We start from the raw sequence: 55,193 nt of genomic DNA on the forward strand, positions 1-55,193 counted from the left end.
TATAGAAAAATGCACTTATATCATTAGGTAAATTTGAATAATCTATATCACTGATAGCTACATAAGGTTCTTTTAGTCCCATATCTCTGATTACTCTCATTATCCCTTTACCTAAACCGTCAAAATTTCCCTCACTAGCGAAATTTTCGCTTAAGGCAGCTTTGTCCGCACCCATTGATTGCGCGCCTTTTTGATCGTCCGATCCTTCGTCGATCTCTCTGACGCTAAAAGCCTTTTTTTCTTCACCCACGCCTATTTTCCTTCGTCGATTTGTTCTATTTTTGCGATCAGCTCGCTTGCTATCCGTTTTTTATCGAAAAACGAGGCTCTAATTTTAGCCTTTTTCTCATAAAATTTTACATAATTTTCATCATCCAGCGCTTTTTGCATCGCCGCTTGGGTGCTTTCTAGATCGTTCACGCCCACCAGCACGCCCCATTCGCTCTGCCCCATAAGCTCGCGCGCGCCGCTTTGATGATCGCTTGAAATCACGAGCTTGCCGCATGCAAGCGCTTCAATAAGCGCGTTTGAAAAGCCCTCAAAAAGGCTTACGAAAACAAAAGCGTAGCATCTAGCCATATATTTATACGGGTTTGCGTCAAAGCCCAACAGCTTCACGCGGCCGCTTAAGCCCAGCTCCTCTATCAGAGCCTCAAGCTTGGCTCGCAGCACGCCGTCGCCCAAGATCAGCAGGTCTTTGTCGTTATTTTTTAAATTCGCATACGCGCGGATCAAAAGCGCGTGGTTTTTGCCCGCATCGAGCCTGCCGACGCTTAAGAAAAACGGTCGCTCCTGCGCGATAGGTTCGCTAGCTTTACGGCCGATCTCATCAAGATCGATCGCGTTATACAGCACGCTCATCTTGCGCTCATCAATCCCAAAATTATCCGCCAGATCGCGCAGATTTCCAAGCGAGTTTGGAAAGATAAAATCAGCCTTCGGATAGAGCTTGCGAAGCAGAAGCTTTGAAATTTTGGATTTGAAGCTCGCATCTTTATACAGCACCGACGGCGTCGAGCATTCGTTAAAAATCATCGTTCCGCCCAATCCGTAAACTCGCGCCAGCGCCGCCACGTAACACGGGCGGTTCATCCAAACGAAGTGGATGTCGATACCTAGGCGCTCGCATAGTTTTTTGTATCGCAGCGCCAAAAACGGCAGCTTTGCAAGCTTCAGCAGCCCGTTTTCAAAAGGGGCTGATTTTTCGATGAAATGGATCTGCACGCCGCTTGGAATTTCATAAAAAATCCTCTCGTTCATCAGCACCAGATGCACCTCGTAGCGTGCCGTAAGCTCGCCTAGGAGGTTGCTTACGACGCGCTCGGCGCCGCCTCCTGCCATCGAATATATAAAAACGCTTAATTTCTTCATCCCTTTACCTTTTAAATATCGCTGCCGCGCCCTAAATTTAAGCTTTAGTTCCGCTTTTTATGCGAGCATACGCCGCACACTCCGTTTAAATTTAGCGTATTTTGCGCTGTTCTAAGCGGCTAAATTTCATCGCGCGATGCGCTTTGTAAATTTAAACGCGCTGCTACGCTTGGGCGCAAGAGCCTATCTTAGCACACCGAAGTTTAAATTTAATCCCTGCGCGCTGCTAGGGCATCGATAAGCGGCTACTATTTGCGTGCGAATCGATCTATCAAGCCCTGCCAAAGCTCGACTATGCGCTCCTGCGAAAAATCGTCTAAATTTTCATTTGCATTTTGCACGAGCCGCTTTTGCAGCGCCTCATCGCGCATCAAATTTTCGAGCTTACTCGCAAGTTCATTCGCATCGCCGCGTTTAAATAAAATGCCGCTAAAGCCGTCCTTTATGAGCTCTTTTGCGCCCGCAGTGTCGCTGCTAAGCCGTGCGCAGCCGTAAAATGCAGACTCGATCAGCACGTTCGAAAGCCCTTCATTAAGCGAGCTTAGCACAAAAATTTTGGCTTTTTTATACAGCTCGCTCACGTTCTGCTTGTGCCCTAAAAATCGCACTTCAAGCCCAAGCCGCGCCGCCAACTCGCGCAAGCTTTCGCGCAGCGAGCCGTCGCCCGCGATTAAAATTTCCCACTTCGCAAGCAGGCTTTTATCGATCCTGCTTAGCGCGTCAAAGTAAATTTCATACCCCTTTACGGGCTCGAGCCTACCGACGCTTAAGATCACGTTTCGCTTGGCGCTTTTTGCGTCGCAGATCTCGCCGAAAAAGGGGTTATGCACGACGAAGCAGTTTTTGACAAATCGCGAATAGTACTCAAAGTCCGAGCGCGTAAGCACCGTAAGCGCGTCTGCTTTTTTATAGCACAGATCGCGCACGCGGCTAAAAAGCCCGCTTCGCAGATAATCGTGCGCGTTGTGCTCGGTCGCGATGAGCGGGATGCCTAGCCCGAAGCTTGCGATCACGCACGCTACGTTCGTCCAGTCCATAAAGCTGATGATGACGCTTGGGCGCTCGCGCTTGAAACACTCGCGCAAAATTCTGTATTTATCGAACCTGCCGCCGTTTTTATAAACGTCCAGATGCAAAAATTTTATCTTTTCGCTAAATTTATACCTGCCCTCGTCGTTTTCCAAAATCGCGATCGTAACGTCGTTTGCGCGCGCAAAATGGTTCGCCAAGACCTGAAGCACGCGCTCTGCGCCGCCGTTTCTAAGAGCTGCTATGACGAATAAAATTTTCATTTTAACTTCCGATAAATTTTATAAAATAGCCGCAAAAGCGCGGGGCTAGCGTAAAATAAGACCATCATTAGCGTCTGCGTGCGGCTTGCATGCGCCGCGAAAAATCTAAAATCCAGCCGCTCGCGCACCAAAGCGTGCAGTGAGCGGATCTGATCCGCAGCTTCTGCAGCGCTTAAAGGCGAGCGGGGATCTGCGATCTTTCTTTGCGACGCAGAATTTTGTTCGGAATTTCGCATATAATTTTGCTCAGAGGAATTTTTAAATGCAGAATTTTTACTGCATGCGCAAGATAAACTATCAGCGCCATGCAAATCCGCCTCGTTTGCCAAGCTGCACGTATTAGCCTCGGAAGGAGAAGTTGCATCTCCATCCAAGCCTGCAGGATCAAAGCTCGATTTGATAATTAAAAACGCCGTATTCAGCGCGGATTCGCAGCGAGTGAAATTAGCCTCACGCGCCAAGCTCGGATAATTCGCAGCGATCGCCTCAGTATAGCGGCGCACCGCAGCGATGACCGCAAGATGCCTGCGCGCAAATGAGTTTACGGTCGAGCCCGCCCTTACGCGGTAAAAATATAAAATTTCATCCGTGCACGCCGTAATAGAAGCGTTAAAAATATCAAAAAATATCGCCACATCCTCATAGATCTGCCCCATAGGAAAGCGCAAAGCAGTGAAAATTTCGCGAGCAAACAGCGCGCGCCAAACCGCGGTGCTAAAATACGGATCCTGCGTGCAGCTGCGTCTAAAAAGCTCTTGCGGCGATATTTTGTATTCGCCTGCGTTGGCATTCGAATTTGCAGCTCCTCCTAAATCGCTAACCTCTTTAGAATTTTGATTTTCTTTAGAATTTAAAGCCGCCTTGAAATTATTTATTTCGCTCTCGTCGCTAAATGCTGCGTAGCCGCACATAGCTATTTTGGTGCAAAATTTCTGCGTTAGACGAAAAAGCGTCTCAATCAAATCAAGACTTATCAAATCGTCGCTATCTACGAAACTGATAAACTCCCCGCGAGCGACATCTAAAGCGGCGTTTCGTGCACTAGCCTGCCCGCCGTTTGGTTTATGCAGCACGCGCACACGAGGATCACGCGCAGCGTATTCGTCGCAAATCGCCTCGCTGCCATCATTTGAGCCATCATCTACGAGTAAAATTTCTAAATTCGTATAGGTCTGCGCCGTGATACGCTCCACGCAAGCGCGCAGGAATTCTTTGACATTATAAACGGGGATGATGACCGAGATTAGGGGATTTTCGCTCATTATTCCTCCCTTTTTATCGTAGCGGCTATGAAATCCAGCCAGCGTCGCCCGATCGTTTCAATTTTAAAGCTCTCCTCGCGCTTGGAGGCGTTTTGCACGAGCCGCTCGCGCAGCTTTTCGTCGCTCATTAGAATTTCAAGCTTTTTAGCGATACTTGCGCTATCGCCCACCGGGCACAAAAACCCATCTATGCCGTCGCTTATAAGCTCGCTAGGACCTGCGATGCAATCTGTAGAAATTCTAGCGGTGCCGAAAAATATACTCTCCATCAAAATATTACAAAAGCCCTCCATCTTGGAGGTTACGACTACGATTTTAGCGCGTTCATATAAGCTCTCGATATCGCGTACAAAGCCGATGAACTGCACATTTAAGCGCAGCTTCGCAGCTAGACTCTCAAGGCTCTTTCGCTCCTCTCCGTCGCCTGCGATCACCACCTTCCACTCTTTTAAAAGATTGAAATCTATAAGCGCAAGCGCCTTAAGAAGGACATCAAAGCCCTTATAGACATTGAGCCGGCCGGCTGCTAGGATGATATTTTCTTTAGGCGGGCGGGCCTCTTTAGCATGGCTGATCTCAAACATCGGATTAGGCATAATCACTCGATTTTGCACATATGTGTAATGATCCAGATCGAATTTACTAAGCACACTAAGACCTGCAGCTCGCGGATAAAAGATCCGCTTGAGCGCTCGCCAGATCGGACTTTTTAAAAAGCGATGATTGGTGTGTTCGGAGACGATGATTTTCTGCCCAACTCCAAGATTTGCGATAAGCGTAAGGACATTGGTATTATCTAAAAACGAGATTACTACGTCAAATTTACGATTTTTTAGAAGCCTGTGCAAGGCTAAAATTTTATCGTAGCGCTTTTTTATATTGCCAAATACTCCTAAATCGCCTACTCCTAAATCCAAGCTAATAAGCTCGATCTTAGGATCTAGCGCGTAAAACGGCTCGTCTGCGTCAAATTTTATCACGCAGACTTCATTCTCGCGGCAGAAAAAATTTGCCAGCACGCTTAGCACACGCTCGGCACCGCCCTTGCCTAAAGCAGAAATTACCATAGCTATTTTCATTTTATGAGCCTAAACTTATTTTTAAAAATTTCATCGAATCCTCTCTTTTACGGCGCAACGCCTCATTTACGCCATCCCAATCGATAGTCGCGTTCAAACGCGCGTCTTTGGGATCTTGCAAAGCTCTATCTTCAAGCCCGAAGGAGCCCAAAAGCGAGCTAAAGCGCGACGCACCGCGACTAGCATTGACGAGCACAAAAAACGGCTTATTAAAGATTATGGAAAATACGCAGCCGTGAAATGAGTCGGTTAGCACAAACTCCGCGTCCGTAATAGCGCTTAGCCACGCTTTTATGCCGATGCGGTTGCCGCGGTCATTTACCTCATCTATCTCTAGTCCGCTTTGCTTCTTTAGTAGCTCTATCGCCGCTTCTGAGCGAGGCGATGGATCTAGGATATAGGCAAAACCCTTGTGCTTGGGCGCATAGCTTAAAAATTTATCGTAAATCTCTTTGTTAGCCAAAAGCGTAGGATCTAGCACCCAGTGCGCATCTACGCCAAAGCATTCGCGTGCAAGCCTTACGCCGTCGCACTCGCGCACCGAAATAGCTTTAAATTTAGCCAAATTTGCAGTGTGAGCTTTTAAATCCGCGGGGTTTTTAAGTCCACAGAGTCTATCTCCGCCAAAGCTTGCAGCATAGGCGATCCGCGTGCAGTTAGGCGGCAAAAATCCAAGGCTAAAGCAATCTGCAAAATCCGCAAAATAGCTAGGGCGAAAAACCTGATCGCTTCCTAAAATCACCGTTTCAAAGCGTTCTTTCTCGCACAGCGCCTTTAAATCCGCAGGCGTGCAAACAGGCGCGGTTAAAGGGATATTTTCCGATACAAACTCGCTAGTATCGCGCTCGTAAGAGGGATTAAATTTCGCGCCGCAAAGCTCCTTTTTTAGCGTGCGCGCCACTAAAAATTTAAGATACGCAATCGATAGTTTGCTTCTTTGCAGGTGCAAGTTTATGAGACGTGGCTCATGCCCAAGCCCCACTAGCACGCGGCTTAGCGCATAAGCTTGTAAAATTCCGCCGTAATTATTTACTAGCGGCAGGGTAAAAATCCCGATCTTCATGCAAACTTCCTATAAATTTTATATGCCGCGATCTTTGGTAGCGCCAAAAGCGCTAGCACTTTATTCGCAGCGGCAATTTTTTTAAGCCTAGCAGAGATGAAATCATCACAATCAAAATGCGTAGCGCTATATCGCTGGATCTGAAGCTTCTGGCGCAAGATGTAGCGTCTAAGCGGGTTTTTCGCGCCATAGAAAATTTCGTTTTTGCACTCCACCTGGCTTTGCTGCGAGCGCTGCACCTCTGCTGCGGATATCCGCTCGCAAAAAATCGCCTCGCGTGCCTGCTTCGTAGGCTGCGAAAACAGCGCGTCGATCTGAGCTGTGCGCGTAATTACGAGCGACGTGCCGCGCCACTCGCTCATTTCGCTTTGCAGCCACGCATCCATCAGTACGACGTCGGCGCATTTAGCAAAAACGTCGGTGCAGGAGTTGCACGCAAGCGGCGTAAAAGCGCGCGAGCTCCAGTATGCAAAGGCGCTACTACTGCGATCGTCTATCGCCTCACTGCCGTCTGCAGCGCGGAATTTAAAGCCAAAGCTCATCGCACTTTTGCCCGCGATTTTATATCTGTAATTAACCGCCGCGAGCTGCTTACTCTCTTTAAACGCAAGATCTGCCAGCTTATGCGTAAAACCAGCACCCTTGCCCTGTCCGCAAACCAGCCCAATAATAAAGCTTATGCGGGATTTAAGGCGCGGATTTTTACTCGCAGCAAGCCTTAAGGCCTTAGCAAAGCACGGCAGCGCGCTGATCGCGTATCTGCCCTCGTGGCGCGACATCTCTTTTAGCACTGCTTCAAGCGTGAGCGGATAGTAAGCGGACGAGCGAGCACGAGTAAGCTCACCAGCATTTTTTATCACGCTAAATTTAAATAGCGGCACGGAATTTTCGCCCGCATAATTTCGCGTGTTTTTAGAATTCTCGCAGGTAAAATTCTGCGTTGATACGGAATTTTTACAAGAAGCTTTAGAATTCTGTGCGAAATTTTCATTTGTAAAATTCTGCATAGAATTCTGCGTAAAATTTTCGCAAAAGGAATTTTGTGCACTCGTAAAATTTATAGAATCATCGTCCGCCAAATTCTGCGTTAAATTCGGAATTGCAGAATTCTGCTCGGAATTTTTAGTTGCGGAATTTTGCAAATTCTGCGGCTGCGCTAAATTATTGCAGGCAGAAAAATCACGCTTGGAATTTGGGGCTATAAAATCCCCCTCGTCCGCAGGCACAGCACAAATCGCGTAATCAATGAGCCCGCGCGCAAAAAGCTCGCGAAAAATATAATCTCCCGCGCCGCCGCTTGCACTGCTTAAGCGCTGCGCTTCATCTTTTTTGTAGAATTTATAAGTGGCTAAAAACCTGCCAAAATCTGGGCTAAAGCTTTCCAACTCTGAGTATGATTTAGAATTTAGCTCATTTTCAAGCGTATCTTTTTCGTAAAACGGGCAGACTTTTAGACAAATATCACATTTGTCGCGGCACCCTTCGCCCTCCTCGGGCGCGTAAAATCCATTGCCTCCAAGCCGCATTTTTAGTACGCTAAAAGGGCAGCTACTCGCGCAGACGCCGCAGCCGATACAGCGGCCTTTCGTAACCACTTCGCTAATTACATTGAAGCTCAAGCCCGCCTCCTTATCTTAGCTGCAATGCCACCAGAAATCGCGCGTTCGTAGTCATTCATCGCCCAAAAATATGCGCTTAGCACAAACATAGCCGAATAAAGCCCGCCGCAAATTAACAAAAAGCTCACTCCATGCAAGCCTAGTGCGTAATTTATCACTAGGCTTGCTGCGATTGCGGGAGCAAATTTTACTACCATCGCGCCGATATTTCGCCAAAATTTAGCGATGTCAAGTCCGATTACACGAGCATAGTAGATATTCATCACGCAGATATTTAGCAAGGTGATCGCAAAAGCCGTGCCGCACGCAGCGCCCACGCCACCGTAAGCCTTAGCTAGCGGGATAGAAATAGCGATGTTTACTAGCGTGACGCAAAACGCAGCGATTGAGCGAAATTTGACTTTGTTTTTTGCCTGAAGCACGGCTAAGCCTAAATTTTGAATCAACGGCACGCTTACTGGAAGCACCAAAATAAGCGCGATTGCGTATGAAATTTCATAATTTGCGCCAGCCCATAGCACGATAAACTCCCGTCCAAAAATCACCAAAAGCGACGCGATAAAAAATATCACGTAAAATTGCAGCCTGCCTATTTTGATAAATTCCGCGCTAAGCTCGGAATCGGTGGAGTTGGCAGAGACCATTTTGGCGATTTTAGGAAGCATCACACCGCTAATGGTGAGCGAAAGCGTGACGAAAGTGGCATTTATCGTGCTTGCTACGGCATACGTGGAGACCGCCGTAGCGCCTGCTACAGCGCCTAAGATAAAATTATCGACATTCCAGTTTACTTGATCGACTACGATGCCTAAAAATATAAAAAACGAGTAGCCAAAAATTTGCTTAAGCGTGGAGGCGTCGAAATTTCGCACGCTTATCACGGGCGAGACTTTGCGCTTGCAGTAGATGAAATCTGCCGCGACGCAGATTAAATTTACCACCGTAGCGATGATTACGATCGCGATAGCCTTATAGCCCAAAAGTAGCGCAGGCACCGCAGCTAGCGGCAGAGCGATCGTGCGAAAGATCCCAACTAGTTTGATAAATACGAAATTCTCATGCGCTGTAAGGATCGACGAATAGATGCTAAAAGGAAAACTAATCGCTAAATTCGCAGTTAGCAGCATTAGCATAATGCGAATTTCGCCCATCTCGCTAGTGCTTAGCTTAGCGCCAAAAATCGCGTGCAGATTGGCTAGCAGCGCAGCTCCTGCAAGCACGACCACCGCGCTCATTACCAAATACACGCTAAAAATCGTGCCGTGCAGCTTATGCATGCGCTCCACTTCGCCACTTGAGGCGTATTTGGCGGTATAGACCGTCACAGCGTTGCCAAAGCCTAAATCCAAAATCGCCAAATAGCCGATAACGCTGCTTGATAAAGAATATAGCCCAAACTCGCTCTGCCCCAGCGCCCGCAGAAAAAACGGCGTATAAACCAAAGTAAGTATCGTAGAAACAAAGATATTCACATACGATAGCACGACGCCGAGCTTGCGCTGCGCGGCTTCGGGGGCGTTTAGAATTTTAAGCAAACAAGGCTTCCTTTTGCTCGCCGCTATTAAACGCGGCGGAGTAAAATTTTAAAATTTCAAATCGCACTTTCACGCTAGAACCTAGAGCTTCTTTTCCCAATTAAGCGCGCTTAGGATGATCTCATCTAAGCTCTCGTGCTCGGGATGCCACGAAGTTTTGGTGCGAATTTTATCCGCGTTTGAGATGAGGCAGGCAGGATCGCCGGCTCTGCGCGGAGCGATCTGCACTTTAAAATCCACGCCGCTTACTTTTTTAGCTTCATTAACGACCTCTTTTACGCTAAAGCCCGTGCCATATCCTACGTTAAAGACCGCACTATCACCGCTTTGCAGATAATCAAGTACCGCCAGATGCGCGCTTGCGAGGTCCTCTACGTGGATGTAGTCGCGTATGCAGGTACCGTCCTTGGTGTCGTAATCATCGCCAAAAATACTCATCTTATCGCGCTTACCGACAATAGTTTGGGTTGCAACCTTGATAAGATGCGTCGCGTTCGGGTAGTTTTGCCCGATCGTGCCGTCGCTTGCGGCTCCTGCGACGTTGAAGTAGCGCAAAATTCCATATTTAAAATTTGGATTTGCCGCCGCCGTATCTTTTAGCACCCACTCGACCATCAGCTTGCTTCTGCCGTACGGATTGATCGGATTTTGCGGAGTTTCCTCGCTTACTTGCGGGATGTCGGGCTCGCCGTAGGTCGCTGCCGTGGAGCTAAAGATAAAGTCTTTCACGCCGTATTTGTTCGCAAGCGCGATCAAATTCATCGCATTGGCGGTGTTGTTTAGATAGTATTTTAGCGGATTTTGCGTGCTTTCAAAAACTTCGATAAACGCCGCAAAGTGAATGATCGCGTCAAACTTCTCGCGCTTAAAAAGCTTCTCGATCGCAGGGATGTTTTCTAGGCTTTCCTGTACGAACTCAAACTCGCCTATCTTGCGAAGCGCCTCGATCGCTCGCATCGAGCCTTTGCAAAGATTATCCAGTATGACGACGTCGTGGCGGTTCGCTTCTAAAAGCGCCTTTGCGACGTGGCTGCCGATGTATCCCGCGCCGCCGGTGATTAAAATTTTCATCTATTCTCCTTCGGATCAAATTTATCAAAATACGCGATTATAGCCCCTTAGATTAAATCGCTGGTCGCACGCGCAAAAATACGGGGAAGCGCGGCTTTTTCTCGCGGGTTAGGTTTTGGTATTGATAGGTGATGATCGTGCCCACCTTAGGCGGATTTTCCCGCATTTCGTCGCTAAAGCCCGTGCCTACTTTAAATTTCGCTCCGCTACGTAGATCCACGCAGCTAAGCGAGCCCATCTTGCCCTCGTTTTTGCCGTAGCCCGGGTTGATTTTTACGACCTTGCAATCACTATCGTGCGTCTTTTTGTATTTTAAAATTTTATCGCTGCGCCCGCTCTCATAAAGCGCGTTTGGATCGCGCAGCACGACGCCCTCGCCGCCAGAGGCGATGACGCGATCAAAATACGCCTGCACGTCGGCGTGCGTGCTTACCGGAGTTTGCTGCACGATCAGTAAATTTTGCGTGCCGCTTGAGGCGATAAAATTTCTTAAAATTTCCATCTTCGCGCTTAAATTTTTTTGCTCCTTCGGTAGATCGAAGGCGTAAAATTTCACCCTGCTCCAGCGCTCATCGGGCACGCTAGAAGATACTATCGATACGAGCTGCTCAAACTCCCCGCGCGCCGTGTATAGCTCGCCGTCCACGAAAAACGGCGGAAAGCCCGCGCTCCAGCCCTCGGGGGCGTTTATGATCTTGCCGCGTCTGGAGCGCAGATTTTTGCCGTCCCAGATCGCGCGCACGCCGTCTAGCTTCTCGCTGATCACCCAGCCCGTGATATTCATGCCGGGGACGTACTCTTTAAGCAGCATCGGTTTAAATTTAGCCTCGTCCGCGACCGCGCCGCAGGCCAAAAACAGCGCGCAAAAAACCGCGCCTTTTAAAATTTTAAAAATTTCACTTCGCATATGCCGCTAGCTCCTTTTCTATAAAGTCGCAAAAAACGGGCGTATAGCTCATTTGCGCGCACTCTTTTTGCAAAAATTCGCCCATCACCGCGATGTAATTTAGATAATCATCCTTGGTGATCTTGCCGCGCAAAAGCTCGTATTTCAAAAATAGCCAGTAGGTGTTGAGCACGTCGGATCTGCAGTACTCGTCGATCTTGGTCTGCTCGCCCGCGTAATACAGCTGCAGGACCTGATCGCCGTGTACGTCGTATTTGCCCGGCAAGCCCACGCTAGCGCAGATATGATCGAGCTTGAGCCCACGAACGGCGCCAAAATCGCTGATGTGATCGAGCAGATCCAGATGAAACCGCCCGTCGTAACGGCTGCGGTAGTTCTCCCATTTGCTCTTGTTGTTATCGCGATCGTTCGTCTCAAAATACGCCGCGGCGCTTAGATCATAGCACATCGCGCGCGCCATAATCATCGGCAGATCGAACCCGCGCCCGTTGAAGCTCACTAGCCGCGGATTAAAATCCTCGATGAAGGCTAGGAATTTTGCGATCTTATCGCGCTCGTTCTCGCCCTCAAGCGTCGAGACGCGCAAAAACCTGCCGAATCCGTCCGCCATCACGGCGCTAATGCTAACGACGCGATGGAAGCAGACGGGCAGGAATTCGCTGCCGGTTTTTTCTTTGAAAATCTCCATCGCCCTAAGCGAGAGCAATTTGTGGTTTAAAATTTTGCTTTTATCCGCGTTAAAGATCAATTGCTCGCCGTAAATTTTAAAATTTAGCGCGTTTAACGCGGGATCTTGCGCAGAATTTGAAGCGAGATTTTCGCTCTTTAAGCTTTGGGATGCGGAGCTTTGAGGCGTAGAGCTTTCCGCCGCGAAATTCTGAGGCACAGGGCTTCGGAGCGCGGAATTTTCTACCGCGACGCTCTGTGCCGCGGAGCTTTGAGGCGCGATATCGTCGTAGGTTAAATTTAACGACGCGGAATTTTTAGACGCCGTATTTTGCGATGCGAAATTTTGCTCTGTGGAATTCGATGCAGAATTTTGCTCGGAATTTCGTGCTTTGGAATTTTCCTTCAAATTCTGCACTATAAAATTTTGTTCAGCGAGATTTTCAGCGGAATTTTCACTCGCAAAGTTTTGAAGCGCAGCATCTTGTTGCGTAAAATTTTGAGGCGCGGAATTTTGCTCGGAATTTTCTATTTTAAAATTCTGCTCCGCCGAATTTACAGCAAAATTTAAAGGCGCACTTTGCTTCTCGCCGCCGATCTTTTGCGAGAGCTGCGCGTCAAGAAGCTTTGCGAAGCTTTTTTTATCGAAAGGCTCAAAGCAGTCCGCGATCGCGTCCTCATCCAGCACCCGCACCAGCGCCGCTACGTCTGGGATCGTCTCGCAGTCAAATACGCAGATATAATCCTTTTTCATTAAGCTCCTTCCTAACGGCTTTTACCGCTTTTTTCAAAAACGGCTCTGAAATAATCCTCTATCTTCATGCCGTTTTTAGGTACGCGCCTAATAGAACTCCTCGCTCATCCGAGGTTTTCATCGCCGCTTCCAACCTTAAAATTTTACGCTGCCGCATTTTCGCAACAAAAAGGGGCGTATGCGAAGGCGCGGCAAATTTCACTACCGCTCGCCGCGACGCAATTACCGTGCGCAAAAGCGCGCCGGTCGTTAAATTTATCTTTCGATCAAGCGCTTGATACCCGGCAAAAGCTCGCCGGACGCCTCGCAAATCCTACTTCGCAGCACGCTAAAACCGCCGCAGTAATCGCCCAGAAGCTGCAAAATATCGTCTCTGATAGCTTGCGAGCGCTCGGTAAGAAGCAGCTCCTGCAAAAGGGCGAAAATTTCGCTCTCATGCGCCAGCGTGCAGCCGTAATAGGGATCAAGGTAATAATCTAAACACAACAGAAGCGAGGCCTTTTCGGCCTCGTCATCACCTCGCAAAACGGCGGCGATACCCTCTACGCCGCTTTCTGCTATAGTTTTGTGCCTAGCCTCGTAATACACCGTGCATGTCAAATTTTCCCTTTTGCACGCCGCTTATTCGGCCTTGGCCGTATCCCACGCAAGGATCGTCTTACCCTCGGCGTCGGTAGCCACGTCGCCCATACCCATGATGTTGTAGCCGCAGTCGACGTAGTGAACTTCGCCTGTCACGCCGCTAGCAAGGTCGCTAAGTAGATACATCGCGCTTTTGCCTACGTCTTGAGTCGTGACGTTGCGTTTTAGCGGCGCGTTGATCTCGTTGTAGCGTAAAATCATCCTAAAGTCGCCGATTCCGCTTGCAGCAAGCGTTTTGATCGGGCCCGCGCTGATAGCGTTTACGCGGATATTCCTAGCGCCAAGGTCGTGTGCTAGGTAGCGCACTGAGCTTTCAAGAGCCGCTTTTGCGACACCCATAACATTGTAGTGAGGCACGAATTTCGGTCCGCCAAGATAAGTTAGCGTGAGCACCGAGCCGCCCTCTTTTAGCACCGGCAGCACCGCACGCGTGAGGCTTAGTAGCGAATACACGCTTGTGCACATCGCGATGTCAAAGGCTTCTTTGCTCGTGTTTACAAACTCGCCCTCAAGAGCTTCTTTTGGCGCATAGGCCACGGCATGCACGACAAAATCTATCTCGCCAAGATCCGCTTTAATACGATCCGCAAGACCGTCCAAGTGGGCAGGGTTGTTTACATCAAGCTCATAGACAAATTTGCTCCCAAACTCCTCTGCGATCGGCTCTACGCGTTTTTTCAGCGCGTCGTTTAGGTAGGTAAACGCCATCTGCGCACCCTGTGCGTGGCAAGCTTCGGCGATGCCGTAAGCGATAGATTTGGCGTTAGCGACGCCGACGATGAGGCCCTTTTTTCCTTTTAAAATCATTATTTCTCCTTTAAAATTTACTTGGCTTTTAAGCGTCTTTGAATGAGTTTTGATTTTGCTCCCTGCGACAGGCTACACGCCTAGTCTTGGTCGCAAAATCTGCAACAACATTCAAATCCATCTTAAAATCCTGCGCAATTTGACTTAAAATTCTACAAATTAAAATTCGCAAAATCTCGCGAAATGTCAAATTTTAAACGCAATTCGATAGCGACAGTATCGCGAAGCTAGACTAGGCGACTTAAAATTTTGCGACGGGAGTTACCCTATTAGCTAATGACCGAGCAAAATTTTAAGGCAACGAAGTATAGCGATGCGAGACAACGCGTATAAGTTCCAAAAATTTCGAGGCGTCCCAGCTTGCTGTGCCCACTAACACCCCGTCGCAACCTCTTATCGCGCAAATTTTTGCGATATTTTCAGCATTTACGCTGCCTCCGTAAAGTAGAGGTGCTGAGCTTTTGGTGCCTAAAAACTTCAGCATTCTTTCGATCTGCTCGCACTGCGCGCTTCTGCCCGTGCCGATCGCCCAGACAGGCTCGTAGGCTAGTACTAAATTTCGGTATTTCAGATCGATACCCTCAAGCTGCGCCGCTACGAAATCCTCGCTGCGATCTTGCGCGAATGCCGCCTCGTCCTCGCCGACGCAAAAGACGATGCGCCAGCCCTGCGCTGCGGCAAAACCGAATTTTTCTTTTATCAGCTCCGCGCTCTCGCCCAAAATGGCGCGCCGCTCACTATGCCCAATAAGAACTGTTTTGATGTCGAATTCCGCTAGCATATCGCCGCCGATCTCGCCCGTAAAGCTGCCGTGCGCGGCAGGATAGAAATTCTGCGCGCCTTGGGTGAAATTTTTTACCTTCGCGCAAAATGCGCTAGCAGGAGGAAAAACCAAAATTTCATCTTCGCGCGAAATTCCGCCCGCTAAGCCTTCCTCTAAAGCTTTAGCGTACCGCTCAAAGCTAGCGCGAGTATGGTTGCATTTAAGATTCGCCGCCAGTATCATCGCAGCTCCGTTTTAGCAGTAAGCACTCGCACGCCCGGCAGCTCCTTGCCTTCGATGAGTTCTAAGCTCGCGCCGCCTCCGGTAGAAATAAAAGTCATATCGTCGGCGTTGCCCGCGCGTTCGACGACATCTGCAGTATCGCCGCCGCCCACTACGGTTGTGGCGTCGCTATCTGCGATCGCGTGCGATATATGTAGGCTGCCGCGAGCGAATTTATCGATCTCAAAAACTCCCATCGGTCCGTTCCACCAGATCGTTTGTGCATCGTCTAGGGCTTCTTTAAAAAGCGCTACGGTCGCAGGCCCGATATCTAGCCCCATCCAATCGCTTGGAATTTCTTGAACGGTAACCTTTTTTGTAACGGCATCTTGCGAGCATTGCGGAGCTGCGACGGCATCGACGGGGATATAAATTTTAACCCCAAGCTCGCGAGCATTGCGGAGAATATTTTTTGCTTCCTCGATTAGATCCTCTTCGAGCAAAGATTTGCCGATGTCATATCCGACGGCTTTTAAAAATGTAAACGCCATGCCACCTCCGATGATGAGCTTATCGACTTTAGGAAGTAAATTTTTAAGCGCCTGAAGCTTGCCGCTTACTTTGCTGCCACCCGTTACGGCTACGAAAGGACGCGCAGGATCTTTAATAAGGTCTTTAGCAAATTTTATCTCTTTTAGCAGCAAAAATCCCGCCGCTTTGTGTGCCTCATCGTAGAATTTCGTAATCGCCTCTACCGAAGCATGCGCGCGGTGGCATACGCCAAAAGCGTCGTTGATATAAAATTCCGCGTAGCTTGCGAGCCTCTTAGCTAATGCTTCGTCATTTTTGCTCTCGCCCTTTTCGAAGCGCAGATTATCCAGCAGAAGCACTTCGCCCTTTTTAAGCGAATTTACCGCAGCTCCAGCTTCCTCGCCCGCGACATCAGAGACAAATTTTATCTCGCGTTCCAAAAGCCTAGATAGCCTCTTTACCACAGGCTTTAGGCTAAGTCTTTCTTCGTATCCGTTTTTCGGGCGTCCTAAGTGGCTGGCTAAAATTACCGCGCAGCCCTCGTCTAAGCAATATTTAATCGTAGGAATAGACGAACGGATGCGGCGATCGTCCGTAATATTGCAAAACTCATCCATCGGCACATTAAAATCACACCTGATAAAAACGCGCGCGCCGTCTTTAAATTTCAAATCTTTAATCGAAAGAATTTCGCCCATCTTATTTCCTTCTTTTTGCCGCATATAAGGCTAAATCGATGAGGCGCTCGCTATATCCCCACTCGTTGTCATACCAGCTCATCACTTTTATAAGATTACCGTCAATTACCTGCGTGCAGTCGCTAGCTACGATGCTGGAGTATTCTGAAGTACAAAAATCGCTGCTGACACGGCTATCGTCGTCTACGAGCAAAATTCCTTTCATCTCTTTAGAGGCATAGCGGCGGAAAATTTCATTTAGCTCCTCAGCACTCGTCTGCTTGCGCGTTAGCACCGTTAGATCAACCATCGAAACGTTAGCCACCGGCACGCGCACCGATTGTCCGTGCATCTTACCGCTTAGCTGTGGAAGTACCTTACTAATCGCTTTTGCCGCACCCGTCGTGGTCGGAGCGATATTAAGAGCTGCGGCGCGTGAACGGCGAAAGTCCTTGGCTTTTACATCGACTAGGCTCTGTCCGTGCGTATAGGCATGAATCGTCGTCATAAGACCCTTTTCGATACCAAGCTCATCGTCTAGAATTTTTGCAATCGGAGCCAGGCCGTTAGTGGTGCAGCTAGCGTTTGAGATGATGCGCTGTCCTGCATAAGCGCCCTCATTAACGCCGATTACGAAAGTAGGCGTATCATCCTTGGCAGGCGCGCTCATTACGACTACGCCGATACCGTTATCTATGAACGGCTTGCATTTTTCGCTCGTTAAAAACGCACCAGTACATTCAAGCACAGCTTCTGCACCATCGCCTGCAAAATCAAGCTCCGCAGGCTCTCTGGTGGAATAGACGCGGATCTTTTTGCCGTCTACGGCTATGCATTCGTCGCTTAGAATTTCTACTTTTTTACGAAATTCGCCGTGAACGGTGTCGTATTGAAGCAGGTATCTCGTAAGCTCGCGCTTAGCGGTATCGTTGATCGCCACAAGCTCCACATCGTCCCTGCTTAGCGCAATTCTAGCCGCGCACCTACCGATCCTTCCAAAGCCGTTAATTGCGATTTTTACTGCCATAAGGTTCTCCTTATTTGGGATGTTTTCAGCTGGAATTTTACTAAATTTGGGTTAATCTTTGATTAAATAAAAAGTCGCGAAATCTAGGATTTACTTTTTGGCTATATAATTCGCGAACTTTTTTTTAAAGGAGAAAAAATGAGACGAATTGTATTCTCGTCATTAGCGGCAATCGCGATTTTAAGCGGATGCAACCAACCTAAGGCCGATACGGCTCCGCAGCAAAAGCAAGAGTCTGTAGCGCACACGATCGTATTTCTACTCGGAGAGACCGGAGATAAGCGCATCAGCCTTAGCTCGAACGATATGTTCGCAACGGGCGTGTTAACCGACGAAAAAGGCAAAAAGCATAATCTTAAACGCGCGGCTTCCGCAAGCGGCATAATGCTTACGAACGACGAAGGTATCGAGCTTCTTTTCAAACGTGGAGAGGGAGTGTATACGCCGGGCAAAGGCAAGAAGGATATTCCGGTAACCTACACCGAGCACGAGCACAAAAGTGGCGAAATGATGTAGCCGCAGCTGGGTTAAATTTAAGCGCCCGCAAAAGCGAATTAAATTTAGCCCCTCAATTCTAATTTCGACTTCTTTATCCGTAAAATTTAACTCTTGTTTCGATCTCTTTGATCTGCGATAATATTTAATCTTTTATTTTCGCTTCTTTCATCTATGCAAATTAAGCTTTTTTGTGAATTTAAGCTCGAGTGCGTTAAAAAATAAGTCCCTAAATCCCTAAATTCTACAAAATATCCACTTGATCTGCGCTTTAGCAGCGAATTTTTTGATTTTCAACCAAATTTCACTTCAAATTCGCTAAACTGCGCTGAAATTTTAGCAGACCGGTGTAAATACGGCGCAAAACAGATCATTTAGCGAGATTGCCGCATGGATAGCATTAAATTTTACCTAAACGATTACGAGGTGGACGGCCGGAGCCTTACCGAAGTCGTCGTTGCGATAAACGGCGAGCCTCTGCTTGAGCTGATTAAGCGGCGCGAGCAAAGCTTTGCCGCAAAGGACGGGCAGGCCAGCATCGCGGGAAGCTATGCTTATTTGAGCTTGATTGATTTTGAGGAACTATTTTTGCGCGCCGCGCTTGAAGCCGATTTGACGCAAGATGAGCGAGATGTCGTGCTGCTGGGCTGCCCGTGCGTGATCTGGAGCTGCTGGTATCTCGCGCTTAAGATTAAATTTGAAACGGAGACGGTTAAGCTTTACGAGTTTAAAAACCTGCGCCGCAAAGATTGGCAGTATGGGCTTGAGTTTAAATTTGACCGCGTGAGCTTTGTGAGCGAAATTTCTAAAATCGCCTCTTTTAATAAGCTCTAAAATTCAGTAAATTTTAACGGCGCTCTCGAAACTGCACCGAAACAAACCTATCTTTGCCTCGGCAAAATTTAGCTTTAAAGCGAAATGGCTGCCGCACAAGCTCATAAGATTAAAATTTTTGCCTCGCCGCTGCGCAAAACATCCAGCAAAATATCATAAAATTTGCCCAGCCTTAGTTTTAAAATTCCGCCCCTTTTGATGACGACTAAGATCCGTCCGCCCCGCTCGCCAAGCGCGTCGTAAAGCGCGTCTAAATTTGCGATGTATTCGGGCTTGAAATCCAGCGCTGCGGCAAACAGCGCGAAAATTTGATCTTTGCGCCTAATCTTTGCACCGTCGATGATGATCTTTGCTGCGCGGCACGTCTTAAAATTTAAACTCATTGCACGCGCTCGAAGCTTTCGTAATGATCGGCGGTGTAGAAGATCAGCCCGTCGTTTGAAAATATCAGCCGCTTTGCGCCGCGCGAGCCGCCGCGATACTCGATGTCGCATTCGCGCCAAATCCGCCCCTTTTTATCAGGTAGTCTGCGCTCAAAATTGCCGAAGCGATCGCCGCCGATGCTCTTGCCGCGCGCGTATCGCCACAGATCGCCGCCCTGCCAGCCAAGCTCACCGGCCTGCTTTTTCGTGATGAAATTTTGCGGCAAAGTGCCCGTACGGCGAATATGAGCGCTCACACACTCCCTGCTTATGCAGGGCTCGTCCGCGAGCTGATTTTTAGAATTTGCGGCGAGATTTTGAGATTGCGAAGCTTCATAATCTGCGCTAAGCCGCCTGTGGACGTCCGCTTCATTTTTAGGATTTGTCGCGGCGGGCTCGTTTTCTCGCGGATGAGATTTTAAATCTCCTAGATCTGCTCCGCCGTCTGCGCTTCTTGCCCCGCTCTCATCTTTTGCGTCGGCGCTGCTTGCAGGATTTTCGGAACTTGAAATTTTACGATCGGTGCCGCTTGCAGAATTTTGCACGCCGCTTTTACGCGACGCAGCATCCAGGGTTTTGGAGGTAAAAATCCGCTCATCTTTAGTCGTAGGACTGCGCGAATTGGAGATGAAATTTAGCGCTAAAAGAAGTACTGCAAAAATTGCGAGCGGGATCAGCTTTTTTGCCACCGCTAGCCTCTTTTGCGGGTCGCAAAGCGAAAATAGAGCACGATCGCCGCTACTATCGCGCCTAGAGCCAGCGGAGCGATCCACGGCGCGTCCTTGACATGCGCATAGAGCCCGCGCACGAAATCGCCCGCGTAGTAGCTCAGTAGCCCTACCACAAGCGCCCAAATGAGCGAACTTACGGCGTTGATGACGCTAAATTTTAAAAACGAATATTTTGTGATACCGATCGCGATCGGTACGAGGGTTTTGAGGCCGTAGATAAATTTTTTAATCAAAATGATGCGGTCGCCGTATTTTCGAAACAAAATCTGTGCCAGAGCGAGGTTGCGGCGCTGTTTGCGCAGATATGGCATGATCTCTTTTTTATTGTAGCGGCTTACTAAAAATAGCCCAGAATCGCCTATGAAGTTCGATACGCAGGCGATTACGATGCATAAGACGATATTGAGCTCGCCGGCCGAGCTTAACACGCCCGCCGCCGCAAGCGCCAAAAATCCGCCGCCCAGCGAATATAAAAACAGTATCAGATACCCCCACGTATGGAGGTTTGCAAACATCGAATCCATCGAATCCTTTCATTAGATCGTATAAAATTCTATAAATTTTGACTAAAGCAGCTTTAAATTCGGTGCGAAAATTTCACTATAACGTCCCACGACGCTACTTGATTTCGCTGCGACATTAAATTTAAAATTCCGCGCAGCTGCCGCAAAATACAAAATTTCGCCGCAAAATATTAAGCGAAATTTTAAAATAAAATTTCTAGACATCAAGTAAAATCACCGCAAAATTTAGCGGTAAAATTTTGCGACTATAAATTTAACGACAAAATTTCGACTTCTTTAGAATTCAAAGCAACTTGCGAATTACGCAGGATTTATGCGATATCCTCAAATGCCTCCTACCCCGCGAATTGCAATAAAATTACGCACCTAAGTCTATTATTCTGCAGAAATCACGCGAGCAAAATTCCAAGCCGCTAATAAAACGCCCATAAAGCAAAATTTTTCGCTAAGCTATGCGCCTTAGCATTTCTAGCTAAATTTTACTCATCTGCGCCAATTACTCGCATCAAAAGCGCATAGCCCTCAGTATTTGGATCAAAAGCGCGATCATTTTTGGTCTCCAGCACCGAGCCGCCCAGGCTCACGCCCGCGAACAGCCCGCCTTTGTTCGTAAAGACGTACATATCCTGATTTAACACGTCCAGTGCGCCCGAATCCGCGCTGTAATTGCCCGCGACCGCCGTCGCATCGCCCGAGAGCGTGATTTGGGATTTTCGCATCTTTTCGATCACATCGTCGTTCATCACGAAAATGACTAAATAATTATCCTCGTAACCGATCTGAAGTCCGATGCTGGCGCTGCTGATCTCTGCGCCGCTTACGCTGCGCGCGCCGTCATTATTGTAGACGATGATCCCCTCGCCGTACATTCCGCCTATGATGAAGCCCAGCTTTTTGACGCTCGGGAAGATCACGATCGCGCGGGCTTGCTGCGCTAGATATTTGTACTGCGAGTTTGTGCGCATTACCGACGAATAGGCGCTTGCGCTGTTGATGATGAGCTCATCATCGGCAAATGCCGCGTTAAAAAGCAAAAATAAAGCGATTATAAATTTTTTCATTTCATACTCCTTATTTGGCTATCTCGACCGCGCGAAGCTCGCGTATGACGTTAACCTTAATTTCGCCTGGGAATTGAACCTTATCTTGGATCTCCGAAGCGATCTCTTTAGCGACCAAAACCGCCTCATCGTCGTTCATAAGCTTGGCGTTTGCGATGACGCGGATCTCGCGACCTGCGTTGATCGCGTAGGCTTGCTTGACGCCGGTTTTACTCATCGCGATCGCTTCGATGTCGCTAACGCGTTTTAGATAGCTTTCTAGCACCTCTCGTCTAGCGCCCGGGCGCGCGGCGCTTAGCGCGTCTGCGGCACAGACTGCGGCGCTTTCTACGCTGGTGGCCTCCTCGTGGCCGTGGTGGGCGTAGATGGCATTTATCACCACGGGATGCTCTTTATAACGGCGGCAAACTTCGGCGCCCAGATCTACGTGCGAGCCCTCGTATTCGTGAGTCAGCGCCTTGCCGATGTCGTGAAGTAAGCCCGCCCGCTTGGCCAGCTTTTGATCTCCGCCCGTTTCTGCGGCGATGATGCCCGCAAGATGTGCGACCTCAAGGCTGTGCGCAAGGGCGTTCTGCCCGTAGCTGGCGCGAAATTTAAGCTTGCCGATGAGTTTTAAAATTTCGGGGTGAATTTTGCTAAGGCCTAGATCCATTACGATATTTTCGCCCTCTTCGGCGATGCTAGCTTCAAATTCGTCGCTTACTTTTTTGTAGATGTCCTCGATGCGCGCAGGCTGAATTCTGCCGTCTTCGATAAGCGTTTCGATGACGCGAACGGCGATGGCGCGGCGGTAGAGATTGTGCGAGCTTACGATGATCGCATTCGGGGTATCGTCGATGATGACGTCCACGCCCAAGGTCATCTCAAGCGCCTTTATGTTGCGCCCCTCTTTGCCGATGATGCGGCCTTTAAGCTCGTCATTTTTGATATTTACGACATTGATAAGTCGCTCTGCCGCAAATTCGCCCGCAAAGCGCGACGTAGCCTGCGCCAAAATATAATTTGCCTTTTTTCGCGCCTCTTTTTTGGCTTCCTCTTCATATTTTCGCACGATGTGAGCGATGTCGGTGCGGCTTTGCTCCTCGACCTTCTTAAGCACCTGCGCGCGCGCTTCATCCTGCGTAAAGCCCGCCACGCGCTCCAAAACTTTAAGCGCTTCAGCCAGCTTCTCTTCATAGCTTTTCTTTAAATTCGAGCCCTCTTCGTAGAGGAATTTAGCCTCTTTTTTGGCGCTTTCGAGCTCTTTTTTGCTGTCTTTTAAAATTTCTTGCTCGGTTAGGAGTGCGCGCTCCTTTTTGCCGAGCTCGTCAAATTTAACGTTAAATTCCTTCTGTAGTTTGCTTGATTTGTCGTCATATTTTTTCTTCGCTTCAAACTCGGCTTCCTGCACCGAAATTTTAGAATTTCGCAAGATGCCCTCGGCTTCAAATTCTATCGCTTTAGCTTTGGCTTTGGCTTGTTCTACGAAGAAATCGTAATTGGCGTTATTGATCTTTCTAGCTACTAAGTATCCTATGCCAGCGCCCACCGCAAGAGCGCACAAGGCGATTATAATATCTATCATACTTTCCTCTTTTTAGGTAATTTTGGTTCGGAGTTATGTAAAAATCGCCCTTTACGTCGTGATCAAGCGATAAAATTTCGCTGCAAAAGCAGTCTTTTATACTCACGAACGCGATTGCGGGCTTAAGCTTCAGACCTGAAAAAAACATATCGTAAAATCCTTTCCCATGTCCTATTCTAGCCATTGCGCCATCCACTCCGATAGCTGGAACCACGGCTAGATCGACCTTTTTAAAATACCCGTTTTGCGGCAGCGTCTGTCGCAACCCAAAGCGCGAAATTTTAAAAGGCTGGCGCAATCTTACCATTTTTAAACTAATATCCACCATAAACGGAACGTAAAATTCGCAGCTTTTTGATAGCTTTTTTCTTAAAATCAAAACATTCGGCTCGTAACTCATCGGCAAAAATATCAAAATTTTACGCGCTTTTAAAAATTTTATCAGCCGCTCAAGCCGCCATAAAAGTGCGTAATGCTCGCATCTAGCCACTCGCGCGGTGTGAGATTTTAGACGCGATTTGCAAATTGCTCTAAATTCATTCTTTTGCATAGCTTAAACCTTTTATAAAATTTTAACGCTTATTTTAGCTAGTTTTTGTATAATCTTGCGATTAAATTTTAAGGTTTATTATGAAATTTCGTTTTTTTCTAGCGCTTTTTACGGCTGTTTTGTTTCTTGCGGGTTGCGGCGATGATGAGGATAAAAAATCAAGCGATACCCCGACCGAGGCCAACGCCACGCAGCCGCAGTCCGAAACCGAAGCCGTGATCCAGGTCGATTATACCGCTCCTTTTACACTTCAGCTAAGTAACGGCAAAATTTTAAATATGCAAAAGACAAAGCAGGGTTTTCGAATCGATAATAACTCCACCGTAACGCTATTTGCATTTTTTACGCCGTGGTGCGACGCCTGCGCCGTGCAGGTAAGCGCGCTAAATGCCGCCAAACAAGCCTACTCCGGCAAGCTTGATATCATCGGCGTGATGATCGGTGATGCAAATTTAGACGATGCAAAAAATTATGCAAGCGCACACGAAGTAAATTACGCGATCGCTTACGGCGAAGGGACGGACTTTTTTACAAAGGCGCTAGGCGGCATAAACGAAGTGCCGTATATGGCGATATACGACGAAAAGGGCGAGTTTAGCGCGCAGTATTTCGGGCTGATGCCGGAAGAAATTTTAATGACCGAATTGGAGAAAATTTTCTGATGTTCGAATTTTTTAAAAAAGGGCTTAGCAAAACCATAGGCGCGATGCGAGGCGCGAAAAGCGAAGATAAAATTTCAAAAGAAATTTTAGAAGAGATGCTGCTTGAAGCCGACGTAGGCTACGAGCTCGTGGAGGAAATTTTAGAAAAACTGCCCGCAAAAAAACTGGCCTCCAAAGATGATCTCAAGGGCGTTTTGAAGGGCTATTTCGATTACGATATTGCGCGAGCTGCGGATGAAAAACCCTTCGTCGAGTTGATTTTAGGCGTAAACGGCGCAGGCAAGACTACTAGCATCGCAAAGCTTGCAAATTTATATAAAAATAGTGGCCAGAGCGTAATTTTAGGCGCATGCGACACCTTTCGCGCGGGCGCAGTCGAGCAGCTACGCAAATGGGCGCAAATTCTAAATTTGCCGATCGTAGCTACCGCGCAAGGGCACGATCCCGCAGCCGTGGCGTTTGACACCGTAAGCTCGGCAAGTGCCAAAAACATCGATCGCGTCCTGATCGACACTGCCGGACGTCTTCAAAATCAGAAAAATTTAGCCGCGGAACTAGAGAAGATTGTGCGCATCTGCGACCGCGCAAAAAGCGGCGCGCCGCACCGCAAGATCATCGTGCTCGACGCCACTCAGGGCAATCACAGCGTCGCGCAAGCTAGGGCGTTCAATGAGATCGTAAGGCTCGACGGCATCATCATCACGAAGCTCGACGGCACGCCCAAAGGCGGCGCGCTTTTCGCCATAGCGCGCGAGCTGCAGCTGCCGATACTTTTCGTCGGCGTGGGCGAGCGGATGGAGGATTTAGCGGAATTTAACTCGGATCAGTTCGTAGAAACGCTGGTGGATGGGATTTACGCTTAAACTCTGCGTGTCTGCGTAAATTTACATATTCTCGCCAAACAAGCTTAAATTTTACGCGCCGAAATGCTCGGCAAATTTTGCCGCTCGATTATCTTAGAATAAATTTTACTTAGAATTTTACGATTTTCGTTTTAGAATTTTACAAAATTTTTACTCACGTGCACTGCATGAAAAACCCGCTCACCCGCGTCCGCTCGCACCAAAACACGTACAAAATCCCGCCGCTGCCGAACATTGCCTCACCGCCTTGCTCGCAGCTTGGAAGCTCGCTGTCAAGCTGCATCAAAAACTCCATCTTTTCGCCGCATATCGGACAGCGCGGCACCTGCGCGCCCTGTATCCACGAGGGCTCGCCGCCGATGCGCGCGAGGTTTTGCCTGCTGTTTGACATCCCCCAGTCCTGAGCCGCCCAGCGCGCGGGTGTAGGCGCAAGCACGACCTCGCACTCCTTTATCGGCTCGTCCTGCACGTATTCGACTTGCGTCCGCTCGCCGATACGTCGCGGCATACCCTGTGCGTCGTGCTCGTAAAAGACTATCTCGCCCTCGTTTATCTCTCTAACATGCGCGGCGAGGATTAGGCGCGGCAGCGAGCGCACGGGCAAGTCGCGGGGCAGCGGATCAAGCGTGATGAGATGAAATAGCGGATTTTGCGCATCGCCGCCCGCCTCGTCCAAAACTCCGCCTAGCCTATATCCCGCCTCGCCGCCCTCAAACCACCAGGTCGGATGGTACTTCGCTAGATGCGCCGCATAAGGCGCGCCGAAGTAACTGCGCGGAAAGATTATGTGATACACGCGCTGCCCGCAATATCTTTTGAGCCTGAATTTCTCACCGCCAAAGCAAATTTCATCGTTCGGCGCTTTTTGTGATTTATCGGAGTTGGCTTCGTTTGAGTTAAATTCAGAGTCATATTCGACTGCGCCCGCTTTAAGATTTTGCTCGCTTGAGCTTGCTTGGCGTCGCCGTGTTTGAGCGCATCCATTTTTAAAATTTCATTTGCTGCCATTTGAGCTGCGCCGTCTGCGTCAAATTTAACCCGCTCAAAGGCAAATCCGACGGCCTCCAGCCAATAGCCGATATATTCAAGAAGGTCGCACGGACGATCGAAGAAATCCTCCGCAAGCGCGAACTCGCAGGCAAATTTCACGTTTCGAGGATCGCGGGTTTGCAACAGGCAGCTAAAAATTTTTTGCCGCTCATCTTCGCTCGTCTGCGGATCCGCAAGCTTCTCACGCCAGATTTGTGAGCTCTCGTAACTAAGCCCGCGCCACGGATACTCCGCGTAATACGCGCTCTCGCTCGGCTGCAATTTAAAAAGCTCACCCAGATACGGGTGCAAAAACGGCGCGAACTCGAGACTTGCCATGGCGATGACCTCTTCGGCGTTTTTCCAGCGCGCGCTTTTTTCATCTCTGCCGCGTTGCCGTGCGTTTTCGCCTGCGCTTTCGTCTGCCCGCGCCGAGCGTGCATTCTTTCCCGTCTGTGCCGCGCTTTCGTCCTGCTTCGTTTTGCGCCCCTCTGCCGCCTCCTCGCGTAAAATTTCAACCGCCGTGGCGATCAGAGCTTTAAAATCCTCCTTGCCTACATAGCCCAGAGCGTCCTTTAGCAGCGTGCGGCCGTCCCTCCGCCCGCGCAGCAGGCTGTCCGCTAGCTTAAAATACGCTGCCGCATCCCCTTGCAGCCGCCAAAACCTCTCATATAAACTGGACACTCTAAAGCCGTCGCGTTCAAAATCTCGCGCCAAGCTTAGCGCTTCGTCTCGCTTGCCCATCTTGACACCCTTGCTTTTGAAATTTTATTTTGATAATTCTAGCGTAAATTTAGGTTAAATTTTGAAGGCGACTTATTTTATATGTCGAAATTCTATGGAAAAATATGGGAGATTAAATTCGGCGGCGAATTAAAATTTAGAAGTACGCCGAGCCCCGTAGAGCCCGGCTAAATTTTAAAATAGCTCTTAAATTTAAAAGCTATCGTCTCTTTTTTCAAAAATCAGATGCAGCACGTAGCTCACGGCGAAGGTCAAGGTGCTAGGCACGATCCAGCCGAGCATCGAGTCATAAAACGGCATCATCTTCACAAACGACGTTACAAGCGGCACCGAAATCCCCAAAATATCAAGCCCGTTTATGACGCCCTCTACGACGCAGACATAGACGCAGGCGCGGTAAATCAGCTTGCTTGAATCGATCCACGGGTTGATCAGCGAGAGGATTATCAGCATGATCGAAATCGGATAGATAGCGACGAGGACCGGGATGGAGCCTTTGATGATGGTCGTAAGGCCGAAATTTGCGACTCCAAAGCCGATCACGCACCAAGCGATCGCCCAGGTTTTATATTTGATCTTGCCTTTCGTAAGCTCCTCGAAGTATTCGCTAGCCGAGCTTATAAGACCCAGCGTCGTGGTGATGCAGGCTAGAAAAAACGCGCTGCCTAGGATCACGACGCCAATTCTTCCGAAATAATGATCGCTTACTCGCGACAGAAGCTCCGCTCCGTTGATATTCGGCGTATCTTTGAAAAGCTCCGCGGAGGTCGCGCCCAGATAGCCCAGCATAAAATATATCGTCATCAGTATGACGCCCGACATCATTCCCGCTTTTACCGTGGAGGTGACGAGATGCTTCTCGTCGCTAACGCCGGTTGCTTTAATGGCGTTAATTACGATGATTCCAAATGCCAACGATGCAAGCGCATCCATCGTCTGATAACCCTCTACGAAGCCTTTTGCTGCGGCATGATCAACATACTCGCCGCTAGGAGCTACGAAACTTCCGATAGGAAACAAAAATCCCGCGCCGAAAAGTAACAAAATAAGCGCCAAAAGTATCGGCGTGAGGTATTTTCCTAGCAGATCGACGAGCTTTGAAGGGTTCATACAGATGTAATAGTTCAGCGCAAAATATGCCGCGGAATAAATAAATAGCCAAATTTGAAGGCGATCTTCCGCAATAAAAGGCTTAATCGCGATATCAAAAGGCATGTTTGCCGCACGCGGTATCGCAAAAAGCGGCCCGATAGTAAGATACAAAAGCGCGGTAAAAACGATCGCAAACACCGGATCTATGCGGCGTACCAGGCTCTGAAGCCCCTTGGCGCGCGCGATGCCTGCGACGCCTAGTACCGGCAGAAGCACTGCCGTAGCGCAAAAAAACATTATTGCGATATAAAAATTCTGCCCGGATTCCCTACCTAGACCTGGCGGAAAAATAAAATTTCCCGCACCGAAAAACATCGCAAATAGCGTAAGCGATATCGTCAGAAACTGGCTTCTACTAAGCTTGCCCTTCATCTTAAACCTTCTTTAAATAAAGTGAAATTTGTATTATAGTTATAAATGTTTAAAACATATTTAAATTTAGCTCAAATTTAGCCGCAAATCCTCCGTCTCGTGATTTTTGATCCCGCAAACAGCGCGCAGGGCGGCTAAAATTTTAAAAATTTTAAGTATAATTTCGCAAAGCTTGAGGCTAAATTTAGGCAAAATGAGCGAGGATAAAAATGGCAAAAGTTAAAACCACGATTTTTGAGTGTCAGCACTGCGGCAATCAGCAAAGCAGATGGCTCGGTAGATGCCCCGACTGCGGCGCGTTTGATAGCTTCGTCGAGCTCAAGCCTGCTCAGATCAAAGCGCTAAAAGAGATCGAGGGCGAGCTTGCCCGCGCCTCATCCGTAAGCGCCAAAGCGATCAGCGAGATACAGATCGAGCAAATTTCGCGCATCGACACCAAGGATAGCGAGCTAAATTTAGTCCTCGGAGGCGGCGTCGTGGAGGGCTCGCTCGTGCTAATCGGCGGCAGCCCCGGCATCGGGAAATCTACGCTACTGCTTAAGATCGCAGCAAATTTAGCAAGCGGCGGCCGCGCGGTGCTTTACGTAAGCGGCGAAGAGAGCGCTAGCCAGATCAAAATGCGTGCGCAGCGGCTGGGCGCGATAAGCGAGCAGCTGTTTTTGCTCACCGAGATAAATCTAAGCGCCGTGCTTGAAGAGGTGGAGCGCAGGGATTATAAGTTTATCGTCATCGACAGCATCCAGACGCTTTTTAGCGACAAGGCCCCCTCCGCGCCGGGCTCGATCACGCAGGTGCGCGAGATCACCTTCGAGCTGATGCGACTTGCCAAGGCGCGCGGAATTTCGATCTTCATCATCGGCCACATCACCAAAGAAGGCTCGATCGCAGGCCCGCGTATATTAGAGCATATGGTGGACGTGGTGCTGTATTTCGAGGGCGATGCGAGCAAGCAACTTAGAATTTTACGCGGTTTTAAAAACCGCTTCGGAGCTACGAGCGAGGTGGGGATTTTCGAGATGGGGCCGCACGGGCTTGTAAGCGCCAAGGACGTCGCGAGTAAATTTTTCACGCGCGGTAAGGCGGTAAGTGGCTCGGCGATCACGATCACGATGGAGGGCACGCGCGCGCTCGTCGTGGAGATCCAAGCGCTCGTGTGCGAGAGCGGCTACCCCAAGCGCAGCGCCACGGGCTTTGATAAAAACCGCCTCGATATGCTTCTGGCGCTACTTGATCGCAAGCTTGAGATCGGGCTTGGCGGATACGACGTCTTCGTAAACGTAAGCGGCGGCGTAAAAATCACCGAAACGGCGTGCGATCTCGCCGTCGTCGCAGCGATCGTAAGCAGCTTCAAAAACCGCCCGATCAGCAAAGAAAGCGTCTTCATCGGCGAGGTGAGCCTAAACGGCGAGATCAGAGAGATATTCAACCTCGATGCGCGTCTGAAGGAAGCCGCGATGCAGAAATTTAAAAACGCGATCGTCCCGATGAAGCCGCAAAACGCGCGGGGGCTTAAAATTTTTCACGCTACCGAGATCACGCAAATTTTAGATTGGATGTGAGGCGGCGCACGGTGAGTTCCAGCCTGGCGGTCGGCGTTAGCAGGCGGGTGAAAATGGACTTTGAGCGGCAAAGGGCGCGTTGCTTTCGCATGGGCGCGACGAGGGGGCGCAAGTGCGCTACTTTTTGCATGGCTCACAAGCAAGCGCAAATGAGCTTGATCGCTAAGGCGCGATTTTTGGAATTTCACGTATCGTAGCGGCTCAAAAATTCGTTTGAGCTTTAAAACGGCTCGGCAATGGTGCGGTTAAAATTTAATCATTCGCGCCGCATCCCAGGCCAATACAAGGCGAGTGCTTTGCGGCGCAAATTTTAAAATTTTGCCGCAATGCGGCGCAAAGCCAAGCCCGATAGGTCCTTGCGTCGCGCAAAATTCTATCGCGGCGCGCAGGACGTATCGCATGGGGCTAAGAACCGGTAAAATTTTAGCGGCGCCAAACTCTCATTCGCGGGTGCGGATACCACAAGCAAAGTATCGCGCGCCGAGCCGAATGGGCGCCGCCGTAGCACGTCGCAGCCCGAAAAGGCTTGCTAGCAAGACGCTATGCAAGCCAAAGCGCGCAGGTCCGCCTCACGTAGCCAAAAGACAAAGCCTACAAGGCGGCAAGATAGCAACGCAGCGAGAGCGCGATGAAATTTTAACGCAGACCGCATAAGCCGTCGGCAAAGCCTAATTCTACGGACAGGTTCCGCGGATAAAATTTCGCAAATTTAGCGCGGATAAAATTTCATAAATTTAAACGGAAAGGTGCGTATGAGCCCAAACGTAATCGTCAAATTCGTCATTTTGTTTTTCATCAAAGCCCGCAGCTTAAATGTCAAATTTAGCAGGCTAGATGCCATCGTATCGCGCGCTTACGCCAAATATGGGGTGCTGTTTAAGCTAAGCGTGCCGCTACTTGCAGCAGCATCGGTATTTGCGTTGTTTAACCTATACGATTTTGCCAAAGCAAACTATGCGCTGACACTCTTTTTGCTCGCTTTGGGCTCGCCCCTGCTTGCGTATGGCTTTTTTAAGGCGATAAAATCGGCGATGACCTTCGCGCTATTTGTGATCCCCTTTGCGGCGGTGTTTGCGATCATCGCGGTGACGGGCGCACAGAAGCTTGATAACTCGCTAAATTTTAACATCGTCTTTCCGCTATTTTTCACCCTCGTGTGGTTTGCGATGTCGGTGATCGCCGATGAGGACGTGGCGCAGATCATGAATAAGATCGTATCGAAGCTCTCGACGCTTTTCGTGACGATTTTCATCCTTTACAACTACGAGGCGCTACATGGGATTTTAACCGCAAGCTCGGGAGGGTATCGAGCGAGCGAGGATGAGCTAAGCGCGCTTGATCTGGTATTTATGACGATTAGATTTTTCACGCTGCCTTCGATTTTTACGTTGATGGTTTTTGAGATCAAAGATTATCTTTTTATCAGATACGACGCATTCGTGCAAGCTCAGCAGGAGCGTATGGAGGATTTAAAAAATTCCAAGGGCTCGAAGTAAAATTTTAAAGTTTAATTCAATCTAATTTTGCGCGCCTTAAATGCTCGCAAATACTAAAGATTGCGACCGCCGTGTGAATACTGGGCTTCGGCGCGGCGGCGGGACTAATAAAATTTGAAATGAGATTTTTAGGACAAAATTTTGAGATGGAATTTTAATGACGCACCGCTTATGCGGGGGTTAGGATTTAAAGCCGCAAAGCTTCAAATCCCGACCCACATCAAATTTAAAATTCTAAAAGAAGCTGTATATGTCGTCTAAAAGGAAGTATTTTTTATCGACGGTGCCTTTGTAGAAAGGCTCGAAAGTATCGTTATACGCTTTTTTGAAAAAGCCCTCTTTACTAAGCGAGATTAGCGCTTGATTGACGGCTTCTGCGAGATCTGCGTTGCCTTTTTGCATCGCGATGCCTAAAAATACGTTCTCGCCAAGACTTTTGATATTAACCTCGACGCTAGGATCTGCGACCGGATAGACCATCACAAATAGATTATCGTCGCACGCGCCGTCGATCTCGCCGCTTTTTAACCTCTTGTAGCAATCAGAGGAATTTTTGCAATACACTAGATTGTAGCCGCCGTCCTTTTGCATAAACGCTTCGCCCGTCGAGCCGCGAATGACGCCTACTTTCTTACCTCGCAGATCGCTCATTTTTTGGATATTGTCGCTTTTTCTGGTTAAAACTCCGGAATTTACCGAAAGATAGGGCATCGAAAACTCATAATTTTTCTTTCTCTCCTCAGTAACGCTTGCAGCCGCGATAAGCATATCTGCCTGATTATTTTGAATGGACGGAAAGCGCGCTTGCGCCGATACCGGTATGAGCTCGATCCTGCCGCCGGTATCGCCTAAAATTTTGCCTCCGATTGCATTAGCAAGCTCCACGTCAAAGCCCTCAAAGACGTTATCCGTAACTCTACTAAACGGAGGCTCGTTTTCATAAACGGCGATACGAATGACTTTACTCTGCTTTATTTGGCTTAAAGAATTCGCAAGCGCAAAGATGCAAGATAAAAGAATTAAAAACAGTGATTTTTTCATTCCAAATTCCTTTTTTATTAAAAAAAGCTGTAAAGATCGTCGAGTAAGAAATATTTTTTATCGACGGTGCCTTTATAGAAGGATTCGAAAGTATCCTCGTAAGCCTTTTTGAAAAAGCCCTCTTTGCTAAGCGCGATCAAGCCTTTATTGATCGCTTCTAGCAGCTCCGCGTTACCCTTTTGCACCGCGACGCCCAAGAATACATTATCGCCTAAATTTTTTATATTGACCTCGACTGCGGGATCTACGATCGGATAGACCATTACAAAAAGGTTGTTGTTGCAATACCCGTCGATCTCGCCACTTTTTAATCTCCTATAGCAATCAACCGAATCGTTGCAATAAGAAACATTATAACCGCCGTCCTTTTTGATATACGCTTCACCGGTAGTCTTGCGGATGATACCGATCTTTTTGCCCATCAGATCGCCTATTTTGTGAATATTTGAGTCTTTTTTCGTTAAAATTCCCAAATTCACCGTAAAATACGGCATCGAAAAATCCACGCTGCCTTTACGCTCTTCAGTGATACTTGCAGCCGCGATTATAATATCTGCCTGATTGTTTTGCAGCATCGGAAAGCGCACTTCGTTTGTTACCGGTATAAGCTCGATACGACCACCGCTGTTGCCAAAAATTTTACCGGCTAGCGCATTGGCAAGCTCGACCTCAAATCCCTCAAAGCCTTTCTCGCTCGACTTACTAAAAGGTGGCTCATTTTCATAAACGCCTACTCTGATAACCTTGCTTTGCTTTATTTCGCTTAAAGAATTCGCAAAAATAAAGATCGCCGACAATAGAATAAGAAAAAATGACTTTTTCATAATTTCCTCCTTGAATTTTAAATTTTTCGTAATTGTAATGTAAATTTTCTTAAAATTTCATTTTACTAGAACCGAAACTATTCCCTAAATTGCGAGTTTAGCGATAAAATTTCGTAACTAAAATTTCTAAACATAATGATAGGGGCTTTTTAAATTTTGCTACCTTGCATCAAGCTCCGCCTGCTCTCATTAAATTTTAGCGCTTCGCTATAAAATTCTGTGCGTCTATTAGCGCCATAAAAATAGCGCGCTGCTGCGAAATTCTATGGAATTTTATAAATTCTGCAACGACGCGTTAGTAAAATCTTACAATCTAAACCAAGCTCGCAAAGTCGGGCAAAATAGCAAGACTATGCGAGCCTTTTAAATTTTACCTAGCGAGAGCACACAGCTATGCTTACTGCAAGCAAATGCAGGCGAGCCGTACCGCTATGCCCGCCTAAAATAAGCTATAGAGGTCATCTAGCAAGAAATATTTTTTCTCCGCAGTGCCCTTGTAATACGGCTCGATAGTCTCGTCGTAGGTCTTTTTCATAAAGCCGTTCTTGCTTAGCTTGACTAGCTCGCCATTTAAGAACTCAAGCAGATCCTTATTGCCCTTAGAAACCGCAATGCCTAAGAAATCCGAAACGCCTAAATTCTTGATATTTACCTCGGTGTCGCTGTCGATTACAGCATAAGCTAAAACTATCAGATTGTCTGTCGCATATCCGATGCCCTTACCGTCCTTTAGCATTTTATAGCATTCGTTTGCAGTGGCGCAATTTATGATTTCAAAACCCTCTTTTCTAAAATACGCTTCGCCCGTAGTTCCAGTTTCTGCGATAATCGGCTTGCCGTGCAGATCCGATACAGTTTTAATCCTATCGCCAGCGCGGGTTAGCACGCCGATATTTACTGCAAAATACGGCGTCGTAAAATCAACTAGCTGCTTACGCTCATTTGTGATCGTAAAGGTCGCAAGCACCATATCTACTTTATTTTCTTCCAACGCTTTTAAACGCTCACTAGCCTTTACGGGTACGAATTCTACCTTGCCCGCCTTGCCACCGAATATATCTTTTGATAGCGCCTCGGCTAGGGTCACCTCAAATCCTTGAAATTTGCCGTCTTCAAATTTACTAAAAGGCGGTTGCGCCTCAAATACGCCTACGCGCACACTGCCCGATTGCCTAATCTCAGATAGGGTATTTGCCACTACACTACTTGTAAATAGCAATAAAATTCCCAAAATTATCTTTTTCATATCGTTCCTTTAATTACAATGATTAGCCTAGCCGCGCATTCGCGTCGCTTCGGCAAGCCGTCTTAAGCCGGTCGTATATTATTCGCTCACTTCTCCTTTCAATATTTTTTTAAAATTTCTTTACTTTGAAATTTTGCGGCGCATTTTACGAAAATTTCATTTAAAATACATTTAATCTGCGCCGTGATTTAGATCCCAGTCGATCTCTCCCAAGCCGTGCGCGCGCAGATATTCGTTGCATCTGCTAAAATGCCTGCAGCCAAAAAACGCTCCCCCCGCTAGCGGGCTAGGATGAGCGGCGGTTAAAATGAGATGCCTCTGCGCATCGATCAGCGCCGATTTTGCTTTGGCGAAATTTCCCCACAGCATAAAGACTAAATTTTGCCGCCTAGCGCTTAAAATTTTAATCACGGCGTCGGTGAAAATTTGCCAGCCGAAGCCGCTGTGCGAGTTCGCGCGGTTCGCACCCACGCTAAGGCTCGCATTAAGAAGCAGCACGCCCTGCTTCGCCCAGTAGCTCAGATCACCGCTAGCAGGCTCGCTGATACCCAGATCGCTCTTAATCTCTTTGTAGATATTTACGAGGCTGGGCGGAATTCGCACGCCGTGCGGCACCGAAAAGCTAAGCCCCATCGCCTGATGCGCGCCATGGTAGGGATCCTGCCCCAAAATCACCGCGCGCACCCGCTCAAACGGGGTGAGATTGAAGGCGTTAAAGATCAAATTTCCCGGCGGATAGACGATCTCTCGCGCCTTTGCGGCGAGCAGGTTTTCTTTGATCTTCGCAAAATACTCGCTTAGAAATTCCTCCCTAAGCGCCTCTTTCCAGCCGCTCTCGATCCTCACGGCGTCTAAATTTATCTGCATACCGACCCTTTAAATTTTAATAAATTAACGCTCTAATTTTACAATAAATTTTAAAAATAGTATCGCGACCAATTACAGATGCGTCCATTAATACCCCATTTTATTTATTTGAATTATATTAAGTTCCGGATAAAAAATAACCTCGTGATCATAATCGCTCGGTTGTCCCGATTCGTGCTCTTTTTTGTGCCATATTCGCCTTTTATCGTTCACTATTGCCGTTATATTTAAATTTTTGATTGAACCATATATCAAATACTCCCGACTGCCGGCATAATAATAAGACGGCATCGCCCACGATAGTTTAAATTCATGCAAATTTGTAGTTTCAGCTATACAGTCAGACTCGGAAACAAACTCGTAGCCCTCTTGCAACATTTTTTGTTGCGTCAAAGTAAAGGGCTTATCCGCCTTTATAAAATGCGCGTAACAGATACAAGTCTGTATTTTTTCACTACACGATAAAGGAGGACTTTTTTTGCGATAAATGAGCAAAGTTTCTCCCTTCGTATTTGTTAAGGCTTCAAATTTAGCCAAATTTTTATTTTCTATATATGAAAAATCCGTATTAAGGGGTGAAAATAGAAAGGCTATAAATAAAACAAACAATATCAATGCCGCAAACGATAATATCAATGATGCGAGTATGGCGATCTTGATGACTTTCCACAATGTTTTTAATATCTTTATTGTTTGCATTACAATTTAACTTCCCCTCTATTTTATAAATTTGCTGAGGTATTTATAAACCGCGCCGCTGATCTTAGCGGCTTTAAATTTTCATCGCGCAAGCTTGCTTCTAAGGTCGTAATACGGATAATCCATCGCCGCAGCGGCAGCCTCTCGCGCAGAGCCGCCTGCAAATTTTTCGATCACGCAAAGTCCAAGCTCAATAGAACTGCTCACGCCGCCAGCAGTGATGATCTCGCCTCCTGCGGGCAGGCTTTCGCGCACGAGCCGCTCATGCACCACGTCCGCGCAGTAAGGCGCCAGCAGATCGTAGCAAAACGGATGGGTGGTCGCGCGCTTTCCGCGCAAAAACCCCGCCGCGCCCAGAAGCAGCGAACCGGTGCAAACGCTAAACTTATACTTCGCATCGCGCGCGGTCGCGAGCCACGAGATGAAGCCCGCATCGTCCCTCAGGCGGCGCGTCGCCATACCGCCGGGCACAAAAACCGCATCAAAGCCGCCTAGATCCGTCGTAATCTCGCCCGCATCGATCGTAAGGTCGCCGCTATCCGAAACCTGCCGCTCGCGCGAGCAAAACCTCATCTCAAGCTGCGGGCGGACGGCTTTGAGCCTTAGCATACAATCGTAAAATCCCACAAAATCGAGATGCGTCTGTCCGCTAAACATCACAAGCGCTAGATTTTTCATGATCCGTCCTTTAAATTTATCGCTCGCCCAAGCTTTCGGTTTGCCGCCGCTGCAATTCTCGCCGCCGCAAGTCGTAAAAATGCGCGGCGGCTAAATTTTGATGCCGCAGGCTACCCAAAAAACCCGCTCAAACGAATTTTAAATTTTACCCGCATTGAAACTTGCAGAAATTTTACCGCCCGCGAATGAAATTTCAGAAGCGATTTAAAATTTGCGCGCCTTTTATTCCGCTTTACTCAGACCTGCAAAAGCCCGTAAGCCCGCATAATGCAGCCTTTTTGAAACATTCTCAAATTCTAAATTCCAAACTCCCTCGTCGTATTTCCATTCAAACGGCGTTTTGTAGCTTTCCCAAATTTTACAAGCCTGATTATTGACCTCTTTGGTGAGCTCCGCGATATTCAAAGCCTTGCCAGCCTCGCTCATCATCAAATGCCAGTTGTCCAAATCGGCGGGGTCGTCGGTATGGATGGATTTTTCGCGCGGCAGATAATACACAAAATCGCCCGTATCGAAGGGGAAGAGGGTGTGGCACAGCGCAATGCCGTAAATTTTTTGGGCAAATACGGTAGGAAGCTGCTCGTCCGAATAGCCGAAAGTTGAAACATATAAAAAGCTGCGCAAAATGCTCGCTAAATTTCTGCAAACCGGCGCAAAGGCGTATCTGCATACCTGCTGCGTTAAGGCGCCGTTTCGAATAAAACTTATGGCGCTATCGATCTCTTTTCTTCTTGCTTGCACGTATTTTATCTTTTTAAATCGCCAAGCCTGCATCAGCTGCAAAGAATTGTCGATAACTCGCAGATGCTTGTCTCTTTTTTCATCCGCCGTGCCGTTTAGCTCCGCGATCCTCGCAACAGCCTGCCTCCAAAACGGAATTAAGGTCTCCACCCATCCCAGGTAGCTAAGATAAAGCGCGTTCGGCTCCTCTTTTTCAAAAGCCGCTCTCATCTGCGTAAGTTTTATCATCGCAAGCCCCTTATATCAAAATTTTATCCCGCTCGCTACTCCTCGCCAGACGTCTTCTCTCCGCCCGCCATGCAGCTTTGGAATATAAATTTATGCTCCTGCGGCAGCGCTTCGTAAATTTTACCCGCAAGATCGCGGATCTCCCAAAGTGCGGCTTTGTTAGAGCGCAGAGCGAGGAAATTTTGCAGGCTGCGCGCGTTTATGCTCCAGCTAAGCTCGCTCTTGTAGCACTCTGGCAGGCAATATTTGGCGATATCAAGGCTGATTGGGGTTTGTAAGATTGCGCGTAGATTTTCAAGAGCCGCGATACTTGCGTTATCGACCGCTTCGTTACCGGTAAGCACGATGTATCGCGCGGCATTTTCGAAGTCTCCTTGCGCGAAGCTGTCCTCGCCGCGCAATTCTTTGAGAGTGTAGCGAGTAGATTTTACGCTAAGGCTTGCTAGGCGGTGGCGCGCCAGCTCCTGAAGCAGCGCGCGGGAGATGCCGCTGATGTAAAAGTTGTAGTAGAGGTGTTCGAGCGTGCTTGAGTGCTTGAGTTGATTGCCGACGCGGTCAATGAGCGCTAGGTCTTTGGCGCCGCCGCAATCGCTGCGCTCAAAGCTCTGCCAGCAGGTGCGGATCGCATTTGAACAGACCCAAAGCGGAGTGAAATTTAGAAGTTTGACTTGCATGTTTTGCCTTTGGTTTTGAAATTTTTGGATGATTTTAGCGTTTCGGGACTTAAAATTTAGCAGGGCTCGGCATTTGTATTTTAAAATTTACATTCATCAAATTTACCTTGCACCGAGATACAAGGTAAATAAAATGAACTTAAGTATAAGGCGTAAGAGATATTTTAATATTGAATTAATACTAAAATACTATTTTGTTCCCGAGAAAAACTTTTTATCCTCATTAAACTTATAAATTTCTTTAGCATTTTTACAATTCTTATAGGCGTTGCTATTTTCGTTTAATTTATCAAAATCGCATTGTTTGAAAACTTTTTCTGCCTCATCAGGATGATTTTGATAGTATTCTAAAGATTTAACCTCCGTATTATCGCAACCCACCAAAAAAGCAGCGAACGCAAGCCCCCCCCAGAGGAACGTTTTAATGTTTTTCATTTCATTCTCCTTGTTTGAAATTTTACCTGGTATTTTACCATCTGTTTACTTTGAGAATTTTGAATTACTGCCATTCTACCTGCGCGGTAAACAAATTTAACGAAGCTTTGATACCGCCCTTAAGCTACATTTCGCTAAGATTGCGGCTAAATTTTAAAAAAGGTGCAAAATGAATGATAAATTTAGCAAAATCGGCTTCATCCTCGCAGTCGCAGGCAGCGCCGTAGGGCTCGGTAATGCGTGGAAATTCCCCACTTTAGTAGGCACCAACGGCGGCAGCGCATTTATCTTGCTATATCTTTTGCTGACGCTTTTGGTTAGCTTCGTGATTTTTTTAGCCGAGATCGTCATCGGCAGGCTAAGCGAAAGTGATCCAGTGCGCGCATTTGAAAAACTCGCACCCTCATACAAAGGCGCATGGAAATACGCGGGATTTTTTATGATTAGTGCGCTTTTGATCTATGCTTTTTACAGCGTCGTAATGGGCTGGATCCTAAAATACGTGGTCTCAAGCGCTTTTTATCTGCCAAAAAGTATAGATGAAAGCGGCGCAGCGTTTAAAGCGCTTTTAGGTGGCGATTTTTTAAGCGCGGCGATATGCTTTACCATAGCGTCGGCATTTTGCTTTTTTATCGTGTCCAAAGGCGTTAAAAGCGGCATCGAGCGACTTAATGTCTGGATGATGCCCGCGCTATTTATTTTGCTGGTTTTGATGCTAATTTACGCCGCGAGTTTCGATGGATTCGGACGTAGCGCAAAATTCTTGCTAGTGCCAGATTTTTCCAAGCTTAATAAAGATAGCGTTCTTTCGGCGCTAGGACTTGCATTTTTTACGCTTTCGCTGGGCGTTACTACGATTATGACCTATGCTGCAAGCCTGCCTGCGCGCACCAATATCCTAACCTCAAGCATAAATATAGTCTGCATTAATGTCCTAATCGGCGTGATGATGGGACTTATCGTCTTTACTTTCATCTTTGAATTCGGTGGCGATCCCAAAGCGCAAGGTCCTGGGCTAGTGTTCGTCTCGCTGGTGGTGCTTTTTTCAAAGCTCGGTGCGATCGGAAATATCCTAGCCTTTTTATTTTTCACCTCGCTATTATTTGCGGCGATTACTTCTGCAATTTCGATGCTGGAGCCTGCGATTTATTATCTCGTAAACTCCCGCAAGCTAAGCCGCAAGCGCGCTTCACTTTTAGTTTTTGCCGTGACGTATGTTTTAGGGATATGCTGCATTTTGGGTTATTACGGGGGCACGAGCGAGTATTTTAGCCTAGGTGGCAAGAGCTTTTTTGACGTGCTTGATTACCTAACCTCGAATATCTTAATGCCTCTTAGCGGCATAATTGTGGCGATTTTCGTAGGGTTCGTGATCAAAAAACGAGCCGTCGAAATTCTACTGCGCCCATATATGGGACGAATGGGCTTTAAGCTGTGGTATTTCGTACTACTGCGCTTCGTGGCGCCAGTCGCGATCGTAGTGATAGCGCTCAATCAGCTAAAAATTTTAAATTTTTAAATTTTGTAAAGCAGGTGGATAACATGGATTTAAAATTTGGCGCTAAAGCAGTCCAAAAGCAACGCGCCAAATTTCATAGCGAACTTGCGGCGATCCGTTAGCCTTGCAGCGATAGTTTAAAATTTTATGTTTAGATAGAGGAAGGTCAAAGTATGCGACGGCAATCAGCTTTCGGCGCGACCGTGCTAACCTGCATGGCGATCGGTGCGCGCGACAAAGGCGTCGTAGCGCAGCCGCGTCTAATCACGCTGTGGAATTTTAAAATTTAGCGTCAAAGCAGCCCAAAAGTAGCGCGCCAAATTTCATGGCGAGTTTGCGTAGATAGTTTGGAATTTTAAAATTCCGTAGCTTTAAAATTTAAAAATCATTGGAGCGAAAATGAACGATAAATTTAGCAAAATAGGCTTCATACTTGCCGTCGCGGGCGGCGCGGTGGGGCTTGGCAACGCATGGAAATTCCCCACCCTCGTGGGCCAAAACGGCGGTAGCGCCTTCGTGCTTTTGTACCTCGCGCTCACGCTGGGCGTGGGCTTTAGCATATTTCTAGCCGAGATGGCGCTAGGCAGGCTAAGCGGGCGGGATCTACCGAGCGCTTACGAGACGCTAGCGCCGCGCGGCGGACGCAAATGGCGCGCGGGAGGCGTTTTCATCGCGGGCGGCATGCTGGTGCTGTCCTTTTACCTCGTGATCCTCGGCTGGGTGATCCGCTATATCTTTTTGGGCTTTTCTCCGCTGCCCGCAACCGCCGAGGAAGCGGGCGCCGTCTTTGACGATCTCATCTCGCATTCGCTAGTTACGAGTCTGGGCTTTTACGCGCTTGCGCTCGTGCTGACGCTCTCTGTCGTCGCGCGCGGCATCAAAAGCGGTATCGAGCGGCTAAACGTCGTGATGATGCCGCTTCTTTTCGTGCTGCTGCTTGCGATGCTTGCGTATGCGTGCACGATGCAGGGCTTCGGCGCGGCGGCGAAATTTCTTTTCTACCCCGACTTCGGCAAAATCACCGTCAACTCCGTCCTATCCGCGCTCGGGCTCGCGCTCTTTACCCTGTGCGTGGGCGTCGGCTGTATCGCGGCATACGCGGCGTCGCTTAGCGAGGGTGTGCGGCTCGTGCGCAGCTCGGTAAACATCGTATTTATCAACATCGCGATCGGACTGATGATGGGGCTCATCGTCTTTACCTTCATCTTCGAATTCCACGCCGATCCCGCGCAGGGTGCGGGGCTTGTGTTCGTCTCGCTCACTACGATGTTTGCAAAAATGGGGCTAGCGGGACAGGTGCTTGAAGTCGCGTTTTTCGTCTCGCTCTTTTTCGCGGGGATCACGAGCGCGGTTTCGATGATCGAGCCTTTCGTCTTCTATCTCATCGGCAGATTTAAAATTTCGCGTCTGCGCGCAGTCTGCATCTCGGGGTGCGTCATAGCGGCGCTAGGCGCATGCTCGCTACTATCGATGCACGCGGATTATGCGAGCAAATTTAAGCTTTTCGGCGCGAGCTTTTTTGACTGCTTGGACTTCGTAAGCTCAAACGTCATGCTGCCCCTCGGCGCGCTAACCTCGGCGATCTTCGTGGGCTTTGTGATGGATGCACAGCGCCTGCGCGGGCTTTTCGGCGCCGATATGGGCGAGCTTGGATTTAAAATTTGGTACTTTTCGCTGCGCTTCGTAGCGCCCGTCGCGATCGTGATCATAATGGCAAATCTGCTGTTTTTCAGCGGGAAGTAAGAAGCGATTCGGTTAAATTTAAAGGCGGCATGGGTTTAAATTTAACCCTTTTTAAGCGAGCTTAAATTTAAAAAGGTCGCTTAACATCGCAGCCCGTTAGGCTCGTATTTTAACTAGCGTTTTGCTAAAGGAGTAAATTTTGAAAGCTCTTAAATTTATAGCCAAAGCCCTAATCGCGGTGCTCGGCGTTTGTGTGATCGTCGGTGCGCTTAATTACAGCGGGTTTAGCTTCGGCGATCTAAAATGGCTTAGCAAAGATGAGATGGTGCAAAATTTCGTACAGGACGAATTGGAAAATTATTATTATGAAGGGAAGTCCAAATACAATAAACTTTACACCATAGATACCAACTTAACATTTCACGAAGCTATTTCTAAAATCAACGAAATCTTTGAAAATCATTCAAATGACAAGGACTTTAATTTAATATATGATTTAAATTCTTCACTCCCTTTTAGAGATATTACAGACGAAATGGTATCGGATGAAAAAATCCCATGGACTTTTTCAGATTTTATCTACCACCATACTGTCAATAATGTCGATGCGGGAGATAATTACACGTATAGACCATTTGAAGGCAATAGAAAAATAGACTATGAAAAAGAAAAAGGTAAAGTGATTATTCTAAATCAGCATTATTCATCAAATATTTATTTATCAGATACTTTCACCATAAAAGAATGCCGTAAAGAAACATCGTTTATTGATAGAATACTGGGCGAAAGCCAATTTTGTATGAAATTTATAGCGATAAAACGTATCCCCAATGAGTATGAGCCGAGCAAGCGGTATCGTGACGATCCAAATTTTATATTCAATAGCACGAAACGGAATTTTGATATATTTTTAAAAAATATAAATTCCGAGGAAAGCTGCCTTGGTATTATTGATTGTTATGAGACTAGATTAGATAACCATGAAAACAGATATATAGGATTTATGAAGCTTTTTGAGCTTATGAAATGATATGATGTTGGCAGTATTATATTAATTTGAAGTAACGATATCAAGCGCCCTAGCTCCGTGCGTAGCAAAACATAAAATTCCTCGTAAAATTTTACGCTTTACATCTTGCGAATGGATTTTTACCAAAGCAAAATTCTGTCTAGCGGCACCGCATCTCGTGCTGCGAGCGCAAAACGTTTAGCAAATATCGCGATAAATTTAAACTTATAATAGTGGAGTTTGAAAAAAAGACGCACCGCTTTGAAAGCGCGTACGAAGCTACGTGGCGATATTTGCGGCAAGCGGTGTAAGCCATGCCGCTAAATTTGAAGCGAAATTTCAGAATAAGGCTAAATTTAAGAAATTTAGCCGTTCATTATCGATAGTAGCTCGGTGTTGTCTTTGGTTTTTAGCATCTTGGCGTATAAAAATTTCAGCGCCTCGACGTCGTCCATCGTCGAAATCGCCGAGCGCAGCGCCCAGATCTTTTGCAGATTTTCGCTGCCTTGCAAAAGCTCCTCTTTGCGCGTGCCGGACTTGGTAATGTTGATCGCAGGGTAAATTCTGCGGTCCGAGATATTGCGATCAAGGATGATCTCGCTGTTGCCCGTGCCCTTGAACTCCTCGAAGATCACGTCGTCCATGCGCGAGCCGGTCTCGATGAGCGCGGTAGCGACGATGGTGAGCGAGCCGCCGTTTTCGATATTTCGCGCCGCACCGAAGAAGCGCTTCGGCTTGTGCAGGGCGTTTGCGTCCACGCCGCCGCTTAAGACTTTGCCGCTGCTAGGCGTAACGGTGTTGTAGGCGCGCGCAAGGCGGGTGATGCTATCGAGCAGGATGACGACGTCCTTGCCGTTTTCGACGGCACGTTTTGCCTTTTCGATGACGAGCTCGGCGACGCGGACGTGGTTGAACGCGGGCTGATCGAAGGTCGAGCTAAACACCTCGCCTCGCACGCTACGCTCCATGTCGGTCACCTCCTCCGGGCGCTCGTCGACTAGCAGCACCAAAAGTTCGACCTCGGGGTGGTTGCGCGTAATGCCGTTGGCAAGCTCCTTCATAAGCTCCGTTTTACCGCTACGCGGAGGCGCCGTGATGAGCCCGCGCTGCCCCTTGCCGATCGGGGTGAAAAGATCGAGTACACGACCGGTAAGGCGCATAGGATCGTATTCGAGCTTGAGCTTTTCGGTCGGGAAAAGCGGCGTGAGATTGTCAAATAGCGGACGCTCTCTAGCCTCTTGGATCGATTTGTAATTGATCGCCTCGATCTTTAAGAGCGCGTAGTACTTCTCCTGATCCTTCGGCTCGCGCACCTGGCCCGTGACGATGTCGCCGACGCGCAGAGCAAATTTGCGGATCTGGCTGAGGCTCACGTAAGCGTCATTGGCGCTGTCGCTTAAATTTGAATCTATGCCACGCAAAAAGCCGTAACCCTCGGCGGTAACCTCCAAAATCCCCGTAAAAAGTATGAAGCCGCCCTGCTTCGTCTGCATGCGTAAAATTTCAAAAACAAGCGCTTGGCGGCGGAATTCGCGCGGGTTCTCGACGCCTAGCTCGTCTGCTATGGCGATGAGATTTTCAAGATCCATCGAGCGGAGCTCCTCGATCTGGTAGCCCTCGACGGGAACGTGCGTTTTAGCGTAAGTTTTTCTGCCGTTTTGATTAGAATTTGAAGCGGCGGTCTGAGCGGAATTTTGATTTGTATTTTCCATTTGTCCTCTTAGAGTGTGAAGTTATTAAATTTAGTTTTAAAAGTCGCGAAATTTAAAATTTAGTTCTCTTTATAAGCACCGAACCTTAAAATTTTTTGTTGTCTTCTGCTGATGAGCTCGTCTATGCTAAGATCGTCTAGCTTGTGCAGCTCGGTTAAGACATAGTTTCCAAGCGCTTTTATCGCGCCGTCTTTATCCCTGTGGGCGCCCGTTTTAGGCTCCTTGATCACATCATCGACCAAGCCTAGCTCTTTTAGCTCCTCGGCGGTGATCTTTAGCGCCTTCGTAGCGGCCTCGCTCTTGCTCGGATCGTTCCACAAAATCGCGGCACAGCCCTCGGGAGAGATAACCGAAAAGATTGAGTTTTGAAGCATCGCCAAACGATCGGCCACGCCGATCGCTAAAGCTCCGCCGCTGCCGCCCTCGCCGATAACGACGGCGATCGTAGGGGTTTTAAGATCGCTGAGTTCATATAAATTTCGCGCGATAGCCTCGCTCTGACCGCGCTCCTCGGCGCCAAGTCCCGGATATGCGCCCGGAGTATCGATCAAAAATAAAATCGGAATGTTAAATTTCTCGGCAAGTTTCGCTACACGCAACGCCTTGCGATAACCCTCAGGATGCGGCATGCCGAAATTTCGCTTCAGCTTATTTTTGGTGCCGCGACCCTTCTGCTCGGCAATCACGGCAATTTTACGGTTGCCCATAATACCCAGATAACACACGATCGACGGATCGTCTCTAAAGGCGCGGTCGCCGTGAAGCTCCCTAGCGTCTTGTAAAAGCGCGCGAATATAATCGATCGCATAAGGGCGATCCGGGTGGCGCGCAAGCTGAAGCCTTTGGTATTCGTTTAAATTCTTATAAACTTTAGAAATTTCTTTTTCGAGGTTCTTATTTAAAATTTCGACCGCATCCTCATCGCCGCGAATTTTAGCGGCGGTGATGTCCTCATCGATCTGCTTTATAGACTTTTCGAAGTCCAAATAGCTCGCCATCAATCTACTCTTTTGAAAATAAGCGACGCGTTTGTGCCACCGAACCCGAAGTTATTGCTCATAACGCAATCGAGTTTAGCTTTTCTGGCAACGTTTGGCACATAGTCCAAATCGCAATCGGGATCTTTTGAAATTTGATTTATCGTAGGCGGTATGATGCCGTTTTGCATCGCTAAAAGGCTGATCGCAGCCTCTACCGCTCCGGCAGCGCCTAGGCAGTGTCCTAGCTGACCCTTGGTGGAGCTGACTGCAGGCACCTTGCCCTCGCCGAAAAGCTCTTTTAACGCCGCGGTTTCGTTTTTATCGTTTATCGCGGTGGACGTTCCGTGAGCGTTTATATAATCAATCTTCGGGCGTCCCGCCATCTCATAGGCTTTTTTCATAGCGCGGATCGGGCCGTCTAGGCTAGGCGAAGTGATATGATAAGCATCGCCGCTAGCGCCGAATCCTACGAGCTCGCCGTAAATTTTAGCGCCGCGCGCTTTTGCGTCCTCTAGCTCTTCTAAAACCAAAGCCGCCGCACCTTCACCCATCACAAAGCCGTTTCGCTCCGCATCAAACGGACGTGAAGCGTGCGCAGGATCGTCGTTTCTAGCGCAAAGCGCCTTCATCGCGGCAAATCCGCCGATACCTACGGGACAAACCGCAGCCTCAGCACCCACTGCGAGCATCTTTTGTGCTTCGCCGATCATAATAACTCTCGCAGCGTCCATAATCGCATGCGCAGAAGCCGCACAAGCCGTGACGCTGGATAAATTCGGACCTTTTAAATTGTAGTATATTGAAACAAAGCCGCCGAGCATATTTACTAACGCAGAAGGGATAAAAAACGGAGAAATCCGCCTAGGGCCGCGCTGCAAGCAGGTATTGGCATTTATCTCGATATTCGGTAAACCGCCGATACCGCTAGCCGAGCTAACGCCGAATTCGTCGCTATCGAAATCACTAAATTTAGCGTCATCTATGGCTTCGCCCGCAGCTTTAAGCCCGAGTTGGATAAATCTATCCATCTTTTTTATCTCTTTTCCATCCTCGATTATGCTCGAAGGATCGAAACCTTTTACTTCAGCTGCAATTTGAACTGGAAATTCGCTAGCGTCAAAGAGCGAAATTTTATCAACCCCGGTTTTTCCGTTACAGATATTTTCAAAACTGCTCTGTTTGTCAAGCCCGAGAGAGGTTATCATCCCGATGCCCGTTACTACGACTCGTTTCAAAACCGCTTCCTTAAAATTTTATTTTTTAGGCAAATTTTCTATATAATCTACTACGTCTTTAATGCTTACTAATTTTTCAGACTCGCTATCTGGGATCTCGATACCGAATTTCTCCTCTAAAGCCATTACTAGCTCAACTACGTCAAGAGAGTCCGCGCCCAAATCCTCGATAATTTTAGAGTCAAGTTTAACCTGATCCGGGCTAACGCTGAGTTGTTCTACAACTACGTCTCTTACATCTTCAAATACTGCCATTTTAGCACTCCTTTAAAAAAATACCGCGTAATTCTATAATATTTAACCTTAAATTCCGCTATTTAACGCTACATATAGAGCCCGCCGTTGATTTTAAGCGTCTCGCCCGTAATGTAGCCCGCGCCGTCGCTTAGCAAAAACGCAACTCCTTCGGCAACGTCGCTCGTGCTTCCGAGGCGCTTAAGCGGGATGCTCGCTTCGTAACTTGCTTTTACGTCGTCGCTTAGCGCGTCCGTCATATCGGTGGCGATGAAGCCCGGAGTTATGCAGTTGAAGCGGATGCCGCGCGCCGCGCCCTCTTTTGCAAAGCTCTTACTCATCGCGATCATTCCGCCCTTGCTCGCGCTGTAATTGACCTGCCCGGCGTTTCCCATTTCACCGACGATCGAGGCGATGTTTACGACCGCGCCGAAGCGCTTTTTGCTCATTAGTTTTAGGGCCTCGCGGCAGCCGATAAAGGCGCTGCTTAAATTTGCTTCGATCACGCCCATGAAGTCTTCCAGCTTCATCCTAAGCGCGAGCTTATCGTTCGTAACGCCCGCGTTATTTACCAGATAGCTTAGTTCGCCGTCGCTTTGCGCGATCAAGCTTAGTGCCTCGCTAAATTCCGCTTCGTTCGTCGCGTCAAATTTAATCACGGCGCCCTCTCCGCCGTTTGCGCGGATCTCCTCTAGCAGCGCGTCGGCAGGCTTAGGGCTTGAGCGATAATTGATCCACGCCTTAAGCCCATAGCCTGCTAAAGTCCTTGCAATCTGCGCGCCAATACCGCGGCTCGCGCCCGTGATTAAAACGTTTTTTCCACTAAATTTCATACTTGTCCTTTTGTTAAAATTTTAATCTCTAGCGTAAATTTATCCAAATTTACCTAAATTTTAGCAGTTTAAATCTACTCGCGACCTGCGCCGTTGAAATTTCAAAATAGTGCCTCGTCCATCTCCGCGGGCTTTGGTAACCCCATTAGTTTTAGTACGGTAGCTGCGACGTTGCTAAGCCCAAGTCCGCTTTTTAGCTCGCGCACGCCCTCGCCCGCAACGAAACAAAACACGTCAAAGGTCGTGTGGTTCGTTAAAATTTCGCCGTCCGCATCTCGCATCGCCTCGCAGTTGCCGTGGTCGCTGATCTGGATATAGGCGTAATCGTGCGCCCTCGCCGCGCTTAAAATTTTACCGATGCACTCATCCACCGCCTCGACCGCCTTCACCGCGGCGTCATAATTGCCCGTGTGGCCGACCATATCGCCGTTTGCGAAATTTACGACGATAAAATCGATCCCCGCTTCGATACCGCGGATCACCGCATCGCACACCGCGGGCGCACTCATCTGCGGCTGCTCGTCGTAGGTTTTTACTTTGGGACTCGGGATCAGCACGCGAGTTTCGTTCGGCAGCGGCTCCTCGACGCCGCCGTTGAAGAAAAACGTCACGTGGGCGTATTTTTCGGTCTCGGCAGTGTGAAGCTGCGTAAGACCGGCTTCCGCGATCACTTCGCAAAGCGTGTTTTTTAGCACGGGCTTCTCAAATAGCAGAGGAAATTTAAAGCTCGCGTCGTATTCGCTCATCGTGATTAAATTTTGCACGACGAATTTTCGCTCAAATTCGCCGAAGCCCTCATCACCCAAAGCCGCGCAAAGCTCCCTGGCGCGATCGTTTCTAAAATTTATAAAAATCACTCCGTCGTCCGCGCCGATACCGCCAAAGCCGTTAAAGCTCGCGGGCTCGATAAACTCGTCGCTCACGCCGTGCTCGTAGCTTTGCAGCACATACTCGCTAGGCGAAATTTCAAGCGGCGCCGCTTCGCCCATAAGCACGTCGTAAGCGCGCTTTACGCGGTCAAAGCGCTTGTCGCGATCCATCGCGTAAAAGCGCCCGCAAACGCTAGCAACTTTAAATTTAGCCTGTAGATGCTTTAAAAATTCCGCGCCGCTGCTCGGCGAAACGTCGCGCCCATCGGTGATAGCGTGCGCCCATGTCTCGCAACCCGCATTCTGCGCTATCTCGCAGATCGCGTCGAAATGGCGCAGATGCGAATGCACGCCACCGTCGCTGTAAAGCCCTATGACGTGCAGTCTGCGGCACTTTGAAAGCAGGCTTTGTAGCGCTTCGTTTTTCTCAAGCGAGCCCTCATCGATCGCGCGATCGATTTTGACTAGGTTTTGATACAGAATTCTACCGCTTCCGATCGTCATATGCCCTACTTCGCTGTTTCCCATCTGCCCTTGCGGCAAGCCCACGGCAAGCCCCGAGGTATGCAGCAGCGTATTGGGCACGTTTTTAAAAAGATAATCATAGGCGGGCTTTTTCGCGTTTGCAAACGCGTTAAATTTATCGCTAGCGTTAAAGCCGATGCCGTCGGTGATAAGTAAAATCGTCTTTTGCCCCATTTTGGCTCCTAAATTTCGTCTAAATTCCGCCGCGCAGGTCTTTTGAAGCGAATCTGCGGCGCTGTTTTTACGAGCGGCATTATACTTTCTTTTGGCAAATGCGGCAAAATTTCATCCGCCCTAAAAGCTAAATTTTACCTCTTTTATACTAAAATGCGCGTTTTCATATAAAATTTCATAAAATTTAAAAGGTAAACTTTGTTTTATTATCTCTATCATCTTACGAATATAAATTTTTTCCAATACATCACCGCGCGCGCAGGCCTTGCGTTTTTTATCGCTTTTTGTTTTTCAGTCTGGGCTATGCCGCGGTTTATCCGCTGGGCGCAAGCTAGACACGCCGCGCAGCCCATCTACGAGCTCGCGCCGCAAAACCATCAGAAAAAGAGCAAAACCCCCACGATGGGCGGGCTCGTTTTTGTTACCGCCGCGGTGCTCGCAAGCCTGCTGTGCGCCAAGCTAAACAACGTCTTCGTGCTTTGCGGACTGCTTTGTTTAGTGGGCTTTGGATACATAGGCTTTAAGGATGATATCTCTAAAATTTTAGGTCGCCAAAACCACGCAGGTCTTAGCGCGCGGGCTAAATTTGCACTGCAAAATTTCTTGGCGTTTCTGATCGGGGCTACGCTTTATGCTTTTAGCGACCTGGGCGGGGAATTTTTCGTGCCGTTTTTCAAATACCCTCTGCTAAATTTATGGATCTTCGCGCCGCTGTTTTGGACGATCGTGATAAGCGCGAGCTCAAACGCGGTAAATTTAACCGACGGATTAGATGGGCTAGCGACCATTCCGTCGGTGTTTTCGCTCTGCAGCTTGGGCGTATTTGCCTATCTTTGCGGGCATGCGATCTACTCGCAATATCTCTTGCTACCGCGTGTCGCAGGCGCAGGCGAAGTCTGCATCATCGTATCGGCGCTCATCGGCGCGCTGCTTGGATTTTTGTGGTTTAACTGCTACCCCGCCGAAGTCTTTATGGGCGACAGCGGCAGCCTCAGCGTAGGCGCGTTTTTAGGATACTGTGCGGTCATCACGAAAAATGAAATTTTACTCATAATGATCGGCTTCGTCTTCGTCATCGAGACGCTCAGCGTGATCTTGCAGGTGGGCAGCTTTAAAATTTTCAAGCGCAGAATTTTCCTGATGGCGCCGATACACCACCATTTCGAGCTTAAAGGCTGGGTCGAAAACAAAATCATCATCCGCTTTTGGATCATCGCGCTGATCGCAAATATCATAGCGCTGACGTCGCTGAAATTGAGATAAAATGCGAGCGCAGGTCAAGCGCAGTTTTTTGAAAGATGCGAGAGGAACGGCGAAATGAGCGAACTTGGCGCCGATGAGATAACTCAAATTTTATGGGGCGAAGGGGGAGAAAAATGAAAAAATCACTATTCGGCTACGGGCTTACGACCAAAGCGATCGCCGAACACTGCCAAAAAGGCGGCTGTTGGGAGATTTACGACGATAAATTTGAAATTTCTTCGGGCGCGCCGAAGCTAGACGAGTTCGGCAACGCGCTTTTAAACCCAAGCGAGTTCGATCCCGCCGCAAGCGAGCTTGAAATCCCAAGCCCAGGCTTCCCGCCGCATCACGAGCTGGTGCGAAAAGCACGGAATTTAATCAGCGAATATGATTATTTCGACGATTACAAAGGTCTTAAAATTTGGATCAGCGGCACGAACGGCAAGACCACGACGACGAAGATGATGCAGCACCTGCTCGAGCGATACGGCTCGCAAATGGGTGGCAACGTGGGCGTTCCGCTTGCAAAACTTGATAAAAGTGCCGAAATTTGGGTGCTGGAGACGAGCTCGTTTACGCTGCACTACACCAAACACGCGCGCCCCGACATCTACGTGCTGCTTGCGATCACGCCCGATCATCTTAGCTGGCACGGCGATTTCGCGGAGTATGAGCGCGCTAAACTCTCGCCGCTGCTAGCGATGCGCGAAGGCTCCGTGGCGCTGATCCCGCGCGCCTACGAAAGCTCCGCCGCCGCGCAAAACAGCCTTGCTCGCGTAATCTGCTACGAGGACGAAGCGGATCTGGCGCAAAAATTCAGCATCGATTTAGGCGAGATAAAATTCCGCACCCCCTTTTTGATAGACGCGCTTTTGGCGCTGTGCGTGGAGAAAATTTTATTCGACAGATGCGACGCCATGCGACTGAATGACTTCGTGATCGAGGGCAACAAGCTCGAAGAATTTACCGACGCGCGCGGCAGGGTCTGGGTCAATGACACGAAGGCTACCAACATCGATGCATGCGCGCAGGCGCTGAAGCGATACGCGGGACGCAAAATACATCTGATCCTCGGCGGCGACGATAAAGGCGTGGATCTGCACCCGCTTTTTGCGGAGTTTAAAAAATACGATCTGCAAATTTACGCGATCGGCTCAAATACCGATAAAATCGTGCTTTTGTGCGATGAATACAGTCTTCCTTGCGTGCGCTGCGAAATTTTACAAACCGCGGTGAGTGAAATTTCGAAACGGTATCGAGGCGCAGGCTTTGAACAAAGCGGCGCAAGCGAATTGAAAGTACAAAATTTAGGCGCGGATGACGGATGCAACGGCGGCAAGGCGAAAGAAAACGCAAAGATCGGCGAGGACACGCTGCAAAAAGGCGGCGGCTCATCTGCCGCAAGCAACGACGCCTCTTCGCCGAAACGCCGCGCAAATGACGGTGAAACTCAGAATTCGCAGAATTCTAAAAATTTCGAAAATTTTAAAAATTCCATACATTCTGCGAGCGAAATAGCGCTGTTAAGCCCTGCATGTGCCAGTTTGGATCAATTTAAAAGCTACGCTGAACGCGGCGAGCTATTTAAAAAACAGGTCGCGCAGCTTGGATAAATAGGCCTATCGAGGTTAGCCAGATCGAGCTGGGCTTTTTAATACAATTTGCAGTCGCATTTTAAAATTTAAACGCTTCTGCTGCGCGGATATATCTAAGTAAATCTAGCTGAAACATGCATCGCAACGTCGCATTATCGGCTTTAGCGCAATGCCTATAAAGATGCCGTTAATAAGTTTGACAAAGTGTGGATTTTTGATGCTAAATTTAACCAATCGCTCCCGACTGTCCGTTATACGCGCAAATTTATCTACTTTGCATAGCCCAAAACCAAGCATATAATTTGAAGTCGGCCAAATAATAAAATTTCACATCACTTTGTTTTTTTAGATCGATAGCCTATTTTGATTATTGCAAATTACTGCGCAAGCAATATTTTCGCTACTGAAATTTAGAAAATTTTAACTGAGTAAATTTGACCGTTTTCGAGCATAACGTGCAAAAATATAGCGAGAATCGAGGATTTTAACCGAGATTTAAGTATTGCATGGCTAAAATTACTCTTCTTTTTCGGTGGTTGGATAGCTCAGTCGGTAGAGCAGCAGACTGAAAATCTGCGTGTCGGCAGTTCGATTCTGCCTCTAACCACCACTTAATCTATTTTATCTTTTAATCGCTCTTTTTGTTTCTCTTTGTTGTTATGATGGTGCTTGCCTTAAATTCTGGTTATTTTTATGTTAATTCTGAGTATAATCGTTCTAAAAAATAGTCTTAATTAAGCGTTAAAGGCGAACGCGTAAAACTCATGGAATACAGGCAGAGACTGCAAAGTGAAATTTATGCAGTGCATGCAGCAAACTGCGCAGAATAATAAAATTTGTACTACATTCGTTTGCTCGCGCGAACTTGTTTAAATTTTACCCCCGAAGTAACCTATAAATTTAAAGCCAAATAAATCAAACACGAAATAAGATGAAGGCAAAGCCGAGAAAAAAGTACAAAAGTTAAAATTTCAAAGTCTGCAAAATTTATAATAAAAAAAGAGATAGAAAAAAATAAGAGCTATAAAATTTGTAAATTTACAATAGCAATGATTAGAAAAGAATACAACTATGTAAAACTATAAAGTTCATAAAACCTTATAAAAGGAGAAGTCCACCTTACACTCCTCCCCTTATTTTATATATTCTTTCTTATTACTCTCCCCTACCTTTCTTGCCTCTCTTACCTTTAGCCTTAGACGATCCCTCTTCTTTAGCTTCGTCTTTCAACTTAGCCGTAGAGCCTTTTACTTTACTATCATCATTCATAGCTTTATCCATGCTATCATCCATTTTCTCTTGCATCTTTTCTGATTTGGCATTTGCTTTAGCTTTAGCAGATTTGACGGTATCTTTAGCTTTTTTACTTGCTTTTTTCTTGGCAGATTTTAGATCGCTTATGTCGGTCTGTCCGCTTACGGCAAGATCATCTTTAATAAGCTCAAATCTCTTATCGCCTATGCCTTTGATGTTTTTGATATCCTCGATATCTTTAAATTTATTATCCTTGCGGTAATCTATGATAGCCTGAGCTTTTGCCTCTCCGATACCGGGAAGTGCCATAAGCTCCTCTTTACTTGCGGTGTTTAAATTTACTGCTGCTAGCATAAATGCAGGAAGCGATAGAAATAGTGCGGATTTAAATAGGTTTTTCATTAAAAGTCCTTTAAGGTTAAGATATTTGTATTGTCAAATAAAACGTCTATTAGCATTTAGGGCTTTTGCATACCTATCCCGCGTCAGTGCTTGGGAATAGATATACCGCCTATAGCCATTACGCTACCTTGCAATACGGTAAGGATTATATTTGCAGCGGGCTTAAAGGGAGATAAAATTTAAGTGGATATATTGAAATTTTATCTGCTCCGATCGTTTTATTAAATAAATACGTTAAATTTTAGCTTGATCTTAAAAAGCAGATAGGCGCGGATAAAGCTAGATATATTAAATTCAACAGCGCTTTTTTTGCTCCTCTTTGGAGACCGAAAAGGATAAAGCGAGATATATTAAATTTAATACCGCAAGCATTGAAACGAGATTTGGATTTAAATCATGTAAAAGGCTAAGCGGCGGTACTTATAAAATTTAGCCCTACCTTACCGCGCATGGAGACTTTACGGGCGATGTTAGACGCATACGACGACGGGATGCTGGTGTTATAAAAGGCGCGGATACTTTGCATGCAAGGCCAGGCAGGCGATATTAATAAAATTTAGCCGCATCAATAAGCTTGCTTTTGTAGGACATGCTTTTATAGGCTTGATTTTTATAGAACGTCTGGTTATATTAAGCAATAACACTTGCCAGGCTTTATTCGGTATCTAGTTTAAATCATACAAAAGCTTTATAAGTGCCGGCGGCTTTATAATTTAGATATAAAAACGGGCAATGTATTAAAAACGAACGAACGGATAAATATAAATTATATAAATGAGGCTCGTAGAGGTTAGAAATAAAGATCGCACCATAGAAGTTAAAAAGCAAACGCAACAGGACAGTATGGAAAAACGATACGAACGAGTAAGTATTATAGAAAAATTTCAATCCGTATCATTTTTCGTTCAATATAAGTCAAATTTAATGCAGAGTTTTGAGATTTTGTATTGGTGGAGGGCTAGATTTAAAATTTGTATTTACAGAAGGTTCTAAAATTCTAAAGAGATTATAGAATTTTAAATTTATCAAGCAATATTATTAGATAAAAAAGCGATAAGCTAAAGATACTGAAATAGAATTTAAATTGAAAATTGTATGGAAAGCTATGTAATTTTAACAAAGCCTGCAGCGACCTACTTTCCCCGTCCGAGTAACGGATAGTATCATCG

Annotated in this window: 51 protein-coding genes, 1 tRNA gene and 2 pseudogenes; 13 read left to right on the forward strand and 41 right to left on the reverse strand. The window is 47.6% G+C overall.

Annotation, left to right across the window (positions count from 1 at the left end):
• The 16 genes and pseudogenes from Q0600_RS02590 to gap form a co-directional block, all read right to left on the reverse strand.
• Window positions 1–250: pseudogene (locus Q0600_RS02590) on the reverse strand (hypothetical protein); the annotation flags it as partial.
• Between the two features lie 2 nt (window positions 251–252).
• Window positions 253–1,371 (reverse strand): glycosyltransferase, encoded by a 1,119-nt coding sequence (locus tag Q0600_RS02595; RefSeq protein ID WP_298756565.1) that lies wholly within the window; start codon window positions 1,369–1,371, stop codon window positions 253–255.
• 248 nt (window positions 1,372–1,619) lie between these two features.
• The gene (locus Q0600_RS02600; protein WP_298756568.1) at window positions 1,620–2,663 is read right to left on the reverse strand and encodes a glycosyltransferase; all 1,044 of its coding nucleotides are present in this window, start codon (window positions 2,661–2,663) and stop codon (window positions 1,620–1,622) included.
• Complete coding sequence (locus tag Q0600_RS02605) at window positions 2,660–3,925, reverse strand: glycosyltransferase (RefSeq protein WP_298756570.1); 1,266 nt, start codon at window positions 3,923–3,925, stop codon at window positions 2,660–2,662. Before Q0600_RS02605 ends, Q0600_RS02600 begins: the two co-directional genes overlap by 4 nt.
• A complete protein-coding gene (locus Q0600_RS02610) occupies window positions 3,925–5,004 on the reverse strand; it encodes a glycosyltransferase family 4 protein (protein ID WP_298756573.1) in 1,080 nt (359 codons plus the stop codon). The genes Q0600_RS02605 and Q0600_RS02610 overlap by 1 nt, the downstream gene beginning before the upstream one ends.
• A 1-nt stretch (window position 5,005) precedes the next feature.
• Window positions 5,006–6,067: a polysaccharide pyruvyl transferase family protein gene (locus Q0600_RS02615; protein WP_298756578.1), complete on the reverse strand. Its 1,062-nt coding sequence runs from the start codon at window positions 6,065–6,067 to the stop codon at window positions 5,006–5,008.
• Window positions 6,064–7,686 carry a Coenzyme F420 hydrogenase/dehydrogenase, beta subunit C-terminal domain gene (locus Q0600_RS02620; RefSeq protein ID WP_298756581.1) on the reverse strand — a complete coding sequence of 541 codons (1,623 nt, stop codon included), beginning with the start codon at window positions 7,684–7,686 and terminating at the stop codon, window positions 6,064–6,066. Before Q0600_RS02620 ends, Q0600_RS02615 begins: the two co-directional genes overlap by 4 nt.
• A complete protein-coding gene (locus Q0600_RS02625) occupies window positions 7,683–9,221 on the reverse strand; it encodes an oligosaccharide flippase family protein (protein WP_298756584.1) in 1,539 nt (512 codons plus the stop codon). Before Q0600_RS02625 ends, Q0600_RS02620 begins: the two co-directional genes overlap by 4 nt.
• A gap of 81 nt (window positions 9,222–9,302) precedes the next feature.
• A complete protein-coding gene (galE, locus tag Q0600_RS02630; protein ID WP_298756587.1) occupies window positions 9,303–10,292 on the reverse strand; it encodes a UDP-glucose 4-epimerase GalE in 990 nt (329 codons plus the stop codon).
• A gap of 52 nt (window positions 10,293–10,344) precedes the next feature.
• On the reverse strand, window positions 10,345–11,199 hold the full coding sequence (locus Q0600_RS02635) for a DNA ligase (protein WP_298756590.1): 855 nt from the start codon (window positions 11,197–11,199) through the stop codon (window positions 10,345–10,347).
• Entirely contained in the window at window positions 11,189–12,619 is a 1,431-nt protein-coding gene (locus Q0600_RS02640; RefSeq protein ID WP_298756593.1) for a 3'-5' exonuclease, read from the reverse strand. Before Q0600_RS02640 ends, Q0600_RS02635 begins: the two co-directional genes overlap by 11 nt.
• Window positions 12,620–12,874: 255 nt before the next feature.
• A complete protein-coding gene (locus Q0600_RS02645) occupies window positions 12,875–13,219 on the reverse strand; it encodes a hypothetical protein (protein WP_297917747.1) in 345 nt (114 codons plus the stop codon).
• Between the two features lie 21 nt (window positions 13,220–13,240).
• Window positions 13,241–14,068 carry an enoyl-ACP reductase FabI gene (gene fabI / locus Q0600_RS02650; RefSeq protein ID WP_298756596.1) on the reverse strand — a complete coding sequence of 276 codons (828 nt, stop codon included), beginning with the start codon at window positions 14,066–14,068 and terminating at the stop codon, window positions 13,241–13,243.
• Window positions 14,069–14,360: 292 nt separating this feature from the next.
• Entirely contained in the window at window positions 14,361–15,074 is a 714-nt protein-coding gene (locus Q0600_RS02655; protein ID WP_298756599.1) for a triose-phosphate isomerase, read from the reverse strand.
• On the reverse strand, window positions 15,071–16,282 hold the full coding sequence (locus Q0600_RS02660) for a phosphoglycerate kinase (protein ID WP_177386771.1): 1,212 nt from the start codon (window positions 16,280–16,282) through the stop codon (window positions 15,071–15,073). Before Q0600_RS02660 ends, Q0600_RS02655 begins: the two co-directional genes overlap by 4 nt.
• A gap of 1 nt (window position 16,283) precedes the next feature.
• Entirely contained in the window at window positions 16,284–17,288 is a 1,005-nt protein-coding gene (gap, locus tag Q0600_RS02665; RefSeq protein WP_298756601.1) for a type I glyceraldehyde-3-phosphate dehydrogenase, read from the reverse strand.
• Between the two features lie 138 nt (window positions 17,289–17,426).
• On the opposite strand from gap, the gene Q0600_RS02670 reads away from it, so the two are divergent.
• Window positions 17,427–17,804, forward strand: a complete 378-nt coding sequence (locus Q0600_RS02670) for a hypothetical protein (RefSeq protein WP_297905289.1) — start codon at window positions 17,427–17,429, stop codon at window positions 17,802–17,804.
• A 369-nt stretch (window positions 17,805–18,173) separates the two neighbouring features.
• Entirely contained in the window at window positions 18,174–18,617 is a 444-nt protein-coding gene (locus tag Q0600_RS02675; RefSeq protein ID WP_298756605.1) for a hypothetical protein, read from the forward strand.
• A 101-nt stretch (window positions 18,618–18,718) separates the two neighbouring features.
• On the opposite strand, the gene Q0600_RS02680 is transcribed toward Q0600_RS02675, so the two are convergent.
• The 6 genes from Q0600_RS02680 to Q0600_RS02705 all read right to left on the reverse strand — a co-directional run bounded on the left by Q0600_RS02680 (window position 18,719) and on the right by Q0600_RS02705 (window position 23,469).
• Entirely contained in the window at window positions 18,719–19,000 is a 282-nt protein-coding gene (locus Q0600_RS02680) for a barstar family protein (RefSeq protein ID WP_298756608.1), read from the reverse strand.
• Window positions 18,997–19,812: a ribonuclease domain-containing protein gene (locus Q0600_RS02685; RefSeq protein ID WP_298756611.1), complete on the reverse strand. Its 816-nt coding sequence runs from the start codon at window positions 19,810–19,812 to the stop codon at window positions 18,997–18,999. The genes Q0600_RS02680 and Q0600_RS02685 overlap by 4 nt, the downstream gene beginning before the upstream one ends.
• Window positions 19,731–20,294, reverse strand: coding sequence for a DedA family protein (locus Q0600_RS02690; protein WP_298756613.1), 564 nt, complete (start codon window positions 20,292–20,294; stop codon window positions 19,731–19,733). Before Q0600_RS02690 ends, Q0600_RS02685 begins: the two co-directional genes overlap by 82 nt.
• Before the next feature lie 479 nt (window positions 20,295–20,773).
• Entirely contained in the window at window positions 20,774–21,355 is a 582-nt protein-coding gene (locus tag Q0600_RS02695) for a lipid-binding SYLF domain-containing protein (protein WP_298756616.1), read from the reverse strand.
• Window positions 21,356–21,365: 10 nt separating this feature from the next.
• Window positions 21,366–22,919: a ribonuclease Y gene (gene rny / locus Q0600_RS02700; RefSeq protein ID WP_298756620.1), complete on the reverse strand. Its 1,554-nt coding sequence runs from the start codon at window positions 22,917–22,919 to the stop codon at window positions 21,366–21,368.
• Window positions 22,852–23,469: a 5-formyltetrahydrofolate cyclo-ligase gene (locus Q0600_RS02705; RefSeq protein ID WP_298756622.1), complete on the reverse strand. Its 618-nt coding sequence runs from the start codon at window positions 23,467–23,469 to the stop codon at window positions 22,852–22,854. Before Q0600_RS02705 ends, rny begins: the two co-directional genes overlap by 68 nt.
• Before the next feature lie 80 nt (window positions 23,470–23,549).
• Here Q0600_RS02705 and Q0600_RS02710 point away from each other — a divergent pair, with 80 nt between their 5' ends.
• On the forward strand, window positions 23,550–24,131 hold the full coding sequence (locus Q0600_RS02710; protein WP_297961990.1) for a TlpA disulfide reductase family protein: 582 nt from the start codon (window positions 23,550–23,552) through the stop codon (window positions 24,129–24,131).
• Window positions 24,131–24,994, forward strand: a complete 864-nt coding sequence (gene ftsY, locus Q0600_RS02715; protein ID WP_298756623.1) for a signal recognition particle-docking protein FtsY — start codon at window positions 24,131–24,133, stop codon at window positions 24,992–24,994. The genes Q0600_RS02710 and ftsY overlap by 1 nt, the downstream gene beginning before the upstream one ends.
• Before the next feature lie 154 nt (window positions 24,995–25,148).
• Here the strand turns inward: ftsY and Q0600_RS02720 are convergent, their stop codons facing one another.
• The 3 genes from Q0600_RS02720 to brnQ form a co-directional block, all read right to left on the reverse strand.
• Window positions 25,149–25,790: a hypothetical protein gene (locus Q0600_RS02720; protein ID WP_298756624.1), complete on the reverse strand. Its 642-nt coding sequence runs from the start codon at window positions 25,788–25,790 to the stop codon at window positions 25,149–25,151.
• Entirely contained in the window at window positions 25,778–26,767 is a 990-nt protein-coding gene (locus Q0600_RS02725) for a hypothetical protein (RefSeq protein ID WP_298756627.1), read from the reverse strand. The genes Q0600_RS02720 and Q0600_RS02725 overlap by 13 nt, the downstream gene beginning before the upstream one ends.
• Window positions 26,768–26,959: 192 nt before the next feature.
• On the reverse strand, window positions 26,960–28,291 hold the full coding sequence (brnQ, locus tag Q0600_RS02730) for a branched-chain amino acid transport system II carrier protein (RefSeq protein ID WP_298756630.1): 1,332 nt from the start codon (window positions 28,289–28,291) through the stop codon (window positions 26,960–26,962).
• Window positions 28,292–28,500: 209 nt separating this feature from the next.
• On the opposite strand from brnQ, the gene radA reads away from it, so the two are divergent.
• From radA to Q0600_RS02745, 3 genes are all read left to right on the forward strand, one after another.
• Complete coding sequence (radA, locus tag Q0600_RS02735) at window positions 28,501–29,850, forward strand: DNA repair protein RadA (RefSeq protein WP_298756633.1); 1,350 nt, start codon at window positions 28,501–28,503, stop codon at window positions 29,848–29,850.
• A gap of 291 nt (window positions 29,851–30,141) precedes the next feature.
• Window positions 30,142–30,504: a hypothetical protein gene (locus Q0600_RS02740; protein ID WP_298756637.1), complete on the forward strand. Its 363-nt coding sequence runs from the start codon at window positions 30,142–30,144 to the stop codon at window positions 30,502–30,504.
• Window positions 30,505–30,602: 98 nt separating this feature from the next.
• Window positions 30,603–31,346, forward strand: coding sequence for a hypothetical protein (locus Q0600_RS02745; protein ID WP_298756640.1), 744 nt, complete (start codon window positions 30,603–30,605; stop codon window positions 31,344–31,346).
• A 234-nt stretch (window positions 31,347–31,580) separates the two neighbouring features.
• On the opposite strand, the gene Q0600_RS02750 is transcribed toward Q0600_RS02745, so the two are convergent.
• The 9 genes from Q0600_RS02750 to Q0600_RS02790 form a co-directional block, all read right to left on the reverse strand.
• Window positions 31,581–32,387, reverse strand: coding sequence for a transporter substrate-binding domain-containing protein (locus Q0600_RS02750; protein WP_298756645.1), 807 nt, complete (start codon window positions 32,385–32,387; stop codon window positions 31,581–31,583).
• A gap of 17 nt (window positions 32,388–32,404) precedes the next feature.
• Window positions 32,405–33,211 carry a transporter substrate-binding domain-containing protein gene (locus Q0600_RS02755; protein ID WP_298756647.1) on the reverse strand — a complete coding sequence of 269 codons (807 nt, stop codon included), beginning with the start codon at window positions 33,209–33,211 and terminating at the stop codon, window positions 32,405–32,407.
• Between the two features lie 439 nt (window positions 33,212–33,650).
• Complete coding sequence (locus Q0600_RS02760) at window positions 33,651–34,457, reverse strand: transporter substrate-binding domain-containing protein (RefSeq protein ID WP_298756649.1); 807 nt, start codon at window positions 34,455–34,457, stop codon at window positions 33,651–33,653.
• A gap of 171 nt (window positions 34,458–34,628) precedes the next feature.
• Window positions 34,629–35,324, reverse strand: a complete 696-nt coding sequence (gene ung / locus Q0600_RS02765; RefSeq protein WP_298756650.1) for a uracil-DNA glycosylase — start codon at window positions 35,322–35,324, stop codon at window positions 34,629–34,631.
• 87 nt (window positions 35,325–35,411) lie between these two features.
• Window positions 35,412–36,023 carry a hypothetical protein gene (locus Q0600_RS02770; RefSeq protein ID WP_297918923.1) on the reverse strand — a complete coding sequence of 204 codons (612 nt, stop codon included), beginning with the start codon at window positions 36,021–36,023 and terminating at the stop codon, window positions 35,412–35,414.
• Between the two features lie 81 nt (window positions 36,024–36,104).
• Entirely contained in the window at window positions 36,105–36,701 is a 597-nt protein-coding gene (locus tag Q0600_RS02775; protein WP_298756653.1) for a DJ-1/PfpI family protein, read from the reverse strand.
• Window positions 36,702–36,923: 222 nt separating this feature from the next.
• Window positions 36,924–37,670 carry a hypothetical protein gene (locus Q0600_RS02780; protein ID WP_298756656.1) on the reverse strand — a complete coding sequence of 249 codons (747 nt, stop codon included), beginning with the start codon at window positions 37,668–37,670 and terminating at the stop codon, window positions 36,924–36,926.
• A 35-nt stretch (window positions 37,671–37,705) separates the two neighbouring features.
• A complete protein-coding gene (thyX, locus tag Q0600_RS02785) occupies window positions 37,706–38,344 on the reverse strand; it encodes an FAD-dependent thymidylate synthase (protein ID WP_298756659.1) in 639 nt (212 codons plus the stop codon).
• A 189-nt stretch (window positions 38,345–38,533) separates the two neighbouring features.
• Window positions 38,534–38,779, reverse strand: a complete 246-nt coding sequence (locus tag Q0600_RS02790) for an EexN family lipoprotein (RefSeq protein ID WP_298756661.1) — start codon at window positions 38,777–38,779, stop codon at window positions 38,534–38,536.
• Between the two features lie 169 nt (window positions 38,780–38,948).
• Here Q0600_RS02790 and Q0600_RS02795 point away from each other — a divergent pair, with 169 nt between their 5' ends.
• The 3 genes from Q0600_RS02795 to Q0600_RS02805 all read left to right on the forward strand — a co-directional run bounded on the left by Q0600_RS02795 (window position 38,949) and on the right by Q0600_RS02805 (window position 42,990).
• Window positions 38,949–40,298 (forward strand): sodium-dependent transporter, encoded by a 1,350-nt coding sequence (locus tag Q0600_RS02795; protein ID WP_298025002.1) that lies wholly within the window; start codon window positions 38,949–38,951, stop codon window positions 40,296–40,298.
• Window positions 40,299–40,676: 378 nt separating this feature from the next.
• Window positions 40,677–42,020 (forward strand): sodium-dependent transporter, encoded by a 1,344-nt coding sequence (locus Q0600_RS02800; RefSeq protein ID WP_298756664.1) that lies wholly within the window; start codon window positions 40,677–40,679, stop codon window positions 42,018–42,020.
• Between the two features lie 139 nt (window positions 42,021–42,159).
• On the forward strand, window positions 42,160–42,990 hold the full coding sequence (locus Q0600_RS02805; RefSeq protein WP_298756667.1) for a hypothetical protein: 831 nt from the start codon (window positions 42,160–42,162) through the stop codon (window positions 42,988–42,990).
• A 344-nt stretch (window positions 42,991–43,334) separates the two neighbouring features.
• On the opposite strand, the gene rho is transcribed toward Q0600_RS02805, so the two are convergent.
• From rho to gpmI, 6 genes are all read right to left on the reverse strand, one after another.
• On the reverse strand, window positions 43,335–44,681 hold the full coding sequence (gene rho, locus Q0600_RS02810; protein WP_298756670.1) for a transcription termination factor Rho: 1,347 nt from the start codon (window positions 44,679–44,681) through the stop codon (window positions 43,335–43,337).
• A 59-nt stretch (window positions 44,682–44,740) separates the two neighbouring features.
• Window positions 44,741–45,679 (reverse strand): acetyl-CoA carboxylase carboxyl transferase subunit alpha, encoded by a 939-nt coding sequence (gene accA, locus Q0600_RS02815; protein ID WP_298756672.1) that lies wholly within the window; start codon window positions 45,677–45,679, stop codon window positions 44,741–44,743.
• A complete protein-coding gene (locus Q0600_RS02820; RefSeq protein ID WP_298756674.1) occupies window positions 45,679–46,896 on the reverse strand; it encodes a beta-ketoacyl-ACP synthase II in 1,218 nt (405 codons plus the stop codon). The genes accA and Q0600_RS02820 overlap by 1 nt, the downstream gene beginning before the upstream one ends.
• Before the next feature lie 18 nt (window positions 46,897–46,914).
• On the reverse strand, window positions 46,915–47,151 hold the full coding sequence (acpP, locus tag Q0600_RS02825) for an acyl carrier protein (protein WP_005873350.1): 237 nt from the start codon (window positions 47,149–47,151) through the stop codon (window positions 46,915–46,917).
• 68 nt (window positions 47,152–47,219) lie between these two features.
• On the reverse strand, window positions 47,220–47,963 hold the full coding sequence (gene fabG / locus Q0600_RS02830; RefSeq protein ID WP_298756676.1) for a 3-oxoacyl-ACP reductase FabG: 744 nt from the start codon (window positions 47,961–47,963) through the stop codon (window positions 47,220–47,222).
• Between the two features lie 101 nt (window positions 47,964–48,064).
• Entirely contained in the window at window positions 48,065–49,531 is a 1,467-nt protein-coding gene (gene gpmI / locus Q0600_RS02835) for a 2,3-bisphosphoglycerate-independent phosphoglycerate mutase (protein WP_298756679.1), read from the reverse strand.
• Between the two features lie 198 nt (window positions 49,532–49,729).
• On the opposite strand from gpmI, the gene mraY reads away from it, so the two are divergent.
• The 3 genes from mraY to Q0600_RS02850 all read left to right on the forward strand — a co-directional run bounded on the left by mraY (window position 49,730) and on the right by Q0600_RS02850 (window position 52,978).
• Window positions 49,730–50,794, forward strand: coding sequence for a phospho-N-acetylmuramoyl-pentapeptide-transferase (gene mraY / locus Q0600_RS02840; protein ID WP_298054009.1), 1,065 nt, complete (start codon window positions 49,730–49,732; stop codon window positions 50,792–50,794).
• Between the two features lie 113 nt (window positions 50,795–50,907).
• A complete protein-coding gene (gene murD / locus Q0600_RS02845; RefSeq protein ID WP_298756681.1) occupies window positions 50,908–52,386 on the forward strand; it encodes a UDP-N-acetylmuramoyl-L-alanine--D-glutamate ligase in 1,479 nt (492 codons plus the stop codon).
• Window positions 52,387–52,902: 516 nt separating this feature from the next.
• Window positions 52,903–52,978, forward strand: a tRNA-Phe gene (locus Q0600_RS02850).
• Window positions 52,979–53,784: 806 nt separating this feature from the next.
• Here the strand turns inward: Q0600_RS02850 and Q0600_RS02855 are convergent.
• Window positions 53,785–54,024: pseudogene (locus tag Q0600_RS02855) on the reverse strand (helix-hairpin-helix domain-containing protein); the annotation flags it as partial.
• Window positions 54,025–55,193 lie beyond the last annotated feature (1,169 nt).

It is taken from the genome of uncultured Campylobacter sp., assembly GCF_938041645.1.
Classification (GTDB): Bacteria; Campylobacterota; Campylobacteria; order Campylobacterales; family Campylobacteraceae; genus Campylobacter_B.

What these genes read in the sequence shown, in the direction of transcription:
- Q0600_RS02595 (WP_298756565.1), bottom strand. Translation starts at nt 1,371, where the DNA reads ATGAAGAAATTAAGCGTTTTTATATATTCGATGGCAGGAGGCGGCGCC.
- Q0600_RS02600 (WP_298756568.1), bottom strand. Translation starts at nt 2,663, where the DNA reads ATGAAAATTTTATTCGTCATAGCAGCTCTTAGAAACGGCGGCGCAGAG.
- Q0600_RS02605 (WP_298756570.1), bottom strand. Translation starts at nt 3,925, where the DNA reads ATGAGCGAAAATCCCCTAATCTCGGTCATCATCCCCGTTTATAATGTC.
- Q0600_RS02610 (WP_298756573.1), bottom strand. Translation starts at nt 5,004, where the DNA reads ATGAAAATAGCTATGGTAATTTCTGCTTTAGGCAAGGGCGGTGCCGAG.
- Q0600_RS02615 (WP_298756578.1), bottom strand. Translation starts at nt 6,067, where the DNA reads ATGAAGATCGGGATTTTTACCCTGCCGCTAGTAAATAATTACGGCGGA.
- galE (WP_298756587.1), bottom strand. Translation starts at nt 10,292, where the DNA reads ATGAAAATTTTAATCACCGGCGGCGCGGGATACATCGGCAGCCACGTC.
- Q0600_RS02635 (WP_298756590.1), bottom strand. Translation starts at nt 11,199, where the DNA reads ATGCGAAGTGAAATTTTTAAAATTTTAAAAGGCGCGGTTTTTTGCGCG.
- Q0600_RS02640 (WP_298756593.1), bottom strand. Translation starts at nt 12,619, where the DNA reads ATGAAAAAGGATTATATCTGCGTATTTGACTGCGAGACGATCCCAGAC.
- fabI (WP_298756596.1), bottom strand. Translation starts at nt 14,068, where the DNA reads ATGATTTTAAAAGGAAAAAAGGGCCTCATCGTCGGCGTCGCTAACGCC.
- Q0600_RS02655 (WP_298756599.1), bottom strand. Translation starts at nt 15,074, where the DNA reads ATGATACTGGCGGCGAATCTTAAATGCAACCATACTCGCGCTAGCTTT.
- Q0600_RS02660 (WP_177386771.1), bottom strand. Translation starts at nt 16,282, where the DNA reads ATGGGCGAAATTCTTTCGATTAAAGATTTGAAATTTAAAGACGGCGCG.
- gap (WP_298756601.1), bottom strand. Translation starts at nt 17,288, where the DNA reads ATGGCAGTAAAAATCGCAATTAACGGCTTTGGAAGGATCGGTAGGTGC.
- Q0600_RS02670 (WP_297905289.1), top strand. Translation starts at nt 17,427, where the DNA reads ATGAGACGAATTGTATTCTCGTCATTAGCGGCAATCGCGATTTTAAGC.
- Q0600_RS02675 (WP_298756605.1), top strand. Translation starts at nt 18,174, where the DNA reads ATGGATAGCATTAAATTTTACCTAAACGATTACGAGGTGGACGGCCGG.
- Q0600_RS02680 (WP_298756608.1), bottom strand. Translation starts at nt 19,000, where the DNA reads ATGAGTTTAAATTTTAAGACGTGCCGCGCAGCAAAGATCATCATCGAC.
- Q0600_RS02690 (WP_298756613.1), bottom strand. Translation starts at nt 20,294, where the DNA reads ATGGATTCGATGTTTGCAAACCTCCATACGTGGGGGTATCTGATACTG.
- Q0600_RS02695 (WP_298756616.1), bottom strand. Translation starts at nt 21,355, where the DNA reads ATGAAAAAATTTATAATCGCTTTATTTTTGCTTTTTAACGCGGCATTT.
- rny (WP_298756620.1), bottom strand. Translation starts at nt 22,919, where the DNA reads ATGATAGATATTATAATCGCCTTGTGCGCTCTTGCGGTGGGCGCTGGC.
- Q0600_RS02705 (WP_298756622.1), bottom strand. Translation starts at nt 23,469, where the DNA reads ATGCAAAAGAATGAATTTAGAGCAATTTGCAAATCGCGTCTAAAATCT.
- Q0600_RS02710 (WP_297961990.1), top strand. Translation starts at nt 23,550, where the DNA reads ATGAAATTTCGTTTTTTTCTAGCGCTTTTTACGGCTGTTTTGTTTCTT.
- ftsY (WP_298756623.1), top strand. Translation starts at nt 24,131, where the DNA reads ATGTTCGAATTTTTTAAAAAAGGGCTTAGCAAAACCATAGGCGCGATG.
- Q0600_RS02725 (WP_298756627.1), bottom strand. Translation starts at nt 26,767, where the DNA reads ATGGGCAAGCGAGACGAAGCGCTAAGCTTGGCGCGAGATTTTGAACGC.
- brnQ (WP_298756630.1), bottom strand. Translation starts at nt 28,291, where the DNA reads ATGAAGGGCAAGCTTAGTAGAAGCCAGTTTCTGACGATATCGCTTACG.
- radA (WP_298756633.1), top strand. Translation starts at nt 28,501, where the DNA reads ATGGCAAAAGTTAAAACCACGATTTTTGAGTGTCAGCACTGCGGCAAT.
- Q0600_RS02745 (WP_298756640.1), top strand. Translation starts at nt 30,603, where the DNA reads ATGAGCCCAAACGTAATCGTCAAATTCGTCATTTTGTTTTTCATCAAA.
- Q0600_RS02750 (WP_298756645.1), bottom strand. Translation starts at nt 32,387, where the DNA reads ATGAAAAAATCACTGTTTTTAATTCTTTTATCTTGCATCTTTGCGCTT.
- Q0600_RS02755 (WP_298756647.1), bottom strand. Translation starts at nt 33,211, where the DNA reads ATGAAAAAGTCATTTTTTCTTATTCTATTGTCGGCGATCTTTATTTTT.
- Q0600_RS02760 (WP_298756649.1), bottom strand. Translation starts at nt 34,457, where the DNA reads ATGAAAAAGATAATTTTGGGAATTTTATTGCTATTTACAAGTAGTGTA.
- ung (WP_298756650.1), bottom strand. Translation starts at nt 35,324, where the DNA reads ATGCAGATAAATTTAGACGCCGTGAGGATCGAGAGCGGCTGGAAAGAG.
- Q0600_RS02770 (WP_297918923.1), bottom strand. Translation starts at nt 36,023, where the DNA reads ATGCAAACAATAAAGATATTAAAAACATTGTGGAAAGTCATCAAGATC.
- Q0600_RS02775 (WP_298756653.1), bottom strand. Translation starts at nt 36,701, where the DNA reads ATGAAAAATCTAGCGCTTGTGATGTTTAGCGGACAGACGCATCTCGAT.
- Q0600_RS02780 (WP_298756656.1), bottom strand. Translation starts at nt 37,670, where the DNA reads ATGATAAAACTTACGCAGATGAGAGCGGCTTTTGAAAAAGAGGAGCCG.
- thyX (WP_298756659.1), bottom strand. Translation starts at nt 38,344, where the DNA reads ATGCAAGTCAAACTTCTAAATTTCACTCCGCTTTGGGTCTGTTCAAAT.
- Q0600_RS02790 (WP_298756661.1), bottom strand. Translation starts at nt 38,779, where the DNA reads ATGAAAAACATTAAAACGTTCCTCTGGGGGGGGCTTGCGTTCGCTGCT.
- Q0600_RS02795 (WP_298025002.1), top strand. Translation starts at nt 38,949, where the DNA reads ATGAATGATAAATTTAGCAAAATCGGCTTCATCCTCGCAGTCGCAGGC.
- Q0600_RS02800 (WP_298756664.1), top strand. Translation starts at nt 40,677, where the DNA reads ATGAACGATAAATTTAGCAAAATAGGCTTCATACTTGCCGTCGCGGGC.
- rho (WP_298756670.1), bottom strand. Translation starts at nt 44,681, where the DNA reads ATGGAAAATACAAATCAAAATTCCGCTCAGACCGCCGCTTCAAATTCT.
- accA (WP_298756672.1), bottom strand. Translation starts at nt 45,679, where the DNA reads ATGGCGAGCTATTTGGACTTCGAAAAGTCTATAAAGCAGATCGATGAG.
- acpP (WP_005873350.1), bottom strand. Translation starts at nt 47,151, where the DNA reads ATGGCAGTATTTGAAGATGTAAGAGACGTAGTTGTAGAACAACTCAGC.
- fabG (WP_298756676.1), bottom strand. Translation starts at nt 47,963, where the DNA reads ATGAAATTTAGTGGAAAAAACGTTTTAATCACGGGCGCGAGCCGCGGT.
- gpmI (WP_298756679.1), bottom strand. Translation starts at nt 49,531, where the DNA reads ATGGGGCAAAAGACGATTTTACTTATCACCGACGGCATCGGCTTTAAC.
- murD (WP_298756681.1), top strand. Translation starts at nt 50,908, where the DNA reads ATGAAAAAATCACTATTCGGCTACGGGCTTACGACCAAAGCGATCGCC.